Here is a 55,181-nt window from a genome sequence, read left to right as displayed (position 1 = left end):
CGCAGGCGGGATAATCCAGTGCCGGACGGCGCACGGCCTCGACGAAGATCGACCAGCCCGACCCGAGCCGGCGCAGCGCGCTGTTCAATCGAGCGGTCGTGGCAACCAGTTCGGCAGGAGTCGAACTGTCGAGATCCGGCCCGCGAAAGCGGGCGGTGCGCTGGAAGCTGCCGTCCTTGTTGAGCACAACGCCGGGGGCGACGAGCGCCGCCCATGGCAGGAAATCCGCAAGCCGGTCGGCCTTGTTTCGATATTCGCGCAGGGACAGCATGGCTCAGACCTGCAGATGTGCGGGGAACCGCAGATGCCGCCGCGCGACATCGACGAATTGCGGATCGTGCCGGGCGGCCCAGACCGCGACCATGTGGCCGAGCGCGAAAAACGCGGCGCCTGCGATCCACAGCTGCAGACCCAGTCCGATCGCCCCCGCCAACGTCGCATTGGCGATAGCGAGCCCGCGCGGCGCACCGCCGAGCAGGATATGCTCGGTCAGCGCCCGGTGAACTGGAACAGCAAAGCCGTTCGGCAGAGGAGATTGACCGCTGTCCATCAGACCAGCGCTCCGCCGCCGAAGGAGAAGAACGAAAGGAAGAAGGAGGACGCGGCAAAGGCGATCGAAAGCCCGAAGACGATCTGGATCAGGCGCCTGAAGCCTCCCGATGTATCCCCGAAAGCGAGCGCCAGCCCGGTGGCGATGATGATGATCACCGCGACAATCTTGGCGACCGGGCCCTGGATTGATTCGAGGATCGCCTGGAGCGGCGCTTCCCACGGCATCGACGAGCCGGCGGCCTGGGCGGGCGCCGCAAATGCCAGCGCAATGACGCTCCCAACGATCAAAGCGGACAGGCGCGGTCGCGCCCGCGAAAAGATATGGGTCACGAATGGTCTCCTGTTGTGGATGGAAGGGGTGCGAGGACGTATTCGCCCGCGGCATCGAGTCCGCGCACCTCGGCGAGTTCGGCAAGGCGCCGCCCGGTGCCGTCGCGCACAAGCACGGCGATAATATCGATGGTCTCGGCGATCAGCGCGCGCGGCACGGTGACCACGCTTTCCTGGATAAGCTGTTCGAGCCGCCGCAGTGTGCCAAGCGCCGAGCCGGCGTGAAGCGTGCCGACCCCGCCTGGATGACCGGTGCCCCAGGCTTTCAGCAGATCGAGCGCCTCGGCACCGCGCACCTCTCCGATGGGAATGCGATCGGGCCGCAGGCGCAGCGCCGACCGGACAAGATCGGACAAAGTCGCAACGCCGTCCTTGGTTCGCAGCGATACCAGATTGGGCGCTGCACATTGCAGCTCCAGCGTATCCTCGATGAGGACGACACGGTCGGACGTGGCTGCGACCTCGGCGAGCAACGCATTGGTGAGCGTCGTCTTGCCGGTCGAGGTGCCGCCGACGACCAGAATGTTCTTTCTCGCAGCGACCGCACCGGCAAGCGCTTCGGCCTGCCATTTGCTCATGATCCCGGTCGTCACGTAGTCGGCCAGCGAGAACACCGCGCTGGCTGGTTTGCGGATGGCGAAGCTCGGGGCGGCAACCACCGGTGGCAGCAGACCTTCGAAGCGCTCGCCGCCTTCCGGCAGTTCGGCGGACACACGCGGTACGCTTGCATGCACCTCGGCGCCGACATGATGGGCGACCAGCCGGATGATCCGCTCGCCATCGGCTGCGCTCATCAGACATTCGCTCGCCGCGAGACCCTCGCCCAACCGGTCCACCCAGAGACGCCCGTCGGGGTTGAGCATGACTTCGATGACATCGGGCTCGTCGAGCCAGCGGGCGATGTCGCCGCCAAGCGCAGTGCGCAGCATGCGCGCGCCGCGCGATGAGACTTCGGATCGAAGGGGGATGACGCTCATGGACTGCCTCGGATGCGGCAACCGACCATCGGCTGCGTTCGCGAGGCAGATCAAAAAGACATTACTTTGCCCTCGGGCAACAGTGATCTGCAATCGGCGTAGAAAGGCGAAGAATAAGAAATAAAAGGCAAGGCCAAATCGGGAGGGCGTCGCCATTCAGGCTCGAACACCGCGCGATCGTGGTTGCTTTGCCAGGCCAGGTTTGGTCTTATCGGTGCACCGATTTCAATGAAGGTTGTTCCTTGCGCAGACCCGGCCCCGCCTATCTCGATTTCATGGCCTCAACTCCGGTCGATCCCTCGGTCATCGATGCGATGACGGACGCGATGAGCCATGACTGGGGCAATCCGCATTCGGATCATGCGCATGGCCTGCAGGCCTCGAAAATTGTCGAACGATCGCGCGAAGCGCTCGCGGCGCTGCTCGGAGCCGGGGAGGACGAAATCCTCTTCACCAGCGGAGCAACCGAGGCGAACAACCTCGCCATCAAAGGTGTTATGAGCTCAGCCGAACGACGCGGAAACCATCTGGTGGTGTCATCGATCGAGCACAAATGCGTGCTGGAGGCCGCCCGTTCGCTCGTGAAAACCGGGATCGAGGTCACCGAAGTCAAACCGGGGGCAGATGGCCGCGTTCGCGCAGAAGCCATCGCGCAGGCCCTGAGGCCCGACACGGCGCTCGTATCGGTCATGCACGCCAACAACGAAACCGGCGTCATTCAACCCGTGCGCGAGATTGCCGAAATCTGTCATCGCCAAGGTGTCCTGTTTCACACAGACGCGGCGCAGACCGTCGGAAAGATCGATGTCGACTTCAACCATACCGGTGCCGATCTGCTGAGTTTCTCCGGTCACAAGTTCTACGGTCCAAAAGGCATCGGCGGCCTTGTCGTGTCGCGCGCCGCGCGGTTACGGCTCGTTCCGCAGCTTGATGGCGGTGGACAGCAGCCTCTCGGACGCAGCGGTACAGTGCCGGTTCCGCTTTGCGCCGGGCTTGCAGCGGCGGCGCGGCTTTACGAGCGCCACGGCCAGTCGGCACGCACACATATTCAATCATTACAAAGACTTTTAGAAGATCGGGTCACCAGGAAGGGATGTCCTTTCACTATCAATCCGCATGCCGAGCGCATCCCGGGTTGCACGAGCCTCAGGGCCGAGGGAGTGAATGCGGAAGACATCCTCTTGCATGCCCGCGGCGAACTATCGGCATCGACAGGCTCAGCCTGCAACTCAGGCAGCATCGAGCCGTCTTACGTCCTGTTGGCGCAAGGGCTTTCCTTTGACGAGGCTTCGTCGTCCGTTCGCATCGGGATTGGCCGAACCACTTCCGAGGCCGATATCGACCGTGCCGTCAGTGCGCTCTTGGCCGCGCACGAGAAAGCCTACCGAGCAGCGGCCTGAAGCGTAAATTTCCAAGCAGGGCCCGCATCGAGGTTGCCAACTGGGGGAAATCCCCAGTAGGAACAAATCATGCTCAGAGGCCCTCTTGGACAAACCGGCGTGAAGACGCGCTTCGCGGGACATGAAACCTTTCCGCTGAGGCGGCTGTGGCTACGCAAGGCTTACGATGCGGTCTGCGAGGATGCGGAGGCTCCGGCCCCAAATACCTTCGACAAGGACGAAGGGATCATCCGGTTCGGAGTCGGCAAGAATATGGTTGCGGCAATCAAGCATTGGGCGCTCACTTGCCGAATCATTGAAGAAGACCCGGAGCGGGGTGTCGGCGCCTTGAAGGCAACGTCCTTCGGCAAGCTCATCTTCGACCGCGATACAGGTCTCGATCCATTCATGGAAAGCCTCGCGACCACATGGCTGCTCCATTGGCAGATCGCCAGCAATTTCGAGCGCGCGACGACATGGTATTATGCGTTCAACCATCTGAATGCACACGGGTTCGACCGCGACGGCATTGCCGAGCCGATCCGGCTGCTGTGTGCCCAACTCGACCGGTCGCGGGCCTCCTCCACAACGATCAAGCGCGACGTGGAATGCTTTGTCAGATCCTATGTCGCCAAGGTCGGCGCGGGCGCGGTTGACGATCAGGTGGAAACCGTACTTGGCGAACTTGGCCTTATGCGCGAAGTGTCATCGCGATCGTTCGCTTTCCGCCATGGGCCCAAGCCCGGCTTGCCCAACGGTATCTTCCTTTTTGCGCTTGCAGATTTCTGGGCAAGGCGTGCACCCGAGCAAGCAACGCTCGCCATCGATACGCTGGTATACGAGCCCGGATCGCCGGGGCGGATCTTCAAGCTAGACGAGGATGCGCTGATCGACCGGCTTGTCGATATCGAAAGGGTCGCCAAGGGCGCCTTTCTGTGGACCGACAGCGCAGGCGTGCGCGCGATTGCAAGGCGGGGAGAAAGCTTGCCCGATCCGGCCTCCTTTATCGCCAGCGCCTATCCGCACACCAAGGCGCTCGCGGCATGACCCAGGCCTACCTCGCAGACCATGTTTCGGTCGCGCCGCGCTACCAGCGATCGGTCAGAATCGACGCCGATTTTGGCCAGGCCGATCCCCTCTCCGGTTATGTACTGCAAGGATCGGCGCGCGATGCGTTGACCACCACGCTCCGCCTCGCGACAAACGGCCAGGGCGCGTTCACATGGACGGGCCCTTATGGCGGCGGCAAGTCGAGCCTCGCGCTCGCGCTTGCCTCCTACTCGCTCGGGCGCGGACCTGCCTTCAAAGAAGCGAAACAACTCCTTGGCGATGTGCCCGAAGTAACCGCCGTTTTCGGGCGTGCGCCCAAGGACTGGCTCTGCGTGCCGCTGAGCGGTCGGCGGGGCGATCCGGTGGCCGACCTGCGCGAAGCGCTCGCATCAGCAATCGCTGGCGAGCCGGGCCACGCGCGGACCAAGCGGTCCAAGATGGAAGCTGCTGACGGGCGCGATATCGTCGAGCGGCTGCAGCGCGAGGTTGAAGCGCGTCCCAAGGGCGGAGTGCTCGTCATTGTCGATGAGCTGGGCAAATATCTGGAAGGTGCTGCCGACCACGCCATCGACATCCATTTCTTCCAGGATCTCGCAGAGGCCGCCAATCGCAGCGAGGGAAGGCTTATCGTCGTGGGCGTACTGCACCAGGCTTTCGAGCGCTATGCGGATCGTCTTGGCCAGAGCGTCCAGGACGAATGGCGCAAGGTTCAGGGCCGCTTTGCGGATGTCCCGATCATTACGGCGGTCGACGAGGTGATCGAATTGGTCGGGCGTGCCGTCACGACAGAGCGTTCGCACCCTCAGTCGCATCCGATTGCCGCTATTGTTGCCAGCGAGATTGCCGAACGGCGACCAGGTGTGCCCAAGGATCTTGCGGAGAGGCTCGACGATTGCTGGCCTCTCAACCCTGCGGCGGCAGCGCTGCTTGGACCGATCACCCGGCGGCGCTTCAGCCAGAACGAACGCAGCCTGTTCGGTTTTCTTGCCTCGGCCGAACCCAACGGCTTCGCCGAATTCCTCCAGCGCACGACCCTCGCTTCGGGAAAAACCTTCAGACCGGCAGAACTTTGGGATTATCTGCAGGTCAATCTGGAGCCCGCGATCATGGCTTCGCCCGACGGCCATCGCTGGGCACAGGCCGCAGAAGCGATAGCGAGGGCGGGCCGCGACGGCACCCACCTGCGCTTGCAGATCGCGAAGACCGTAGCGGTCATCGATCTGTTCAGCAATGGATCGGGACTGGCAGCCTCGCCCCGGACAATCGCGGCAAGCCTCGGTCATTCCGATGCCGACGTCGAAGATCAGCTTGCCGGTCTCGTCAAGATTTCGGCGCTTGTCTACCGTCGTCATCTGGGCGCCTATGCAATCTATGCCGGCAGCGATTTCGACATCGAGGGCGAAATCGAGGCCCGCATCGCCGAACGCGGGCGGCTCGAGATAGCGTCGCTGAACGATCTCGCCTCGCTGCAGCCGATTCTGGCCAAGCGGCATTACGCCGAATATGGCACGCCGCGCTGGTTCGACGCACAAATCGGCGAACTGGCGCCGCAAGGGCTTGGTCCGAAAGACGTTCGGGTTAGCGCCGGGGCTGCTGGCAAGTTCCTGCTGCTTCTGCCTGGGATCGACGTCGATCCCGACCAAGCGGAGGCGAGCCTGATCGAAGTCTCGCGCACGGAGCATCGGCACGGTCTGCCCGTAATTGTCGGTCTTGCATCGAACAGTGCGGACATTCGCAAAACAGCGATCGAGCTCGAAGCCGCGCGCGACGTGCGCAACGAAAGCCCCGAACTGGCCGGAGATGCAGCCGCCAGGCGCGAGATCGATGCCCGCATTGCCCATTTGTCCGCGCAGCTGGAAGGTCTCTTGAGAGACGGTTTCGAGCGCGCGCACTGGTTCGACACGGGTAAACCGCTCGATTTGCACTCGCTTTCCTACGGCCTGTCGCAGGCAGCGAGCGATATCGCCCGGCGGACTTTCCGGCAGGCTCCGATCGTGCATTCCGAACTCATCAATCGTCGGCGGCCGTCGAGCAATTCCAATGCGGCGCTGCGAGCCCTGCTGCATGCTATCGTAGTAGGCCGCGGCGAGCAGAACTTCGGGATCACGGGCTATCCGGCCGAAAAGGGCCTAGCGGTTACCGTTCTGGAACGCGCGGGTCTCTATGTCCGGCAAGGCGAGCGGTGGGACTTCGTTCCGCCCAGCGAAACCAGCACGTTCGCCCCTCTCTGGTCGCTAACCGATGGCCTGCTCGAAGCCGGCGAGCAGGTTGGTGTTGCCGACATCTACCGGGCTTGGGGCGAGCCGCCTTACGGCGTGCAGCAAGGCGTGATGCCCCTATTGCTCGTGACCTATCTTTTCTCGCGCCGTCACAGCACTGCGATCTATGCGAAAGAGGCCTTCCAGCCGGCCATATCCGATCTGGTCATGGATCTTCTGCTGCAGGACCCCGACCATATTGCGCTGAGATCGGTTCCGACCGATGCCGCGAATGCGGTCGCGCTGAAGGAGTTTGCAGCCGTCGCGAGCGAATTCGTCGAAGAGGCGCCGTCGGAGGAGCCGCTCGATATAGCACAGGCGCTCGTGCAGTTTGCGTACAGCCTTCCCAACTGGTCGCGTAAGGCGCAAGCCACGCTCTCCAAGCAAGCAATCGATGTGCGTCGCTTGTTGCTAGATGCGGACGATCCCTACCAGCTCCTCTTCGTCGACATCCCCGAAGCGCTCGAGGCTTCGGGCGAAGGCACCGCACCTGCGCTGCGCACGGTCCTGAGCGAACTTGATCACGCTTACCCAGACATGATCGAGGATCTGAAAACCCGGATGCTGGAGGGCCTGAAACACCGCGATGCAGGAAATCTCTCCGAGTTGGTGGAACGAGCCAAGCGAATAGCGGGGCATGGCGGAGACGACCTCAAGCTCCGGGGCTTCATCACCAGGTTGGCCAAGTTCGACGGGTCGACGCAAAACATGGCGGACATTTGCGGTCTCGTGATGGGCAACCCGGTGACGACGTGGCACGATCTCGAGCCAAGCCGCGCGGCGATGCAGCTTTCGGAATATGCCTACAGGTTTCGCCGCGTGGAACTGTTCGGCGACAGTGACCAGCAACCGACCCAGACCGCGGTCATGGTAATGGCAGGTGTCGGGTCGACCGAGCGAAGCGTCGTGCGCAGGGCACAGATTGCAACCGAGGCGCAGAAGCGCCTCGAGCCACTCCTCGACGAGATCGGCAAGACTCTCGACGCCGCCCGGCTCGAGCCCGATATGGTGCTCGCCGTGATAGCGGAGCTCGCACAGCGTCATATCGAGGACGACGGTGAGCGCGATGTCACTGTGCCCATCAGCGCGGAGAAGGAAGCGTGACCGGCGAGGCGATGCATGTTCTGGGTCTGTCCGGCGGACGAGACAGCGCTGCCCTCGCGGTCTGGATGCGCGATCACCGTCCGGACATCGATGTGCGGTATTTCTTCACTGACACCGGCAAGGAGCTACCCGAGGTCTACGATTATCTCGGCCGCCTTGAGGGCTTCCTTGGCAAGACCATTGAAATGCTCAACCCTGGTCGGGATTTCGATTTTTGGCTAGCCGAATACGGCCACTTCCTGCCTTCCCCGCGTACCCGCTGGTGCACGCGGCAGCTCAAGATTCAGCCGTTCCAGAAGTGGCTCAAACCGCATCTCGACGCAGGCGTGGAGGTGCATTCCTATGTCGCGATCCGGGCCGACGAGCCGAGCCGCTCGGGAATGATCGCAACCCACCCCAACATGCACGTCCATTTCCCATTGAGGGAGGCCGGCCTCGACAAGGCTTCGGTCATCGGCCTGCTGGAAAACTCCGGGCTTGGCCTACCGGATTACTATCGCTGGCGCTCTCGCAGCGGTTGCACATTCTGCTTTTACCAGCAGAAGATCGAATGGGTGCGGCTGATGCGCGAGCACCCAGACGCCTTCGAGGAAGCCAAGCGTTACGAGAAATCAGCCATCGAGCACGGTTCACCGTTCACCTGGACCCAGAACGAAAGTCTCGAAGAACTGGCGCGGCCGGAGCGGGTTGCCGAGATCGAGCGCAATCATGAAGAGCGCAAGGCACAGGCGCTCGCTCGCAGAATGCCAAATTCGCTGAGAGCACGGATCACCGATAGGACGGTGGAACAGATGCTTGCGGACGAGGACAGCGGCTGTCTCGTCTGTCACAAATGACGAAGCCTACAAATATCGAGGCTCAAGTTTGCAGTCTATGATGTCGACAAATCAACTTTCCTTGGTTCCGGGGGCATGCTTGAGATGCCAAAATTAGAATACTGTCATTTTACCATTTCCGTTCTATGTGCCCGTGATGTTTAAGGTTTCGGCCCGCACCGTTCTTGAGCTCGGCTCAGAGCTCATCAGCTCCGACGCGATCGCATTCTATGAGCTTATCAAGAACGGTGTTGACGCAGGGACGAAGGACGGCGTCACGATCAAATTCAAGGTTGTCCTCGCCCGCAGGGACTATCTCGAGTTGCGCCATACCGTGAACCGCCTGCGAAATATGCCCGACAATGGCAATCATGCGGAAGATGAGTTCGATTTCGAGGAAGCGCTTGCCGAACTGCTCGATGAAACCCGTGCCCGCCTCTTCAGCGATGCAGGCAAGCTTTACGATAGGGCGATCGAATTTCTCGAGGATATCGACGATCTCGACGAATACGATGCTGCGCTAGAAGAGATTGATGCGCTCAACCAGGTAACGGTTTCTGACACCGGGTCGGGCATGTCCTTGGAACAGCTCGAAACCGTGTTTCTGGTTCTCGGAACCAAATCGCGCAAAGAAGAAGTCGACACTGCGTTTGAAGACGGTGTCAGCGAAGCTCCGTATTTGGGCGAGAAAGGCATAGGCCGGCTCTCCGCAATGCGTCTTGGCGACCGGCTGACAGTTCGAACCGCCCGTGAAGAAGACGAGACCTTCAACATCTTGGACATCGATTGGACCGACTTCGAAGATCCGCAAAAGATGATCGAGGATGTCACGATCGAACCGCGCGTGGGCGGAGAGAAGCCGCAACCGGACTCCAGCGGGACTGACATTCGCGTCCGCAGGCTAAAGGCCAATTGGGATCGCAACCGTGTTGAACGGCTTGCCGTTGATGATTTTTCGTTGCTTGCCAACCCGATTGGAAAGCCCAAACGCCACCGCATTGCCATATTCTGGAACGGCGAGCGCATCAATTTTGCCCGGCTTGACAAAAATTTCCTTTCTCATGCCCACGCGACCCTCAAGGGTGAGTATAAGATCCGGGACGGCTCTCCCGAACTCACGCTGCGAATGGAGCTCGTCAATCTTGGGTTCGAGCATCCCGTCGAGCACCAGATCGAGACATTGAAATTCGACGATTTGCTCGCCGCACTGGTCGGCCTGCGTCAAAAACGCAGCCGGGAAAACAAGCGTGATGTAAACGCAGCCGCACTGACTGACGTGGGACCTTTCAATTTCGAACTCTATTGGTTCAATCGCGCAACGCTGCGAAAGGGCCGGAGTACAGGCGATTACCAGGCTTTGCGCAAATTGCTCGACCAATGGATGGGAGTGCGGCTCTATCGCGACGGGTTCAGGGTCTATCCCTATGGTACCGAAGATGATGACTGGCTCGAACTCGATCGCACAGCTCTGCGCGCCAAGGGCTATGCGCTCAATCGGATTCAGTTTGTCGGACAGGTAGATATTGGCCGCTTCAGCAATCCGCATCTAATCGACCAAACCAACCGAGAGGGTTTGCGGCACACCCCAGAAGAAGCGGTTCTCAAAGAGGCGATACAGCTCGCTGTCGACAGGCTACGCGACGAAATGAAGCGCGTCGAAAACGCTTTCAAGAAGAACAAGCCGAGAGTGCCGACGGACCCGACCCGTACGAAAGCCCTCGAACAGCGGATGAAGAAAGCAATTCGCGCGCTCGCCAGATCGGCCGATGAAGACCAGCGAGAGATCGTCGCCGAGTTTGAAGAGATGCGTGAAGAATTTTCCCGGTATGCCGCAGAAGCGCGGGAACGGATTCTCGAGCTCGAGCAGGATACCGATCAGATGGTCGCGATGGCCGGCGTAGGTCTGATGGTCGAGGTCGTTGCCCACGAATTGGCTCGATCCGCCGAGGATGCGCTCGACACGCTAAACAAGCTTCAGCGTAAAAACGTACCGGAAGAGGTACGAAGCAGGTTGGAAAGTCTGCGCGCGTCGATGAAAGCGATAAGCAAGCGGCTTCGTATTCTCGACCCGCTCAGCGTGAGTGGCCGACAACGCAAGGAGGCGTTCGAACTTGACGAGCTTGTCCGCGACCTCCTCAGTGCCCACGAAGCGCAGTTCGACCGACACCATGTCAAACTTGAAACGCATTTCCCCGATCGTCCGGTTGCGCTGAAAGCCGTCAAAGGCATGGTCGCACAGGTTATTGAAAACCTCGTTTCCAATTCTGTCTACTGGATGGATATTGAGCGCGAACGCAAACTGGGCTTCAAGCCGCTGCTCACGATAGCGGTGGAGGACAATCCACCGCGGGTACGGGTAACCGATAATGGGCCCGGTATATCGCCCGAATACGCCGAGCGGGTTTTCGACCTGTTTTTCTCGCTGAAGGACAAGAGCCGACGGCGCGGACTCGGGCTGTTCATTGCCCGCGAGGCAGCGGAGCACAATGGCGGCGCGCTTGTCATCGACACCGAAATTGTAAACCGCGAGGGACGATACACCACGTTCGATTATCGCGTCATCGGGAGCGATGAATGACGGACAAGGAAATCATCGCCGCGGCGGGCATAAAGTCCGCGCTCATTGTCGATGATGGCTATGACCTAGTACCGCGCGCGAGCGAGCTTGCAGATGTAGACTGGGATATCTTTTTCGACGACGCCATTGGCGACGCGCTCGAGCGCTTGGAAGCCGTTTTCCCGGGCTTTGACCCCGATGAGAGAGCCGATCTTCGCGGTGATGACGCCTTCATTCAAGCGCTGTGGGAACACCGTGGAGTTCTTGACGATCTGGTTCGCGACCTGTTCGCCGACTATGTCGCGAAGAGCCTGCGAGACATCAAAGCTCTCGGTGAGATCGAAGAAATACTGACCGATCTCGGGATTGCGTTCACCAAAGCAGGACGCGACTTTGTCAAAGCTGCCGAGCAGGTCGACCTCATCATCATCGACCTTTTTCTTGGTGCCGCCCAGTCGGACGAAGACAGGCAAACGACTGTAGCCGGCCTGAAAAAAGTGATCGACGGCCGTGACGCCCCCCCCGCAGTTGTTCTGATGTCGCAGATCAGCCTCACAGAAGAGGCACCCGGGCTTCGCGACGAGGTCGAGCTCCACGCATCCGGTTTCCGCAGCATCCAGAAAAAGGTAATCAAGAAGGGCGCTCGAATGCGGCGCATCATCGCAACCTTGGCGACGCACCGTGAAGATAGTCTCTTGCTGGCGGAATTCACTAATAAGTGGAAGACCGGCGCATCTGACGCGGTCGAACGTGCGGGACGAGAATTGCGAAGAATCGATATCGACGACCTGCATCATATCAAATCGCTGCTTTTATCAGCCGAAGGACTGCTGCCATCAAGCTATATGGTCAGCGTTCTCGACCGCGTCCTTCAATATGAAATCGAAGCCGACAAGGAAATCCTGTCCGGAGCCGAGGCGCTAGACAAAATAAGCGACAAGCCGGCTCCTTTGACGATCGCTAAGGGAAAGGACAGTTTCCGCCTCATCGAGCGGACGGTCTTCGCTAATCCCGAGCGGCGCAAGCGAGACAATGGCTCGGTCTGGCCACTCACATTTGGTGACATTCTCATGTCCCGGCTCCAGGGATCGGTCAGCAAGGCCAGCATTTTCAAAGGCGACCCAAACAGGGTGTTTTTCGTTGCCTCGCCGGAATGTGATCTGCTGCGTGGCAAAAACCTCCACGCAGCACTGCTTATCGGAGGTACCCTAGAACCGCTCGCTATGACGGAGCCACTTTTTGGCGAAGACAAGACGACGCCAATCATCACACGCGGGAAGAAGCGCTATCAGATCAGATGGGACTTCGGATTTCCAGCTACAATTACGCTCCAACGCGCGAAAAATCACTTGGCGTCGGACGGGTCTGCAAAGATTGCGGAAACTTTAAGGGACGTTAGCGCCCTCAATCTGCGGCAACAATATCTCGATCACATCGGACGCGTGGGAATGATGGCCCTGCCTCCTCGTACTTTCAACATAACCGTGCAATGCGCCTATCCGACAAAAAATGGCGACCTCGTAGTAATCAAGATCGGTAGCAAATCCGATCTGACAGGTGTGATGCATATCGATCAGCGCACGAAGACCGCACGCATCGCCTTCGACCAGACGCAGGAAGACGATTTTGCCGATGCGATCTTGGGTATCGACCTCGGTGATGTCGCCACCAATAGTCGATCCGAAATAGAGGCGCTCCAGCAGCAAACCCAGCTTCAGCAGTTGTTCCGCACAGGCTTCCAGAATCTAAAATATCCACTTAAACCCAGCCAAGCGGCCCAACTAATCGCTCCTTCCAGAAGCGTGGGCAACGATGCGAGCCAGAAAAATAAGCCGATTGGCAAGCTATTTGATGGCGAGAGCTCGCATCCTTCGGCCAGTGTGCTGCAGAATTCTGGTTTCGCTTTCACACTACTTTCCGAGCACGACTAGGCCTCTTTTAGAACTTCGCCCTGTGATGAGCGTCTCTCCTCGCGATCGAAAACAATATTCAGCTAGGTCCGAAGTAGGCGCGCAACGCAGACATCTGCTACAGTGCGATCGGACCCGACAGGCGAGCATCGATTAGGGGTTTATTTCATTACTGAGCTTTTTGAGACCGTCTGAGCATATCTCGTGCACGACCCGGCCAAGCTCCTCAACCTGCTCTCCGAGCCATTCGAGCTCTTCGCTGGTGATGCGGTAATGCTTTGAGTATCTAGCCTTGACGTACGCTTCCTTCAGCTTCTCAAAGCGCGCACGATCGCGGCGCGTGTCGCGCGGCCAGACATAGGTCAGGCGTGGGTCGATTCGCTCCGCCTGGGTGCGGAGAAAACCCAGATTATGTACATGCGGTGTATAGAACGTGCAGACCAACAGCACGCAATGGTATAGAAATTCGGCCGATTGATGCATGTCGAATGCTGCGGGTTTTAGGAATCCTCGCTCCCGGCCCACCTTTGATAGCTCATACCGTTGCATCGCTGTCGGGAACCACTCGTCGAAATACTCCTGCGCCATTGCCAGCGCCTCACCGGCAGTCTTGGGCTTCGGCGTGTGGAGCTCGGTGTCGTCGGATTGGTAAAGCGCGATCCCGTCCTTCGCGACATCCATGAAGAAATAGCGTCCGTGCGCGAGACCGTCGTTCACCTCCTGCAGCGTATGGACGATGAAATTGACCGGCGTCTTGAGCGATTTGGTCACGCCGTACTCGCGCATCAGCCGGTCATCGAGCTTCGACCAGTACTTGACCCGGTCGACCAGCCGCTTGTCGTTGACGATGATGAGCAGATCGTAGTCCGACTGGTAGCCCTTGGCCGTATGCGGCTCGTCGACCCAAGTGCCGCGGGCATAGCTGCCGTAGAGAATGACCTTGAGAATGCGACCGGCCTTCTTCCACTCGTGCTTCGCCAGCGCAAAGGCATCATCGAATTCTTCGAAGATCAGCTGCACCACGCGCTCAAGTTCCCGTTGCTTTTGCGGAGGCAGATGATCGAGTTCGGTGCGCATTACTGGACCTTTAGCAAGCACTTGGAATGGTTGCACCCTCGCATTCCTGCAGGTGCGCCGGCGCATGAAAGAAAGCGTTCCTCTGCTCTATTCATGTGTGTTTCCTGCCGGACTATCGAAGGTCTTTGTCAGGGCTACGCCGGAGGCTCAGGGCCGTCTCCGTCCGGATTTTCAATCTCACCCAGCCTTGGTTCCGAAGCCGCGCGAATGAGATCGTCAGCGAGATGCCTGCCCGTTTCCATGCGCCGCGCGAGCGCTTCGACGAAGAAGTCGAACCGCTTTTCTGCATCGGCACGCGCGGCAGCACTGGTCTCGGCCGGGATTGCCGGGGTCACCGCCAGCCATCGCCTGAGATAGAGCGCGAAGGCCTCATTCCCGACCTCGATATGATAGTCGAGCTTGCCGATCTGACGGGTTATCCGGTCGAGACGGCGGCTGAAGGCCGCCTCCATGCGTTCCGATCCATCGGGTGACAGGAACGAGGCAATGGCGGCCTCCACCACCGAAGCCTGCGAGACGCGCTTGCGGCCGGCATAGTCTGCAAGCTGCTTGGAAAGGGCTGGCGGCAAGCGAAAGGTGTGTTTGATACGGTTGCCCTTGCTCATAGCTCGATCCCGTCGCCGGGATCGAGTGCAGCGCGCCGCGCATTGGCCTGCATCCGCTCGGCGATCCTGCGATTGCGGTTTGCCTGATCCTCGTCGCTACGGTCGTCAAACTCAAATTCGTTGGGAATTGCCATGGGCGGCGGCGCCACATCCTCGTATTCCGGCAAGTCGGGCGATTGGCGGATCCCGCCATCGGACTGGCGATCATCAACCTCGTACTCTTCAGACGCGGTCAGTGATTTCTCCGATTGCGAAGGCGCGGTCACATGTCTCCCGCGCCATTCGCCCTCGTCCGGCGCGAACTCCGACTTTTGGACCGTTGGTGGACGCTCTACCCGTTTGCTGAGCCGGGGATCGCGGTAGTAGCGCGCTTTCCTGGCACGGATCGGATGCACCCCTGCGAGCATCACAATTTCGTCGGTGTCGGGAAGCTGCATGATCTCGCCTTGGGTCAGTAGAGCGCGCGCCGTCTCCGAGCGTGAGACCATCAAGTGGCCGAGCCAGGGCGAGAGTCGATGTCCGGCATAATTGCGCATTGCCCTGGTCTCGGTCGCGGTTCCGAGCGATTCCGAAACGCGCTTGGCAGTGCGCTCGTCATTGGTCGCGAAGCACACCCGCACATGGCAATTGTCGAGAATGGCATTGTTCTGTCCGTACGCCTTCTCGATTTGGTTCAATGACTGGGCGATCAGGAACGCCTTGATGCCGTAGCCCGCCATGAAGGCGAGCGCGCTTTCGAAGAAATCGAGCCTACCCAAAGCCGGGAACTCGTCGAGCATAAGGAGAAGCCGCTCGCGATCGGCACCTTCCTGCAGGTCCTCGGTCAGGCGTCTTCCGAGCTGGTTGAGGATGAGCCGGATGAGCGGCTTGGTGCGGCTGATGTCGGAGGGCGGGACAACGAGATAGAGCGTGACCGGTCGGCCCTGTGTCACCAAGTCCGCGATGCGCCATTCGCAATGGCGGGTGACCCGGGCGATGACCGGATCGCGGTACAGCCCGAGGAACGACATGGCGGTCGAGAGCACGCCCGAGCGTTCGTTCTCCGACTTGTTGAGCAATTCGCGGGCCGCGCTCGCGACAACCGGATGGATGCCGTCTTCCCCCAGATGCGGCGTGTGCATCATGGCGGTCAATGTCGCCTCGATCGATCGGCGCGGATCGGAGAGGAAGTTCGCCACCCCGGCAAGCGTCTTGTCAGGCTCGGCATAAAGCACATGCAGAATAGCCCCGACGAGAAGCGCATGGCTGGTCTTTTCCCAGTGATTGCGCCGTTCGAGCGAGCCTTCGGGATCGACCAGCACATCGGCAATGTTCTGGACGTCGCGCACCTCGTTGATGCCGCGCCGCACTTCCATCAGCGGATTATAGGCTGCCGACGCTTCATTGGTCGGATCGAACAGAAGCGTGCGGCTGAAGCTGGACCGGAAACCAGCGGTCAGCTCCCAGTTCTCGCCCTTGATGTCATGGACGATCGCCGAGTGCGGCCAGGTCAGCAGCGTCGGCACGACAAGGCCGACCCCCTTGCCGCTGCGCGTCGGTGCGAAACAGAGCACATGTTCTGGCCCGTCGTGGCGAAGATAGAGATTGGCATGCTGGCCGATAATGACGCCCTTGCCTGCCAGAAGGCCCGCGCTTGAAATTTCGGAACGGGTCGCCCAGCGCGCCGAGCCATAGGTCGCGCTGTTCCTGATCTCTCGGGCGCGCCAGACCGACATGCCGATCGCGACCGCCACCGACACGAGACCGCCCGATGCGGCGATCATTCCGCCGGTCTCGAAGATGCGCGGCGCATAGGCTTCGTAGCTGAACCACCACCAAAAGATGGCATAAGGCGGATAGACAAGCGCTCCGGAGATACTGAACCAGGGCGCGCCCAGCTGCGCCTGATAGCCAAGCGCGTGCGCCGTCCACTGGGTGCCCGCCCACACACCTGCGAGCGTTAGGGTGAAGACGACGAGTATCTGACCCCACAATATCCGGGTTGCCGACAAGGCTGGCTCCTTTCGTGAAGGACAGCACGGCGGCTTTGCATTACATATTCAAGTCGGAAGCTGCGTGATCGCAGGTTGGCGTAGCAAAAGCGGCGTACGGCTAGATTGCTTCCCGACTATAGTCCGGGTTGCCGGACCAGGTCAGGCGGTACATCGCCCCTTGCGCGACCGATTGCACGACGTTGGGCCACAGGGCCGCGATGCAAGTCCCATCCGCATGGCGCACAGAGGGATAGATAATGCCGTTATGACCGGCGGCGCGTGCCTGCGCCGCTAGAGCATTGCCGACAGGATAGACTTTCGTCTTGTCCGGATCGAGGGCCGGGTGTCCGGGCTGCTCGCGCAGATCGATAAAGACGCCCGCCATGCTGGCGATCATCTCGCCATATTCGACAACGGCATCGAAATCGCCGGCATCGGCGAGCGCCTGTGTCAGGTGATGGCCGACCTCGGCAATACAGGTCTCGACATCGAGCGCGGCATACCATGCGCCGCGGTTCGCGGGGTTGAAGCGATTGGGCTCGCGCGGTTTGGCGTAGGCAAAGCTCGCATTGATGAACCTGGCATGCGGCACGCCGTGAACCAGTTCGTCGGCTGTCAGCCCGCCAAACCCGCGCTCTTCGGCGATCAGGCGCGAACTCGTCGCCCCCTCGATTTCAGCGAGCAGCGCAAGCTCGGCATCACTGTCGGCAAGTGGAGCCATGACCGCTTCGCGCAAGCGCGCGCTGGAAACGAGCCGGACAGTCCGCTCGAACGCTTCGCGGATCTGCGGCGGCTCGCCTGCCTCCTCAGAGCCCGCCACGAAGCGCGTCGATATATTGTCTGGTCTCCAGCATGCGCGGAATGCCGCCTTCGATCATCGCCCCGATGGGCGAGCGGCGATCAAACAACGGGGCCCTGTTTTCGAGCTTTGGCCAGCGATCGGCCATGTCGTTGGCGAACAGCAGATGCAGTCCCTTGAACAGACCGATCAGCGCCGACGCGCGGGTCAGCTGGTCCTGACCGAGCGAGCCTTCCCAGGTTCCGGCTTTCATCCGGTCCCAGGTGCTTTCGGACACGCCGAGCAGCGCAGCGCCCTCAGCGTTGCTCGCACCCCAGGCCCCAATGAGGCGCAGCACGGCCTTTACCGCAGCGCTGGTGAGGCGGCTGCGATCACCGTCGCTTGCAAAGGTCTGAAGCCCCGGGGGAGCTTCGGCATGCTGAATCGCTGCACTCACCATATCGCATCTCCTGATGCGTTTATAAGCATCATATGGTGCGTTTGTCAAGATTTCCGTTATGATGCCGGTGCTCCTCAAACCGCCGGACCGCGCGAACGCGCAAAGTTCCAGTCGACACCGCCTCGCACATGGACATTGCCAGCGACTTCTTTTCCAAGATGCCGCTCGAGGTCTTGCCTCCAGGGCACGAGCTGGAAACCCACTCCGTCATCGATCATGGCGAAGCGACCCGACGCCAGCGAAATGCGCTCGCGGTAGATGCCGGAAATGTGATCACCTTCCGTTACCGGATTTGCCAGACGACCATGACGCGCAGCCAGCGCTTTACCTGCCGCGTCCAGTTCCTGCTTGCGGAGCGTTCCGAGCAGGTTGCGCACCAAGGTCACGCTCCTACCATGTCGCTTCGCAAGACCTTGATCGACGAGCCAGTCACGGCGCTCGTCAAGAGCCTTCCGGACTTCATTGCCGAAGCCGCCTCCCAGCGACGCGGCTCGTGCCGACAGCAGCTGCCGGTCGAGCCAGGTCGCCCCGCGCGCGTCAATCTGCCGCTCGAGCGGCAGGTCCGAACGCACCAGCAGGCTGCTGCGCCGTCGCCCGTTGCGGTCGGTCCATTCGCCTGTCTCGACGATTGCGCCGGGTGCTGCATCGCTTGTCTGGTCCAGATCGGGAAAACGCAGATAATGCGCACGCCCGTCCACTCCTTCGACGATCGCATAAGCCTCGCCTGTCAGCTCGTTATGGAAACCGCGCTCGACCAACCTGCCGATGACTCGGCGGTTCTCGTCTTCGCCATGCAGCGCGAAGGCTGCAGGGGCAACTTGTACGCCCCGTTCACTCATCGCCTTGTGCAAGGTCTTGATGATGTCGCCGCGCTCGCCAAGCGCGCGCAAGGTCGGTTCGAGATCTGCGGCCAAGGTCCAGCGCGCCGCCCCGATCCGCTCGGCCAATCCCATGCGTTCGAGCGTTCGTGCGCGGCCGATAAGGAATGCGCGGTTGCTGCGGCGTGTCGCATCGACTTCGGGGGACAAATCGACCACGCCGAGATCGTCGCGTTGCTTTTGCAGCCGGCGGTCGAGTGAGGTCCAGCGCTCGGCATCGACCTCGCGGCGAAGCGCTAGCTGAATATCGCGCTCGCTGCGCGGCCCGAGTTCGATAGTGACGCGCTCCTGGGCACGGGCACGCATGCCTTCGCTGATATAAGAGCGATCGATCACCAGATCCCTGCCGTCCGAGGCAACTCCGCGGACCAGAACATGGACGTGCGGGTTATCGGTATTCCAGTGATCGACCGCTACCCAGTCGAGGCTGGTGTCGAGGTCGCTCGCCATATCTTCAAGCAGTTCGCGCGTGAAAGCGCGCAGGTCAGCCATCTCGCTCGCGTCTTCCGGCGACACGATGAAGCGGAAGTGATGCCGGTCGTCTTCGCAGCGCGCGGCGAAGGCATCGCCATCGACCTCATCCGACGAGGCATCGAACATCTGGGCATCCGATCCGTCACGGGTGACGCCGTCGCGTTCGAGATAGGCGATGTGGCGAGCGAGCGGTGCAGAGCGGAAGCGGCTGCCGCCATGACGAACGACGCGCGCCTTGATGATGACCCGCCGCTGGAAAGCATGGGGGCGGCCTCTGAACGCAGCATGTTTGCCGCGCCCCAAGTGACCGGTTCCGCCACCTGCCCGGCCTCGCCCGAGCGGTGTATAGCCTGACCGGCGTGAGGCCTGCAGCACGCGTCCCACCAGCGAACCGGCCTTGCGATAGGCGCGCGCATCGCTGTCTCTCGACCGGCCCGGCCTGATGTCGAATTCGTCGTCAGCCACAGACAAGAAAATCGGAAGACGGCGCTTTCAGCATTGAAAAGCCTAAGGATTCCGATCCAAGCGCCTGCAGGCGTACAGCAGAGACGGCGCATATTCTCCCGCAAAACCAACCACCTGCAGCCCGGCCGACGGCGCTGCTTTTATCTCGCCATCCCTCCCTTCCTTTGGTGCGCAAGCCTCCCGTCCTTCGCCCGCTTTCGCCAGGGAACGCATGGCTGCGCGAAGGTGCGAGGCTCGCTTTCATTGGGAGGAAGCCGTCGAGACGGGCGCGAATAGATCGTGCGCGGCTTGTTCCGGTCGCGCGAAGGGGTTCGCCGCGGGGCCGGGCATAGCCACCTCGTCCAACTCTTTTCGCGCTGCGCCGGGAGGCTGCAAGGCGCCAGCCGGAACATTCCTGGCTTGTAGAGGCGCCGCCGCAAACATGCGCTCGGACTGCAACAGCGGCGCAATCCGGGCGACATAGCGGCGCGTTTCGAGTGGCAGCGAACGCCGTCCGGCAAGCCAGTCTTCGTAGCGTCCCGGACCTGCATTGTATGCAGCGAGGAAGCCTTGCGCGCCGTAGCGATCGTACATTTCGCGCAGGTAAGACGTGCCGGCCAGAATGTTGTCGCGCGGGTCGAACGGGTCTTGCCCGAGGGAGAACCGGGCGCGCTGCCGCGACCAGGTTCCGGGCATGAGCTGCATGAGACCCATCGCTCCTGCTCTGGAAACCGCCCGCACCCGGCCCGCACTTTCGGCGCGGATCACCGCGTAGATCCAGTGCTCGCGAATGCCGAATTGCTGAGATGCTTCGCTGACATGCGCTGCAATCTCGACGCGCTGGGAAGCTCGGACAAACTGCTCCGATTGCGCAAAAACCTGTGCCGGACTCGCCGCCCACATGGTGGCCAGGAGTCCCTGCAGAAGATACAGGCGGAGCACGGAATCAGCCCTTTGCCGGGCGGCGCGCGCCGCGCGACCATATAAGGACATGGTTCTGGTCGTCAGAACTGAACAGATTGGCGCGCAGGGGCCGAGGCAATACCGGATCGTCGATGACGAGCGTGACAAAACTGCCTGCGTTGTCGCCGACATGTTTCCAGCCTGCACCCACCTCGTAGGTTTCCTCGCCTTCACCTGCCATGATGCGATAGTCAGGGGCGTTCTCGGTGTCGCCGGGGTCGGCGGCCACCAGGGTCAGCGGTGCGTCGATGGTCAGGGTTTGCAGCCGCCCTTCAAAGCCGTCGGGTGTGGCTGCAAAAGTGCCGATACAGGTCATTGTGCGTCTCCATCATTTACGTTGGGAATGGGAAAGTCGGCGGGCGAGGCGAGCAGGACATAGTCCCCGTCGCCCGCTTCGTTGGTCCAGACGGGCCGCGCGCGCCCGATGACATCGGCGCGTGCGACCGGGCCGAAATAACGCCCGTCAAAGCTGCCGGGGGCGCGCCTGTTCATCACGAACAGTTCATCCGCAGCGATAGTCCGGCATCCTTTCCAGACGGGCAGTTCGCGTCCAAGGCTGTCGCGCCGACGCGCCGAGCCCGCAGGTGTCCCATTGATCTCGATGAGCAGGTCGCGCCGGCAGACCGTATCCCCGCCAAGCGCCGCAACCTCCTTGATGAGCGGAACGCCCGCAGGAAGATAGCCGCGCGAGGCGAGGTATTTCTGCAGCCTGAAAGCAGGATCGATCGCGACGCGGTCGCCCCTCTGGAGACCGGTCTTTCCGCCGATTGAGTACAGTCCAACCGGCACGCTGGCCGTCACGTTCCAGACCAAAAGTCGCGAGAGCGGGATTGCGATGCTGGCCAGTGTCGCTGCCGCGACCATGCCTGCCAGAAAGGCGGTGCGCCGCCTCATGATTGCAGCTTTCGCCGCCGCAGCCAGTCGCGATGGCGCGCAGGGGAATAGGAACGTACTTGCATGCCCCCTGCCAGCCTGTTGTGGACATGATGCCAGTGGTCGGGAGCTACATCGCAGGGATCGATGCCAATGTCCTCGATCGCATCGATCAGCGCAAAGACCTGGCGAACCTTTGGCCAGCTTCGCACCGAGAGCAGGATTTGCGCGCCAGGATCGACCTGCGGCAGAGTGGTGAACGGCTCGCCGAAACCGGCGGCTTGGGCGATCGTGAGTGTGGAGCCAACGGTCCCGTAGTCGTTCGAAGCCCACCGAACCAAGGCAAAGACCTGTCCCGGAGCATAGCTTTCGATACGCGTCCGGCGATCGAGGATGCGCTCTGCAACGGGCTTGCCGAACCGAAGCCAGTCTTCCTGCACGCCGCCGCGCCACACCAGCGTGACATGCGTAAGTGGCGGATCACCGGAACCTGCCTCGACCGGTTCCGGAGGCGGAAGCGAAGCGCGCGCTGCGCTTTTGCACAGGCGTGGCTGTGTTAGCAGGAATCTGAAAGATTCCTTGTTAGCATTGTTAAGGGCTTCGCAGGCGCCGCGTTTTCGGCGAGTCGCGCAGGCTCCCGGTTCCCGATAGTCCGGGAATAGGGTTCCCGATCGTCCGAACGTCATGGTTCCCGATAGTCCGAACATCACGCACCCTTTTCCACAGGGGGCAGCCCGATACGGCGCCGCGCGGACGCGAAGGGATCGACAGGCGCTGCAACGAACAGGAGCCGCTCGCGGCCGAACTGGTGCTCAAGAGCGAGATTGTAGCCGGGGAGCGACTGGCGGCGAACGATGGCCCGCACTTCGAAAGCGAAACGCTTCAATGGCGAGAGCGCGCCGGACTTCACATGCAGGTGCGAAATGTCGAAACTCCACCCGCCCTTCTGCTTCCCGCCATGCTTGCGTACGATGCGATAGAGCCAGCGCTCAAGACCGCCGGTAAGCGCGAAATAGGCCGGGTCGATGGTCAGGACGAGCGCACGATCGAGCACGCCCTCGTAGAGCCAGTCCGGCACGATCATTTCGATGCCGAGCGCGCGCCCGTTGTCGTCGAGCCGTTCGCGCCATTCGTTGATCCAGGAAAATCGTCGGCGGCGTCGCGCCCCGGCCTGCCGGATGGAGGTGGCAATGCTGGTCGACTGCAAGCGGTCGAGCGCCGCCTTCAGGCGCTCGTAGCCAGACTTTCCGGTTCCGCGCCGGGTGAAGGTAAGGATTTCATGGGGCGTCGCCGCGATAAGGCGCGAGGTGGCTTTGCCGGCATCGCGCGCCTCGACGATCTGGCTCGCTACCCAGATCAGTACATCGGCGTCCCAGATGGTGGCCATGCCATGTTCGGCGGTCGCTTCGACCAGAATGGCGACCTCGCCCATGCGAAAGTCGATCGGCTTCACTCGCTTCGACTTGGCGAGGCTGAAGAAAGGCCAGGCCATCAGATCCTGCGCATCGCGCGCGGCGATGTCGCTGCCCGCGCCGACGAACAGGTCGAGCTGTCCGGCCCCGCCGTCCGATGTCTTCAAGGAGCGCATGGTATCGCCTCAGCGCCGGACCGGACCGGTGTAGCCGTCGATCCGCTTGGCAGGATGAACGACGCCCTTGCCCGGATCGCTGGTCGAACGGCGCAAGCCCTGCTCGGCCCAGGCATCGAGATCTTCGGGCCGATAAACGATGCGGCCGCCGAGCTTGTGGTAGACCGGCCCTGTTCCATAGCATCGGTGCTTTTCGAGCGTGCGCGGCGAAAGCCCCAGATGCACCGCGGCATCCGGGGTGCGCAGGTAGCGGGGACGGACCGGATCGGGAACGGCGGGCATGGGGTTAGCTCCAAGAGGCTCGGGTGGCTGCGGCTAACTGCCGCTGATTGCGGAGGGTGATGGCGCATGCCTTGGCGATGGGGGGAGCGACACGATGCTGCGTTCGGATTTGTCGCCCCTACCGATCATGAGCTCGGCAGCATCGAGGAAGGGCGGCATCCGTGCAGGGCCCGACGCTATTGCGCCGCTCGGCAGACTTTCGGCTGCAATGCCGAAAGGTCCGAAAAAGATGCCGCACCTGCGATAGAGGCAGCGGCCAAGGGCCTGTGGGAAGCAAGGCAAGCGGGGCCTGTCGCGGCCGTAGCTTCCCGCTCGCCCGACCCGCTGCCGGTTCGCAAGTGCGTGCGGGGCCCCGGAACGCATAATGCCGCACCCTCAGGAGCGCATCGCCAGATGCGCGGGACAGAGTGCGTCCCCAGCCCCGCTCGACATATCCCGAAGGCCCGTGGGCCAGGCTGATATTCGGAGAAACGCCGGTTTCTTCTGGATCGACATCTTGACCCTAGCGCTCAGCTACGGAAACACGAGAAAAGGGCAGGAACCGCTGCTGGCCCTTGCCCTGCCGAATGTCTCAGAATTCGTCGAGCATTCCGCCATGGACGGTATGAACGACCCGGATCGCAAGATGCGGGGGCAGCGCGTTGTAATCGCCTTCGTCGACCGCGCGGTATCCAAGCTCGTCATCCTCGATGACATGCTGGTCGAAGAAGCTGTGCAAGGCCCGTTGTTCGGCTGTCGCCAAAGCCTCGAAATAGTTGCGCGAGGGCAGTTTGCATTTCGTGAAATAGGTCATGATAATCCTCCTGAAACCTGTCGCGAGACGACAGGAGGTTGGCCGATGGGCCCGGGCAGACCGGGTCACAGGATCGCCTGACAGGGCGACCGCGAAGCGGCGCAGGGGGAAACGGTTTTGTCCGGTGCCGGATGCAATCCGGCGGCGGACAAAATGGTGGGGCCCCTGCCGTCCTTGATGCGGGCGGCGCGGGACCATCATGCTGGAAATGCGGTAAGCCAGGCCAATCCAGTCCACCTCAAACGACCGTTTCAGATGATCGCTGCCATAATGGGTCGCCCCCCCGGGCAGCGCCTGGCTATTCCCCGGAGAAAAGACCGAGCGAAAGGAAGGGTGAACAGCGAAAGAGGCCCTGCCGTTTCCGGCAGAGCCTCCTTTGGCTGGTTCGATGGCGCCGGATCAGTCGATCGGAGGGGCGTCCTGGTTGTCGCCGCCATTGGCCCGCGAGAGGAAATCGACCTTGTCGGCAAGGATCTCCGAGCCATACCGCGTCACACCGTCTTGGTCTTCCCACTGCGTGTAGTGGATGCGGCCCTGGACCGAGACCAGCTGGCCTTTTGAGCAGTACTGACCGACGGTCTTGGCGAGGCCGTTGAAGCAGGTCACCCGGTGGAATTCGCTGTCCTTGGCGGTGTAGCCGTTCTCGTCCTTGTAGGTCTTGCCGTCCTTGTCGCGTGCAGGACGATCGGTGACGACAGTGATCCCGGTAACGCTGGTGCCGCCCTTGGTCTCGCGGGTGTCGGGATCGCGGGCGATGCGGCCGGTGAGGATTGCGATATTGGTCATGATGAAATTCCTTCAGTTCCTCAAACCGGAGACCATCTCCGGCTTGCGAACATCCAGAAGAAGCAGGGCATGGGAGGACTGCACCGCAGGCCTGAAGGGCCGAAGGGAAACCTGTTCATGACGGGTGGTGCGGGCAGGCGGCGAAGCCGCCAACACGGCCGGAAAGGAACGGGTTGCGGCTCCTCAGCTGACCTGGTTCAGGACTGTTCGCGAAGAAAGCCGGATGGGTATCGGGTGCGGGTCTGAAGGTGCCAGGACCCTGCTGCAATCAGCTTACCTCATTGCCTTCCGATGCCGCCAGGAGATCCATGAAGTTGCGGGCTGCTTCCCGGTCTTCCTCGTTCTCGAAGGCCACGTCGAGGTCGGGGGCAGACCCGAGCAGGTAGAGCATGGCCCACAGGGCAAAGCGTTTTCCCCGGTCCTGCTCCAGACCGAGATCGACCTGGCATCGCTCGATCCCCGAGGCCAAGGTTTCTGCGCCAATCGCTCCAGGATCGGCAGTGCCAAAATAGCGGATGAGAAGCGTATCGAGGTCCATCGCACTCTTTTCGGATCATCGGTCGGGCCGCGGCGAGGAAGGCCAGCATTCGTGGCCCGGTCATGCGTCGCTCAATCAGCGGTGGGTTGCTCGCGAAGCCGCCGGGCGCGCTCGACGAAGTGCTCCATCTGGGTGGCGGCATGCAGGGTAAGCGGATGCGGCTTCGCATCGGCACGCGGGGATATGAATTCCGCGATTTCTTCGATTGCTGCAAGCTGATCGGCGCTGGCCTTCGACAGAAGGCCGAGCACCATGTTCTCAAGGGCGATCACCCTGATGCGCAATTGGATGATCTCGGCATCGGAAAGTGGCGGAATATCCCATTTCTCGCAATCGGCAGCGAGCGCTTCCTGCGGCCCGCAGGGCAATGCCCCGCCTTCGTCTTCCCAGCGCGACAGCGCCCCGGCTTTTCCCGTTTCCGACATATGCGGTTCCTTTCATAGCCAACGAGGCGATCGTCTGCACGCTGCTCACATAGCACAAAGCCCTACCGGGATGCGCCTGGCACGGCGACAGCGAAGCCGGGCAAACGGAACCCCGCGCGGGTTGGTCTTCACGCGGGGTTCCTGAACGACCCCTTGGGGGCACCTGCGACCCGCAGGGCTTCGGGGGGAGGCGGGGCCGTCCTTTCCTGATCTTGCGTTGTTCGTTGCGATTTCTTGCCGAGGATATCTCCTGAATTGCCGAGTTACCGGGAAACGCGTCCGATCACATACCTTCCATGTCGTGATCGGCCATCGAGGACATGTCATGGCCCGCATGGGGATCGGCGGGTTGGGTCGCTTCGCTCGCGGGTTGCGTGCGCGCTGCTGGCGCTGCGGGTGTGGCAGTTGCGCGTGATGCGGGAGAGGCAGCAGGCCGTGAGGCGGTCGGCGCGGCGTGATTTGTCGAAAGAGCGTCCTCCCGAGCGGTCGCTGCCTCATCTTCGGAGGGAGAGGCTGCCGGATCGGCAAGACCCGACCCGGGAGCCGTGCCAGCCACCACTGCAGCTTCGCCCATAGGCGAAACCTCGGTGATCGGTGTGCTCTCCTGCGCCTCGTCGCAAGCAGCAAGAGCGGACATCAAGGGCGCGATCGCGAGAAACCCGATCGCTGCATTCAATCTGGAAGTACGCATGCTCTTCAACTCCTTCAGAGCCAGGAAATACCGAGGTGGTTCGGCCCATGCGCGAGCTCGCCGCCAAGGAAGCCCTGGATGAGAACGAGCGCCGCCATGGAGAATATCGACGCGCGCAACCAGGCGCGGCTCTGGCTCGGCCTGCTCGCGAGATAGGCCATCGCAATACCGAGAACCGCGATCAGCATACCGTTCCATCGATGCACCTGCATGACGGTGTCGCCGCCGAACCACAGGCCGGTGTGAATCCACCCGAACAGGACTGCGACCACCGCGCCGATGGCTCCGCCGTAGACAAGCACGCGTACCGCACTTTCCAGGCCCGCTCCTTTCCGGCGCATCACGAACAATTCGGTGGCCGCAGCCATGAGAAACAAGGCGATCGGGAAATGGATCGTTGCCGGATGCAGCTTCTTCAGTACGGCCATGACGCCGGCTTCGCCCTCATTCGCATGGCCACCGGCCTCGTCATGACCTCCGCCCGCTTCATCGTGCGCGCCAGAGGATTCGCCAGCATCCGCTGTCTCACCCATCTGCGCCATGGCCGCCTGGTCGTGCGCATCGCCATTGGTGGCAGCAGGCGCGGCGCTCGCCTCTTCGCCATGTTTTTCGTCGCCATGTGCCTGAACGGGTCCGACGAAGAGCAGGCTTGCGGCGAGTAGCGCCAGAAATGAGGGGGCTTTCATGTCTCGTATGTCTCCCTGCCCGGCTTTTGTGGTGCGACTTATGTGCCTGATACGCACGGCAGCCGCCTGCCCCTCACATTAATTTGACGGTATTGGCGAGACAGATGTGCGCCCGCAGGATCACGTCCGATGCCGGCACGATCGCGATCTTCGAACGCATTCGGCTTCTGGCGCCGTTCGAAACAATCGCCCTCGCGTGCGGTATTGGCAAAAACGATCTCGCCTGCCGCGTTGGGCCCGTGATAGACCGTGGCTCCTGTCAAATCGGCCAAAATCGGCGAGCCGCTGAGCAGATCCTCATTGCGATGGGTTTCGAAGATATGCGTGATCTCCAGCCCTTCGGCCCGGGCCTTTTCGAGATAGACCTCGCAGTCCCGGCGCGGATCGATGACCGCCGCCTGCCCGCCCGAGCCGATGATATACGAGAGGTGCGAGAGACCGGGGGTTTTGATCTTCTCCAGAAACATACGACTTCCTTGTCTGTTGCTCAAAACTTGTAACGTGCGGGCCCGTCACAAGTCGAAAAATGATACGACGTTTAATCGATACCGAGTTCGGCCTTGATGGCGGCAGGACTTTCGAACTGTTCGGCTTCGGGCCTGCCGATGGCAGGTTTTGCGTTGATCCAGATGTCTTCGCACACGAAGTCGAGGAGGCTTGCCGCGAGATCTGCATGACGGCATCGGAAACAGCCTTCTGCCAAGCGTTCGTCCGAAATGACGGCATCGCCGGTGTAAGGCTCATCCAGGAGCCAGCCCGGTCGTGCGGCCGTCCATTTGATGCCTTGGGCGTCGCTGAGCATCGCTTCCATGGCGCGCATCTGCTCGAGTATATTGAACAATGCAGGCTTGGCGGTGAGCTCAAACCACGCCGGAACGCTCGACTGATGTTCGACGAAGGCAGCGGAGATCACGGCAATGCGGTCGATCTTCGCTTGTGCCATCGCCCCGAGCAGGTTGCGCGTGCCATCGGAATAGAGCGGCGGTGGATCGATCGCATTGCCCGGACCGAAAGCGACACCGAGCGTCGAGATAACCGCGCGGCAGCCATCGAGATCGCCCGCGAAATCATCCGACAGCACATCGCATTCGATATATTCGAAGTCGCCCACCCGCTCGTCTGGCCCGGGCACGGTGTGTTCGAAGGCGCGGATCGGTATGTCCCGCGCAAGGGCACGCCGCAATAGCTCGGTGCCGGTCTTCCCGCCTGCACCGAAGACAGCGATGGGCCTCGTATCGGTCATCTGCTTGTTCCTGTTAAGACTGGTGAGGGCGACGAACGGAGGAGCTGCGGGCGCACGGGGTAGCCAACGGCCCGCCCATGCGCCCTGCCAGTATCAGGCTCCGCCTGCCGGACAGGTGGTATATCCCCAGAACCCGAACTCGTCCTTCATCCGGGGTCCGACGACGATCATCTCCTGCATTTGCAGACCCGCATCGCCTTCATCATCCAGTACACGGGTCCTGATCCGAAGCTCGCCATTCGAATAGCTGCCGGGGCCATCGGCGGTGACGGGGATCAATTTGCCATTGATCTTGATCGCACCGCCCCCGTCGCCGTCATAGACAAACGAGGGAAAGGCCACTTCGGTCAGGCGGAACTGGCAGGCCTGCCCGGCACCTAGTGCCGCGATATCGGCGTCATTCATTGTCTCGGGAAGCATCAGGCCCGGGCTGACATTAGCCAAAGCACTGGCCGCGGCCTCGATCGGCGCGGCAGTAGCGGGCGGGTCGAGCTGGGCTTCGCGGTCGTTGCCCGGAGCGGTGTTCGAATTGCAGGCGGCGAGCGGAAGCGCGATGAGCGCCGTGAAAGCTATCTTTTTCATTGCTGCATCTCCTCGGGGAGGCGTTCTTCGGTCCGCGGACCGTTCTGCTCGATATCGTCTATGAGATATTTCATCTCGGCGATTTCGCGGCGCTGCGCGACGATGATGGCCTGCGCGAGTTCGCGCACGCGAGGATCTTTCAGGCTCGCGCGTTCGCTGGTCATGATCGCGATTGAGTGGTGCGGGATCATCGCTGCCATATATTCGGTATCGTCGACGGTGGTCTGGCTGCGCACCAGCCATAGTGCGAGCGCGAACACAAAGGCGCCGACGCCCAGAATGATGAAGTTCTTGGTCCGGTCCTTGTACATGCCCCACATGAAGAGCAGCATGACGATCATCATCATCGCGCCCATGACGAACATCATCCAGAAGCGCGTTTCGCTCCAGAAAACATCGTCAATCGTGAAGGTGTTGGCATACATCAAGAAGAACATGATCACGGTCGAGGTCGACACCATGGCCATGAACCGCCAGTAGCTGCCGCCCCCTCCCTTGTCCGAGTGGGTCGTCTTTTCGGTCATGCTTCTTCTCCTTTATGCATCATGGTCCAGAATAGCTGCGCCGAGCAGCTGATGAGAGCGAAGCCGGTGAGGGCCTCGACGCCGGCGAGAACCCGCAGGTGCTCTGTTGGGAAAATGTCCGCCAAACCAAGCGTCGTCACGTTGATCAGAGAAAAATAGAAATAGTCCATCGCGGTCATCGCGCCGGCCTGCCGGAAGCCGCCCAGACCCAGCTCCTCGCCGATCCAGAAGCCGGCGGCGAAGAACGCCGCTACGGTCAGATGCGAGAAAAGAACGAGCAGCGCGATGCCCAGCTTGTGCAGAAGGCTGCAGTTTTGCTCGAGCAGCGTATGGCCCGCATTCAGTATGACGAGGTGCGAGCCCACCGATATCAGGAACAGCGAGGTCGCCAGGATTAAACCGAGGATCATGTAAAGACCTTGAGACCCATCCAGAGCCCCATCCCCATCATGAACAGGTTCTCTGTCAGCGAGACGAAACCGAGCGGGACGTTGCTGCTACCTCCGACGCAAGCGCATTTGAGCTCACGCTTGTCGATGTAGACAGCCTTGAAGACGCTGACAGCGCCGACGGTGCCGATGAATAATGCCAGCGGGGCAGAAAGCCAGGTCAGTGCGCCCGCGGTCATGAGAATGCCGGCAGCGGCTTCGCCGAACGGATAGACGAAGCCATAGGGCACCCAGCGCCGTGCGAGTAGATCGTAGTTGAGGAACATGGTCGAGAAACTGCGCACGTCCTGAAGCTTCTGGACGGCGAGCAAGGTCATCGAGAGGCTGACGAACCACTCCGCGGCCCGAACGGTGAAGAGGTCGTCAAAAAACGCCCAGCTCAGCCCGAGCGCGAGCAGCAGCGCGACCGCGAAAATCGCAATGACCGGCTGATAGCTGGTTTCGCCTTCCTCGGGCTGCGAGCGGCTTTTGCCGAAGAACTCGCGGACATCGTCATAGCCGCCAATGCGCTTGCCTTCCATAAAGGTCTGCGGCGTGGTCTCGACGTCGTGCTTGTCCTTGAACGCGTCGGTTTCCTCCCTGCTGGTCAGGTGATGATCGTCGACCTCGAAGCCTTGCCGCTTGAGAAGATCGACCGTTTTGATGCCATAGGGACAGACATGATCCTCCATCACCATCCGGTAAACACTCGCAGTTTTCATGCCTTTACAGCCCCTTGTTCACACGCACAGCCTGGGGCTGCTTGTTCAATTCCAATGTTCGTTTCGCGTTTTCATTTCATCGTTCTTCGAAAGAGAAACGATGTTTGTCGCAATCGCCGACATTCCTCCCGCGAATCTCTTTCTGCCGGTCGATCGCGCGGCCTGGTACGGACAAGATGGACAAACTTCCGGTATTCCGATTGCAGCCGAAGGAATAAAGACGGGCGGGGCGGCGCGAAATTACGGCGCCGCCTCAAAAATATTTATCTGAGCTGCCAAACAGCCAATGTTGCGCTCAAGGACGGTCGTGATCGCCGCTTCCGCTCTCGACCTTGTTTTCAATAGAATCTGTGTTCGTCTCCCTGCGCTGGCCGGACAGAAATATCCATTCCGCCACGAACACGGCCGCGATTCCGATCACCGCATAGAAAACCACGGCCGGATCGCTCTTGAGTTTGGCGGCCGTAAATGCGGCGAGCACAACGGCGTCGGCCGCCAGCGCGGTGAGCAGGACGGAAGCGCGGGCGCCGATCTCTTTGCGAAGACTGCGAAACACGCCCCAATGGACGAGCATGTCCATGACAAGGTAGAAGAAGGCGCCGAGCGAGGCGATGCGGGAAAGGTCGAACAGGACCGCCAGTGTGCCGGCTATGACGACCGTATAGACCAGCATGTGGCTACGGATGCCGCCCTTCATTCCGAAATGGCTGTGGGGGATCATCTTCATCTCGGTCAGCATTGTCAGCATCCGCGAGACGGCGAACACGCTCGCAATGACCCCCGACGTAGTCGCCGAGATGGCAATCGCTACGGTGAAATAGAACCCGAGATCTCCCAATGCGGGGCGCGCTGCCGCGGCCAGGGAATAGTCACGCGCCTGAACGATCTCGCCGATGCTGAGACTGGAGCCAACAGCCAAGGCGACGAGCAGATAAACCACGATGCACACGGCAATCGAGATCATGATTGTGCGACCGACATTCTTGTGCGGATCGACGATTTCTCCGCCACTGTTGGTGATGGTTGTAAACCCCTTGAATGCAAGGATCGAGAAGGCCACCGAAGCGAGCAATGCTTCGCCGTTCGACAAGGAAGCAGGCTCGGTAAAGGCGCCTGCGAACAGTCCGCTGGCCCAGATCGCCGCAACTGCGAACACCGCTATCCCGCCAACCTTTATCGCCGACATAACGAGCGAAAACCCGCTTACCGATCTATTGCCCGCGGCGTTGACCAGATAGGCGAAAACGATGAGTCCCAGCGCCAAGCCCGATATCAGCAATGCGTTTTCTTCGAGCCCAAACGGACGCAGCGCATAGGTCGCGAAGGTTCGCGCCACCAGGCTCTCATTGATAACCATCGACATGGCCATCAGCACTGATGCGGAGGCCGCGACGACACCCGGACCATAGGCCTTTTGCAGGATCATCGCGATGCCACCCGACGATGGCCAGGCATTCGACATCTTGATGTAGCTGTATGATGCGAGCGCGGTGATGAGCGCGCCTGCGACGAAGGAGAGGGGGAAGAGAGGGCCGGCAAGCTCCGCGATCTGACCGGTGAGCGCAAAAATGCCCGCACCGATCATGACGCCAGTCCCCATGGCAACGCCGCCAAGCAGGGTGATGCTGCTCTTGTTCAGATTATCTTCGTGCGCCGAATGGTTATCCATGCGGTTTACCTTTCTATGGCTTGCGTCGCGCTGCCATCTTCCACAGGCGACCGGCCCTGCCGCAATGCGGAGGCATTGAGGCATGGATCAGGGATGGCGATTTGTTCGATTGTCGAATGTTCACAGCTTCGCACTACGAAGTCTGAGCGAGTTCAGGACTACCGATATGGAGGACGCACTCATCGCAAAGGCTGCGAACATTGGGCCAATCAGGATGCCGAAGAAAGGATAAAGAACACCGGCCGCGACGGGCACGCCCGAGGCGTTGTAAATCAGCGCAAAAAACAGATTTTGCCGAATATTGCGCATCGTAGCCCGGGCAAGCTTGCGGGCCCGGACGATCCCGTCGAGATTGCCTCTAACGAGCGTAATCCCCGCACTTTCGATCGCGACATCCGCGCCGGTTCCCATCGCAATGCCGACATCTGCCTGGGCAAGCGCCGGAGCGTCGTTAACCCCGTCGCCGGCCATGGCCACCTTGGCACCGCCTTCCTGCAATTCACGGATGAGCCGCGCCTTGTCCGCGGGAAGAACGCCTGCGCGAATGTCGTCGATACCAAGGCGGGCGGCAACCGCCTGCGCCGTCCGCTCATTGTCGCCGGTCGCCATAATGATCGTAAGGCCGAGCTTGTGCAGGTCCTTGATCGCCGCAGGAGTGGTTTCCTTGACCGGGTCGGCAACGCTGATGAGGCCAGCAATCTTGCCTGCCACGATCACGAACATGACGGTTTCGCCTTCGTCGCGGCGCGCATTGGCCTTTTCGCTGAGCGTGGCACCTTCCAAACCGAGGTCTGACAGGAGCGCAAGGTTACCCAGCGCGACGCGTTTACCGGAAACCGTGCCCATGACGCCTTTACCGGTTACGGCCTCGAACTCGCTGGCGGTTTCCATCGCGACGCCGCGTTCTTCGGCGCCGCGCACGATCGCTTCTGCGAGCGGGTGCTCCGACCCGCGCTCGAGCGACGCCGCCAGGCTCAACACCTCGATTTCATCGTGGCCCTCTTCGGGCATAACCGCGACGAGCCTTGGGCGCCCCTCGGTCAGCGTACCCGTCTTGTCGACGATCAGCGTATCGATTTTCTCGAAGCGCTCGAGCGCTTCGGCGTTCTTGATCAGAACGCCCGCCTGCGCCCCTCTTCCTGTCGCGGTCATGATCGACATCGGCGTCGCCAGGCCGAGAGCGCAGGGGCAGGCGATGATCAGTACCGCAACTGCAGCAATGAGGGCATAGGCAAGCGCTGGTGCGGGGCCCCAGATCGCCCAGGCGATGAAGGCGAGCACGGCTATGCCGATAACCGCGGGGACGAACATGCCGGCCACCTTGTCGGCGTACTTCTGGATCGGCGCGCGCGAGCGCTGTGCGGCCGCAACCATTTCCACGATCTGCGCGAGCATGGTGTCTGATCCGACACGTTTCGCTTCGATCACCAGGCTGCCTGTTCCGTTGATCGTTGCCCCGGTCACGGCGTCGCCCTCGACCTTTTCGACCGGGACTGGTTCACCGGTGATCATGCTTTCGTCGATAGACGAGCGGCCTTTGAGCACTACACCGTCAACGGGCACCTTGTCGCCTGGGCGGACCCGCAATTGGTCGCCAACAGCCACGTGCTCAAGGGGGATTTCTTCTTCAGTGCCGTCTGCCCTGATGACGCGGGCGGTTTTGGCTGCAAGATCAAGGAGAGCGCGAATGGCCTTACCGGTGCCTTCACGCGCGCGCAGCTCCATGACTTGGCCGAGGAGCACAAGCGTAACGATAACGGCCGCGGCTTCGAAATAGACGCCGACATGTCCCTCTGGATCGCGAAAGCCATCCGGGAAGATGTCCGGTGCCAGGACGGCGACGACACTGAAAATCCATGCGGCGAGAACGCCCATGCCGATGAGCGAGAACATGTTGAGGTTCCAGGTGCGGAACGAATTCCAGCCCCGTTCGAGAAACGGCCATCCGCTCCACAACACGACCGGTGTACCGAGCACCAGTTCAATCCATAGGGTGGCCCGCTCGCCAAATATTTCGCGCACGCCCGGCCAGCCCACATAGGGGCCCATCGTGAGAACAAGCAGCGGCAAGGTGAGGATGGCGCCGACCCAGAAACGCCTTGTAAAGTCGACGAGCTCCGGGTTCGGTCCGTCATCGACCATGGCCGCGGATTCGAGTTCGAGACCCATGCCGCAGATCGGGCACGACCCCATCTTTGGCTGCCGGACCTGCGGGTGCATGGGGCAGGTATAAACCGGTCCGTCATAACCAGCGGGAACGAGATCGTAGCGGCCATCATCGCCAGCAACGGCTTCGCCGTGGCCGCTATGGCTGCAATTAGAATGGTCCATCATAGTCTCCCTGGATCTGGCCAAAGGTGTGCCAGTGTTCCGCCGACAAGGCCGAACCGAGCTGACAGGCGGCGTACCCCGCTGAAAGTGACAGCGTGAAACGGGAAACGAGATCAACCCGACTTGCCGATTTATGGCAGAGGATCATCTCATGCCTGCCGTGCATATTCTTTTCCGCGCTGCGAAAGGTGAGTGTGCGCTTCGCGCGCATCCAATTCCCGTGTACTGCTGCCGGCGCGGAGCAAGAAGCGCGCCACTCCATTGTCGAGAAAATAGATCGGTTCGAGGCTCTTTTGTGCGATCACGCGGCAAACAGTTCGGCCATCGAGATCGTGAAAGTAACAATGGATCAGGGCGCAGGCGTTACCGCCGAGTGCTGATCGTATCGCGTCCATCAGCACGCGCTCGAACCCGTCCTTATTGGGGTGCTTGAGAGTCTTCAGATCGGCCTCGATTCCTACGATGCCCCCGCTATCGTCGACGCCGATGAGCAGCGTGCCGCCATCATTGTTGAGAAATCCGGCAATCGTTTTGAACACGACCTGTTGAAGGCTTCGATTTGCGCGCTGTTCACGCGTATCCCAACGCAGCGACGATTTGAATTCCAGCTGTGCGCCCTCGCCTCGGGCGATGAGCAGCGGCAGCTCTTCGGCCAATTGATGCTCCAGAGAGCGGATTATCTGGCGATCTGCCATGAGCCGCAGATGATAAAGACCAAACGTCAGGCCGATTGCGCCGCCGATCACCGCGAAAGCCAGGCTCATGGGCAGCATTTCGATTTCAAATGCCGCGCTCAGTCGATCGACCGCCGAGCCCAACTGCTCAGCAAATGGCACGCTCGCCGCTGCTGCCCCTCCAGACCCATAAACGAGCGCGGTGAGCGGATGAAGGATTAAGATGCCCAGCACTGGCCCGATAACCGTATGCAGGAACAATTCCCTCTTCTTGCTGAAAGACGAACCGGAAAAGGGTAAGCTGTGCGTTGTCATAGGCTTTGCGACCTGTGCGGAATTCGCGGCAGCGGATAAATCCACATTGCCGGTTCTTCACCCGATCCTTTTTCTGAAATAGCGGACGAGCGGGACCCCTAGGATCGCGATATACCAGCCATAGAGAAAGCTGTCGATAGCCCCGGCGAAGAAGCCAGGCCATGTCAACCAATCGAAGCCTGGCAGCAAAGGCGCCCATGCTTCATGCATATGGAAAGTATCGGGCGCGATCAGGCCAAAGGCCACGCAGAGCAGATAGGTAATCAGCAGTAAGACGCTGAAAGCCCAGCCCCAGGCAAGGATTGAACCTTTCGTCGTCGCATTGGTCATCTTTCTCTCCGTCGTATACTATAGGAGGGTATAGTGTATTGCGAACTGCTTTGCAACTGTGTCAAAAGCAGTCAGGAATGAACTCGGCGTCTGGAGAGAACGGCATGAGCGATGATCAAAACCCCAAGTTTCGTGATGTCTTGACCCGAATGCGCAAGATCGAGGGGCAGGCGCGAGGAATATCGAGAATGATGGAAGAAGAGCGCTATTGCGTCGATATCCTGCAGCAGATCCTCGCGCTCGAAGCCGCCGCGCGCGCCGCCAGGACCAAAGTACTCGACATCCATACCAAGCACTGCATCGAACAGGCGCTCTCATCGAACAACAAGGCCGATCAATCGGAGAAGATCGCCGAACTTCTCACTCTCATCGAGCGCATGGCCCGTTAGACCGTCTGGAGCCGATTGAATTGTCGGCTCCAGACGCCAAAGGCTGGTCAGTCGTGCTTGTGTTCGGTCTGCGGCTTTTCAGCCTCGGCGGCCTTTTTCTTGCCATGGCCGGACTGGCCATGGTCCATTTTCGAATGGTTCATCTTGGAATGGTCCATCATCTGGCATGACATTTTTCCGTCCTTGTCCTTCTTCATCATACCCTGCATTTTCTTGCCATCGTGCATCATCTCGCACATTTTGGGCTTTTCAGAAGGGGCCTCCTGAGCAAGGACCGGGCTTGCCGAGAAAGCAAGCGCGCCAGCGACGGTGAGGATCATTTTCATCATTATTCTCCAAAAGTTGGGGGCGTTTTCTTGCCCGCTCAGGGGTAACTTGCGAAAACCGTACGGCCGCCGGGCCCAAAGGCGATGACGTCATAGGGTTGCACACGGTTCTCGTATTCCATGCCAGGTGAGCCCAGCGGCATGCCGGGAACGGCAAGTCCGGAAACGCCTGCCGGGCGCTCGCGCAGCAATTTTGAGATTGCTTCTGCCGGGACGTGACCTTCGATGACATATCCCTCGATCACCATCGTATGGCACGACCACAGATCGGAAGGTACGCCCTTGTCGGCTTTCACCGAACCCATGTCAGTGGTGTCGACAGTCGCAACCTCGGCGTCCATGCCGTTCTCGAAATGGTTGGCCCATTTGAGGCAGCAGCCGCAGCCGGGATCGCGATACATCGTGTAGGTGGCCGCCTGGGCAACGTTCGAACAGGCGGCAATTACCAGGAGGGCTGTTGCGGCGAACGAGTTGCGAAAGCGCTTTCGCGCAAACGTGCGGGTCATGTATGGGGACCTTTCTTGTAGCCGTGCCAGAGCGATATCGCTCCGGTGGCGGTCGGGAAGACGTGAAGCCTTTCGGCGTCGGTGAAAATTTCGGCAAGCTGCCGCTCCAGGATACCGTCGGCATTGGGCTGCGTGTCTTCGACACCGTCGAGCTGCTGCACCGTGGCGCGGAAAAGCTTGCGCATAAGGGCGGAGTCCTGAGCCATATAGTCGGCAATCAGCACCATGCCTCCGGGCTGACGATCTTGTTTGGCTGCCATCGCGCGGTCAGGTCGAGGGTATCGAGAAAGCCATTGTGCCAACGGATCAGATCCGCCCCGGCGCCAAACTTGCGACGCGCGATGGCCAGTGCTGCCGGATCGGGCTCAACGCCGGCGAGACCCGCCTGCGGACAGCTGATCATGAGATCGCGAAGCAAGGTGCCGGTTCCGCACCCAACATCGATAAGATGATCGCCGGGCGCAAGATTGGCGGCGCGGACAACCGCGCGCCGCCATGTCCGCTCACGCGTAAACAAGGCGATGGTGAGGTCATAGACCGGGGTCAGCCAGGCTTTGCCAAGGGCTGGCGTGAAGGCTCGGTCGCCTTGAGGAGCGGCTACCCGTCCCACCTACATGATGCCCATATGATTGGGCCCGTGCACCATCTCCCCGCCGAAATAGCCTTGTACGATGAGCGCCGCAGCGATCAGCGCCAGAAGCAAGCGCAGCGCGCCTCTCCCCTTTCCGCGCGCAGCAACCCACCAGGCGAGGAGGCTCAATATGGCAATCGTCGTGCCGTTCCAGCGGTGAATGGCGAGATTTTCCGACCGGTCCAGCAGTCGCCATCCACCCGCAAACCATCCGAGCAAAGCCGCGACGACCGCCCCGATCGCGCCGCCGGCTACGAGAAACCGGATCGTCGTCTCAAGCCCCAAGGTCAGGCGCACCATCAAGGCGAGTTCGGCGAGTGCGGCGACGAGGAGAAGCGCAATCGGGAAATGCGCCGCGACCGGATGAAGGCGCGACAGAAGGTCCTCTGCCGAGGTCAGGCGGTTTTCCGTGATTTTCTGCTGCATCATGTCTTCAGGCGACATGGACTGCTGCGCGTTCGGCCTGTCCATCTCTTCCCCGGGCGGCGCAAGCTCGCCGGCATGGGCGTCGTCCGGCATGGCCATACCCTCCTCCATCGCCAGCATTTCAGCGTCGGACATATTGTCCTGATGCCCTTCATGCGCGTGCAAGGGTGCCGAAAGCAGAAAGGCTGCGAAGAGGGCGGCGAGGCCAAGGCGGGTGAATATGCTCATATGCCTTGATACGCGCGAGAATATCATACCCCTCAAATATTTTTTTGAGGGCTTCGGCGGGCTGTGGCGTAAAGGAGTTACAATATTTAGAGGTTGCCTATGTCAGATTATCCTTCCCTCGATGCTTCGCTCAAACAGCTGGCCGCGCATGATATTGTGCATGACCCGTCAGACTTCATGGATGGTGTCTGGCAGCGCGCCGGACAGCTTGGCGAGGTTGCCGATCGCCGCCGGCGTGCCGCGCTCTTTTGCAGCCTGTTCGTCATCGGCCTTGGAGCAGGCTTCGGCACGACCATCATGCCCTACAATCAGGGCTCAACTGCGAGTTCCGCCTATAATGATTTTGCGTCGAACGAGCACCTTTCTCCCGCCGCTCTCCTGCATGTCGGGAGCTAGACTTTGACGAACGGACGCCTCCTGCTTGCCGTTCTTCTTGCCGGGCTCGCGGGATGTTTGGGGGCGATCGCGGCTGATCGCTGGCTCAGCCACGAAGACAATGGCAGCCTGCACCAGTTCGTGCACGAGGAACTGGTTTTGACCGAAGACCAGAACGCGCGCCTCGAGACCCTGGAAGCCCGCTTCGCCGTCGAGCGTGCTGAACTTGAGTCATCGCTGCGCGCGGCAAATGCGAGGCTCGCTCAGGCGATGGCCGACGAGCACGAATATGGCCCCGAAGTGAGCGCGGCGATTGACGATGTGCATGGACGGATGGGCGAATTGCAGAAAGCCACGGTCCAACACGTCTTCGACATGCGCGAGATACTCGAGCCCGAGCAGCAGCGCCTGTTCGATCGGAAGGTCTCCGAGGCGCTCACCAGCAATTCGCGTAATTAGGCTTCCGTGACGCAGGCGCAAAGCCGGTCCGAGACCGCCCTGGTCGAAGATGCCCGCAGGGGCAGCAAGGCAGCATATGGGACGCTGGTCGAACCCCATATAGCGCGGCTTATTGCTTTGGCGACACGCATGCTTGCGTCTCCGCATCAGGCCGAAGACGCTGTTCAGGACGGGCTTGCTTCGGTCTGGGTCGCCCGGCACCGCCTCGACCCGGACCGTCCTGTTGGCCCTTTTTTGACGACAGTCGTGCTCAACAAATGCCGCGACAGGCTGCGCAAACGCAAAACGGCGCGCTTTTTCGGATTGGGCGCGGAATCTGAAACACTGGCGATTGTTGACGACAGCCCCGATCCGCAAGAGATCGCGATGCAGCGCCAGGAATTGCGAATGCTCCTGGAGCAAATCGAGCGTCTTCCGATCCGTCTTCGCGAAGCGCTCATATTGGTCAGTATCGACGGACGCAGCCAGGCGGAAGCCGCCGAACTTCTCGGCGTGTCGGAAAAGGCAATCGAGACCCGCATCTATCGTGCCCGGCAAAAATTGCGCGACCGCCTGGAAAATTTTTGAGGGGTAGAACCGGGCCCTTCGTAGTTGAGGGTGTATCGTTCATACAGGAGCTTTCGATGGTCGCGATCAATCGCCGTAAATTTCTGGGGTCTAGCGCAAGCGGGGTCGGAATGCTTGGCCTTGCCGGTGCAATGCCCGCGTGGGCACGCGGAGGTCTCGATGGCACGATCGCGCGCCGCGGGAGCGACGTTCTGTCCGGCGAACATCTTACAATGAGCGTCGCCGACACGACCTTCACCACTGGCTCGCGCCGCGGGCCGGGTGTTGCCGTGAATGGCACCATCCCAGGACCCTTGGTGCGCCTCAAGGAAGGCCAGAACCTGACGGTCGATCTCCTCAATCGGAGTTCGCATGGCACTTCCATTCACTGGCACGGATTGCTCGTACCCTTCCTTATGGACGGTGTACCCGGGGTGAGCATGGCGGCTGTTGAGCCGGGCGATACCTATCGTTACCAGTTTCCCATCCGCCAGTCGGGCACCTATTGGTGGCACGCGCATACGCTGCAGGAGCCGCTTGGCCATTACGGCCCCCTGATCGTCGACCCGATCGAGCCCGAACCATATGAATACGACCGCGACTATGTTGTCATGCTGTCCGACTGGTCGACCATGAGTCCCTATTCGATCATGAAGAAACTCAAGGTCGCCGAGGGCTACTTCAACTATGGCAAAACCACCTGGACCGACGACTACGACATGAGCGGCGAAGAGCGCCGAATGTGGGCGCGCATGCGGATGATGCCGACCGACATCTCCGACGTGAGCGGCGCGACCTACACCTTCCTCATCAATGGTCACGGGCCGGAAGACGATCTCGAATACCTTTTCCAGCCGGGAGAGAGGGTCCGCCTGCGCTTTATCAACGGCGCCGCGATGACCTATTTCAATATCCGCATCCCTGGCCTGCCGATGACCGTGGTTCAGGCCGATGGCCAAAACGTACAGCCGGTCGAGACCGACGAGTTCCAGATCGGTGTTGCTGAAACCTACGACGTGATCATCGAGCCGCGCGGCGAGGCTTATTCGCTCGTCGCCGAGGCCATTGATCGCTCGGGCATGGGCGTGGCGACCCTTGCCAGTCGCCCCGGCGCCCGGGCCAGCGTCCCGCCCCTGCGCAAACCGCCGCTTCTCACCATGACCGATATGGGCATGGCCGGGCACGGCGATAGCGCAGGCGCTGCTGGAGACGGGCATGCGGGTCACGGTGCCGCGGCGAGCATGGATCAAAGCGCGGGTGGCATGGCCGGAATGGATCATGGCTCCAGCGGTGGATCCGAGATGGCTGGGATGGCCGGCATGTCGGGTATGAACATGCGCGATACATCACTGCTTCCACCCAATGTGAAAGTTGGTCCAGGGATCGACTCGGTTGCCATGAATCCTATCGACCGGATGGGTTTTCCTGGCCTCGGGCTCGACGATGTGAGCCACCGCGTGCTCAACTACAACCAGCTTATCGCCGCCAAGCCCAATACCGACAACCGGCGTCCGAGCCGGCTCAAGACGATCCATCTAACCGGCAATATGGAGCGGTATATGTGGTCGTTCGACGGGAAGAAGTTCGACGAGATCACCGAGCCGATTCAATTTGCCTATAACGAGCGCGTGCGCGTCAAGCTCATCAACAACACCATGATGGCGCATCCGATCCATTTGCACGGACACTTCTTCGAACTCGTGAACGGGGCTCCGGCCGACCGTCAACCGCTCAAACATACGCTGACGGTCCAGCCCGGCGGCAGCGCGCAATTCGACCTGACCGCCAATGAACGGGGCGACTGGGCGTTCCACTGTCATCTCTTTTACCACATGCATAACGGAATGTTTCAGGTGGTGACGGTCCGACCGCTCGAGGGAGGAGAAGGCTGATGAAGCGCGCGACCATGATGATCGCCCTCCCCCTGCTGGCACTTCCGAGCGCAGTCTGGGCACAGCAGCATGATCACGGCACGCAGGCTGCCGAACCGCAGAGCCAGGCCGGGCAAGCTGCTCAAGACGACGAGGCTGCGAGCGAGGCGCACGATCACCATGCGCCGGATCAACCTCAGATGGATCACTCCCGGACGCAGCATCCTCAGGAGGAGGTTGAGAACCCGGAGGTTATGGATCATTCGAACATGGATCATGGGGCAGCCCAGCATGGCGCGATGCCCATGACCGGCAAGGAGGATGAGGGCGGCATGTCGCAAATGGATCATTCCGCGATGGGCCATGGAGCATCCGCCGACCATATGGCGATCCCGGAAGGCCCTCCCCCGCCTGAAGCGCTACAGGGCCCCGCCTTTGCCGCCGATGCCTTTGTCGGCGCAGAGGAAATGGCTGCGTCTCGGGCGGCCGTCACCAAGGAAGTGAGCGGAACGCCGGTATTCTGGTTTCAGGGCGACCGGCTCGAATACCGCCTGCGCGAGGGCGACGACGGCTATTTGTGGGACGTCCAGGGTTATTATGGCGGTGACTACAACAAGTTCTGGTTCAAATCCGAAGGCGAAGGCAGCTTCGGCGAGACCATTGAAAGCGCCGAAGTGCAGGCGCTTTGGAGCCGTGCCATTGCGCCTTTCTTCGATTTTCAGGCGGGCGTGCGGCAGGATTTTACTGGGCCTGAACGCACCCATGCGGTTGTGGGCATCCAAGGGCTCGTTCCCTATGAGTTCGAGGTCGATGCAGCAGCATTTCTGTCGAACAAGGGCGATCTTACCGCACGAATTGAAGGTGAAATCGATCAGTTCATCACACAGCGTCTGATCGTGCAGCCGCGCGCCGAAATCGCGCTGTCAGCACAGGACATTCCCGAACTCGGGATCGGCTCGGGGATCGATACGATCGAGGTCGGCATTCGCCTGCGCTACGAATTCGCGCGCGAATTCGCGCCCTATATCGGCATCGACCAGGAATGGAAGATCGGCAACAGCCGCGATTTCGCAAGGGCCGCCGGCGAGGACCCCAGCGTAACGAACTACGTCGTCGGCGTGCGGTTCTGGTTTTAGGTCAAGGGAGAAGAAATTGACATGATGAACACTCTATTGCGAGCGCCGCTTGTCGCGCTAGCCATTGCCGCGGTGCCAGTGCCAGCGGCGGCGCAGGACATGGACCATTCCCGACATGGGACACATCATTCCGAGAAGACAGCTTCGGCCAGCGAAGATGTGTCAGGAGCTGAAGATATTCTCAAGGCTTATCGCGCCGCATTGATGTCGCGCGATGCCGCAGGCATGTCGGCCCTGTTCGCGGAAACTTCCGCGATCTTCGAGAACGGCAAGGCCGAGGGGAGTTTCGCCAATTACATGGACCACCATCTCGGTCCGGAGCTCGACGCGATCACAAGCTTTACTTTCACCGATCCGACGCTGTCCGTGACCCGTAACGGCCATATGGCCTATGGCTACGAAACGTATGGCTACCGGATCGAGCTCGAGGACGGGCGCGTGATCGAGCGTGACGGGGTCGCGACCTCGGTCCTTTCGCACGATGAATCGGGCTGGAAGATCGTGCAGTACCACTCCTCCTCGCGCGCGCCGCGGCGGCCCTGACCCGCTACGGAGCGGCAAGACAGTTGGCTTCGCGGTCGCTCAAACTGCGCTTGCATGTCTTTGGCAGCAAGCTCCACAAGTGGTTGGCGCTCCTGATCGGGGTGCAAGTTCTGCTGTGGATGGGCACCGGTGCCTTGATGTCCTTTCTCGATCTCGAGGAGGTACGCTCGGAGCATGTCGTATCCCGGTCTGCGCAAATATTGCCGGCCGGGGCCGAGTTACCCGAATGGCTGGAGAGACAAGACGACGTGACTGCAGTCACGACCCGTGCTCTCGAAAGCAAGGTGGTGACCGAAGTGCGGCGAGCGGATGGCGGCGTCACGCTACATGATCCGCGTAGCGGACGCTTGCTGTCCCCAATTTCGGCCGCGACAGCGCGCGCGATCGCTCGCCGCGCCTGGATTGGCCCGGAAACCTCGGTCAACGCCGCGCGGCTTGTCGAACGCGACGTCGGGACCGAATTCAGGGGGCCCTTCCCGGCCTGGCAGATCACCTATGACGATCGCGACGCGACACGCGTCTATATCGGTGCCTCGAGCGGAACGATCCTGTCAGCGCGAAGCGATACCTGGCGGCTCTTCGATTTCATCTGGGGCCTTCACATCATGGACTGGACCCAGCGCGACCGCATCAACAGCTGGTGGCTTCTCCTGTTTGGTATCGCAGGGACGTTCATTGCCCTTTCGGGATTTGTTCTGCTGGCCAACAGGCTACCAAGGATCAGATGGCTGAGTTGGAAACGAAAGTCCGGTTCCTGACTCGCCGACACGGGTCGGATCATCCTGTTCAAGACGCCTCTCTCCTACGCGAGGTTCGCCTGGCCGGCACCATTGATGGATCTCTCGTGGCGATCGGATGCAGCATACCCCCCAAGGAATAAGGGTGATTTATTCCCCAAAAGGTATATTGCCATTTTATACCCTTGGCGGTATAGTGGAGTGTGGAGGTATGCTATGCGCCAGATCGTCAGGCTTCCCAGTCAACTCGGAGCCGTGATCCACACCCATCGCCTCGGCAAGGGCCTGACCCAAACCGAGCTCGCCAGACTCGCCGGGACGCAGCAGAAAACCATCTCGGCCATAGAGAACGGAAGCGAAGGAACAAAGCTGGACACGCTCATCAGTGTCATCGCAGTCCTCGGCCTCGATCTTCAGATCGTGCCGCGTCAGCAGGACGGCGCCTCGATTGAGGACGTCTTCTAAATGGCGCGCAAAAAGACCCATGCGCCCCTCGATGTACTTATCAACGGCAGGCAGGTCGGCCGCCTCGAAAAGGCGGCGAGCGGTGCAATCAGTTTCCGGTATTCCGAAGAGTGGCTGGCCTGGGAGCACCGCTTCGCAGCGTCGCTCTCGCTGCCTCTGACCCCGGCGGCCTATCGTGGCGCTCCGGTCATCGCCGTGTTCGACAATCTTCTCCCGGACAGGGATGCAGTACGCCGCCGCGTAGCCGAGCGCATGGGCGCTCAGGGCACCGACTTCTACAGCCTACTCGAAGCCATCGGACGCGACTGCGTCGGTGCCATGCAGTTCCTGCCCGAAGGCGCAGATCAGGCGCAGAGTACCGACATCGAAAGCGAACCGGTCAGCGACACCGAAGTCGAGGCCCTTCTCGCCGATCTCGCACGGGCTCCACTTGGCGTCGATCGGGAACAGGAATTCAGGATCTCGGTTGCCGGCGCGCAGGAGAAGACGGCCCTGCTTCGAATCGATGGGAAATGGCACCGACCGGCCGGTGTGACCCCGACAACTCACATCCTGAAGCCGCAACTTGGACAGATACCCAGCGCCGACGGGATGATCGACATGTCGAACAGCGTCGACAACGAGCACTATTGCATGACGCTGATGAAAGCGTTCGGCCTGTCGGTCGCAGCGACAGAGATCGCGACCGTCGGCCAGCGCCGAGTTCTCGTCGTCGAACGGTTCGACAGGCACTGGCGCAACGCCAAGCAAATCCTGCGTCTGCCGCAAGAGGACTGCTGCCAAGCACTCGGCTATCCGCCCACGCACAAATATCAGAGCGATGGCGGCCCGAACATGAAGGATATCTTCGGCCTGTTGCGCGGTGCTGACGATCCGCAAGCCGACGCAGCCGCCTTTTTCAAGAGCCAGATCCTCTTCTGGCTCATTGGTGCAACGGACGGGCACGCCAAGAATTTCAGTATCTTCCTGAAGCCCGGCGGACGCTACAGCCTGACCCCCTTCTACGATGTGCTCTCGGCCCAACCGGCCGTCGACTCCGACCAGATTGCGCAGAACAGGTTCCGGCTCGCGATGTCCGCAGGCACCAACCGTCACTACCGGCTGAACGAGGTGACCGGTCGGCATTTTGTCCAGTCGGGCAAGTCAGCGGGGCTTGGCAAAGGCCTCATGCGTGCAGCCATCAACGAACTGATGGACCGCGCACGTGATGCGCCGACGGTAGCGCGCGAAGCGATGCCGGTGGACTTCGCCGAACCTGTTCATGACTGCATAGCTGCGGCCCTGGCGACGCGTTTGCCCAGGCTTTCGAGCGCGCTTGAGGAGTTTTAGCTTTAGCATCCGCCAACGAAGTCATCGCCCGCCCTTTGCTGCAGCCCATCGCCACCTGATTTTTTCACGAAGAGCATCCCTTATGCGCGCCCGTCCCTCGCTCCTTTCGCTTTCGGCTGAACGTCACTCGATGACTTTATGGTCGTCAGCCATACGCCCGCGGTTGCAATTGCTGTGCCCATGATGATCAGGGGTGTAAGCCTTTCACCGAAGAAGGCAGCGCCGATCGTTAGACCGAAAACGGGCACCAGGAAGCTGAATACATTAGCCTTCGAGAGTTCGATTTTGCCGAGCGTATATTGCCACAGCCAGAATGCGAGGGCTGTACCTGGGATCGCCAACCCAAGCAGGCTCGCGATGAAAACCGGCGACCAGTCGATTTGGCCCTGATCTTCGGTAAGCAAAGCCAGAAACGCGAGCGGGACAGCGCCGATGAGGAGTTGAAGGCCCATGGCGATCGCTGCGTCGGCGCGCCCCGAGAGCTTCTTGATGGCGATGTTGCCCACGGCAACGCCGAAGGCCGCAAGCAGCACATATGCAAAGCCGGTTGAGAGCGCCAGCGGACCTTGGAGAATTCGTGGGCCAGCAATAATGAGGATTCCCGCAAAGCCGAGCCATAACCCGATCCAGCCTTTGGAGGACAGGCGCTCGCGGAGAAACAGAAAGGCGAGACCTGCCGCGATGAGGGGTTGGCCGTTGGCGATGACGGTTGCAAGGCCGGGCGAAACGAACTCCGCAGCGTGGAACATCCCGTAGTAACCCAGCCCCGTCATGCCGAGACCGGCAAGGATGATCCATCCCCAGATGCTTCCATCGCGCGGAAAGGGCTTTCTGAGAATGATACCGACCGCCAGTAACGTGGTGCCTGCAAGAACCGCGCGCAGCACGGCGAAGGTGAGATGGGGCGCGCTGTCGAGACCGACCGTTATGAGCGGATAGCAGGACGCCCAAAGAAGCATCACTAAGATTGCGGAAAGACGCGCTGGCATAGTAGGTTAAGCGATAGCCCTCCATCCCGGTGCCCACAATGGTGGGATGCGCAGGTCCAGCGACGGGATACTCCTGCGCCTTGGCTACCACATGATTGCTCGCCCCTTCGGACTAGCGATGCTTCTGTTACTTCGCGCTTTTTTGCCATCCTATGCAGCTACCGCTGCGTACGGTGTGCCTGTCAAGTTCCCATGTGCGCGGTCGTCTCCAGTAGCCCGTGAGTTCCGTTCAATAATTTGAATTTGTTCTCTTATTTTCGGAGCGGTAGCGGATGGGCCTTTCGAGGACAACGCGAGATTCAGGGCGAAAATCGGCTCCGGGATACCAACTGGCCTTAGTGGACCAAGGATTGGCCGCGCCTGAGCACCCCGCGCGACTTCCATAAGCCGCTCGATTTGCGTCGGAAATTGTATCGACCAGTACCCATCTGAAGCGCTAGCCTTTCGCCAGGACACGGGCAAAAAAGCTCGAACTGCCAAGCTGGCTGAGCCCGTGGTGGGGATCAGATAGCCATCGCCGCCCCACACGTTGATCTGCCAGCGCACAAGGCATTCAATCAGTAGACATGCACCCTTCCTAGGACCTGCGAGCAAGAAAAAAGGGCAGGAGCCGCCGCCGGCCCCCGCCCTTTGCGTGAAGTCAGAACTCGTCGAGCATCGCCCCATGAACGGTGTGCACGACGCGCGCAGCCAAGTGCGCGGGAAGAGCGTTGTAGTCGCCCTCATCCAGCGCAAAGTATCCCAATTCGCGATCCTCGACGATGTGCTGATCGAAGAAGCTGTGCAGTGCCCGACACTCTGCAACGGCCAGCGCGGCAAAGTACCTGTCCGAGGTCAAATGAAGCTGAGCGATTGAAGCCATGATATCCTCCTGAAGTCTGCCGTTGACGGCAGGAGCAGGACGGATGGGCGTGTGGTCGGCGAGTCAGGGATCGCCCTGGGAGGGCGACCGCGAAGCGGCGGTAGGGGAAACGATTTTGTCGGAGCGTAGCGAAGCGAAGGAGAGACAAAATGGTGGGACCCTGCCGTCCTTGACGCGTCGGCCGCACGCCCATCACCATGGAAGAACGTGAGCCAGGCCCCCCTCCCTCCGGTACCGACCTAGATCGCTGCTGATACCTTCTGCGCGACCTCTGCGAGCGTGGCCTGGAGGCGGTTGATCTCTGACAGACTCGTTCCGCTGGGCACGTATCGTGTGATTAAGAATTCGCGTGATCTCGCCATGGCGTGGAGGTGTTCTCGCGTACGCTTTCTCAGCGACAGGCCGAACTCGCAGGCAAGGTCAGCCCGTGCCGCTAGGTTGTGCTGGAGCCCCCGGACCTGCCCTGCGGCATGGCCCGAGTGGAGAAGGAACGCGTTCAGATAGAGTTCGACCGCATGGATCGCGACCATACGAAACGGCGCCCGCGACCGTGGTTCCCTTGGTCGCCCGTTCCGTAAGAGAAGAGATGCCGACAATCTGTACTCATCGGCAACAGCGACCACTTCGACCGCGGTTGCGGTTTCGCCCGGATAACAGGTGTGGGTCTGATCGTTCATGGCGCAACGAATATCAGCAACCTGGGAAAGGAATTCTAAAAGGCTTCGGTCATTCCCGACCCAAAGAAGGAGCCCTGCCGCGCTTGCGGCAGAGCCCCTTCGTCGATCGCCGGTTGATCGATGTCAGTCGATCTCGGGCGCGTCGCGGTTGTCTCCGTCGCCATCCCTGGCGTTGCCGCGCGAGAGGAAGTCGACCTTGTCTGCGAGGATCTCGCAGCCGTAGCGCTTGACGCCTTCTTGGTCTTCCCACTGGGTGTAGTGGAGCCGGCCCTGGACTGAGACGAGCTGGCCCTTGGTGCAGAACTGCCCGACGGTCTTGGAGAGGCCGTTGAAGCAGGTCACCCGGTGGAATTCGCTGTCCTTGGCGGTGTAGCCGTTGTCATCCTTGTAGGTCTTGCCGTCCTTGTCGCGCGCGGGGCGGTCGGTGACGACGGTGATGCCGGTGACGGAGGTTCCGCCCTTGGTCTCGCGGGATTCGGGATCGCGGTCGAGACGGCCGGTCAGGATTACGAGATTGGTCATGTGACTGGTCCTTCGGTGTGCCAAACCGGAAACCATTTCCGGCTTGCGAACATCCAGAAGAAGCAGGGCATGGGAGGACTGCACCGCAGGGCGCGCCCGCGCCCAAGGGAAACGCTTTTGCAAGGGGTGGTGCGGGCAGGCAGCGCAGCTGCCAACACGGCCCGAAGCAAAGGCGTTGCCGGCCTCAGCTAACCTGTATTGGTCAATCGGCCGAGAATAGATAACCGCTAGGGCAACATGAGCCCTATCGCTTAACGGTGAATTGAAAACGCTTCGCTTGGTCAATGCAGGGCGTAGTGCTCACGCAATACGCATCAACAAATATCACATTACTGGCGTTCAATCTTCCCAAAGCCAGCATATGCGCACTGTACGATTGCGTACCGGATGAGTGACCAATCTCTTGAGCACTTCTTGGTTTAATAAGCTCGCGAATGTAATAAATCATCTCTCCGATAGGCTCAACTTGGCGTAGAGCCTGACATTTCTCCCCATCCCGACAAGAGATATCTCCACTTTCGTTGCCAACCCCGACGCGAATAAATGCATCGTTGGTGACCGCCTGTAACCCACGCAGGCTATGTCCACCCCCTTCCTCAATTACTGCGCTTCTAGGTAGAGCAAAATTTAAGCTAGTCCTGTCTTCCAGCTCAATCGTCGCCAAACGGGCATCAGCCAATCCACTGGAGGCGGATGCAACTTGACGGTTGTAGCTACAACCCACCAGAGCGAGCAACATGAATGCCATTGCGGCGGCTCCGGCGATCCTGAGTTTACCTTCGGCCATACAGGTACTCCGCACTTTCGCGATCTGGAGTAGACAGTACCGTTGGCCGAGGACCATCAATTGACCAGCCGTACATAACATCGGATATGGTTTGCGACGTGAGCTTGTGACCTAATCCGACTGCATGCCCCAGCTCATGGGCGACCAATCCTCGAAAATCCTTCATGTTATTAGGTGTGCTCCCACTACCACAATAGGCACTGGTGAGCGTTCCAGGCGCGATCTGAATATCACCATCTTTCAAGTTGTATCGGCCCGCAGCTGAATTATAGGTACCCCAATCAAACTGCGTGGACGCCGCGGCATAGCTGAGCGTTTCACCGACGTTGATGTCTACGGTATCGATGCGGTTCGCGCTTGTTGGAGCCAGATACTCACCCTGCTTCACGCGAGATTCGGTAGTGGTGTATCCTCCCCATACAAACGAAAAACGAAATGTCGAAGAGTTCCATGTATTCAATGCTGCATAAGCGGGACTTTGACACGCGCTTGGAACGCTATCATTGATGGTAAACCGCAATGAGGATGCATCTTGTCGTCCCCAAGTCCATTGGTTTGCAACATCCGGACAATTTTTGTTTGTTGAACTGTACTTGCAGTTATTTGCTTCTACCTCGGACGGCCAAAACGCCGCAGTTCCGACAATGACGCTAGCGGTCAATGCCAAAGATGGGAATATTCGCATGTTCTCTACCTTCAGCTAAATAGCAGATACTGCTTTCGTCGGGACCGGTTGGCCCTCCCCAACGCTAAGCAATCGGTCACCTTCAACCCTGTAGGGTTGAAAAACTTCACCAAAGACCTGACCGGACCTCTGTGGGCGCCTTCCAGCACGCCGAGCAGAGACGTAGTCGTACCTCGCCTGAGACAAAAACAAGAGATATTGCCCTTCGGGATTAGCTGGGCTCGCGCCTGGCGGGGAGTTAGAATACTGCCGGATCGTCACTGTCTGGCCAGGTTGAAGATTGCCCTTCGCAACTTTATCGACGGTGAAGGTTACGGTGAGATTCATACCATCATCCGCATCCTGTGCTGCTGAAATGCTCTCAATAGTCGCCACAACGACGTCTTTGGACAGGGCGAGGTAATCGTCGAAAGTAGGATTTCCCGACACGACGTTCTGGGCGGAAAGGATGGTCGATGTCGCGTCCCCTTGGCTCTTCGGGAGATCCCCCGGTCCGTAGCCGATCGAGAGCAAGAGTTGAGCGATTTCGTCGATAAAGAGATCGGGAATTTCCGCGCTGCGGGTTGCCGTAAGATTGTTCTGAACCAGTTTTCGGGCAGAATTGCGAACCTGAGCCCGCAACGCTTGTTGTTGCGGAGCAATCCCTAGTGTTGCGAACGCCTTCGATCTTTCTTCTTGGATGTCCTCCCAGGTTGCAACGTACGTGTCGGAGCCCGACACGCCGGGGTCTGGAGGAGGTGGAACCTCACTTTGCTGCGCTTTCGAAGCAACCCCAATGGAAGCAATGGCGAACGCGAATACGAAGCTTGCTCTGGCAAGGCGCGCGGCGGAGAATTGCATACATAGTCTCCTCATAGAGAAGACAAATCAGCAATGCAGGTTCAGTTCCTTCAAGTTGCGGGAAAGGCTACCACATGCGAAAGCTTCATGGCCAACCAAAGTAGCGAAACGCCCAGAGCCCGAGGCCGCCGTGGCAGGTGGTGGAGCAGCACTTTTAGTCACATATGGCGACAATCCAAGGCTCATCAAAGCGGGCGCTGATTGAGGCTGTGCTGATGCTGGCGAACTACTTTGAAAATTCTCATCCTGCAAAAAGCTGCCGTTCTAGCTCGGAACCAACAGCATCCACCGCTGTGATGATATGGGCATCATCAAGGTGCGCATAGCGGGCGGTCGTGTCGATAGCCTTGTGACCTAACAGGTTTGCAAGCATCGGCAACGTCTCTGACGAACGGGCGGCGAGGCTGGCGTAATTATGCCTCAGGTCGTGAAGCCTCACGTCGTCGAGACCAGCTTTTCGGCGCAGACCGCGCCAGAACCAATCGACAGCCGAAGCAGGCTGTACCTTGAACGGTAAGACGCGAGTGTGCTTCGGGCCACGCGTGAAGCGATCGAGCACGCTCCTTGCCTGCTCTCCCAGCCACACGATGCGCGGACCTGTCTTCGAGTTTGTCAGTTTCAGCTTTCGGCCCTGCACTTCGCCCCATTTCAGATTGAGAAACTCGCCGCGCCGACAGCCCGTGAGCGCCAGCAGGGATATGACCGCGACTTCAAGGGGTTTCTCCTCGCGAGCGTCAGCCAGTGCCTGCCCAAGCCTTGCCATTTCGTCCTCACTGAGGAAGCGCTCGATCTTGCGGCCCTTGTTTCGCTTAATGCCTCGAAACGGGTTGGAGTGCTCGGACAGATAGGCCTCAACGAAATCGGTCATCGTCGGGGTGGCCTTGACCACTGCGCGTTTGGGCAAACCATCAAGCGCGGCTTCCGCAAGAATGCGGCGGGCCTGCGCCCTTGCCAGCCCCGCCTCAAGCTCGTCGGTCCGGCCAAGGGTGATGCGGCGATGCTTCCCGCGATGGCGTAAGCGAACGAACCAAAAGTAGTTGCCGCTCGGCCTTACGCGCAATCCAAAGCCCGCAAGCTCAGTGTCCCAGATGCAGTATTCGCGTTCGCGCAGCGGCAGTTCTCGGCGGGCAAAATTGCCATCGAGAAGCGCTCTGCGCGCAGACATTCGACGCTTGGGGACCATATGGCATTCGCCCTCATGCAAACTGCCCCCAGAACCCTTGGAAATACTGTCATTTGCGGGGACCGCACGGCATTCAACAGCGCCCTCTCTGCCGAGCACTTTGAGCGTTTCGCGCACTGATTTTATTGCACTTTTTCCCAAAACACAGCAGTGCTACTGCGTACGGTGTGCCGTTTTTTCCCCTGGGCCTTGTAAACCTCGCGGTGCACAAACGTCCGTACTTGCGAGCGAGACCATGGTCGAGCTGAAATCATACTTACAGCGCACGGCAAGCTTGGTACTTGGCCCGTGTGTAATATGGGTGCACGAAGAAATATTCGGGCGTCCAATCAGCGAGGTTAGATTGTATGTGTTTTTCCGCCACAGCGAGTTTCGCCGCCGGCACCGTGCTGTTGGCAACCGGTGCCTTCACAATGCGAATGGCGCGCAACAGCGGCGAGAGACCCTACGCGCTGATTCCGGTTCTGTTTGGCGTCCAGCAATTGATCGAGGGCGCACTTTGGCTGACATTTCCTGACAAGGCGCCGGTGCTGAAGACAGTTCTGACCTATCTCTATTCGATCTTTTCGCATGTTCTGTGGCCGATCTATGTCCCGGTGGCGGTTTATATGCTCGAGAGGGTAGCCTGGCGCCGAAAGGCCCTCATGGCGACGGCGATTGGCGGAACCCTGGTTGGGCTCTACTTGCTCTATTTCCTTATCCGCTTGCCAATCGTCGCGACAGCCGGCGACGGTCATATCGACTACGAATCCCCCCACTTCTACGTTGGCATCGTTATGACACTGTATGTCTTGGGCACCTGTGTCAGCCCGCTGCTATCCAGCCATCGCTGGGTCAACTGGTTTGGGGTCGGAGCAATCGTCTCCTTTCTTGCGGCAGGCGCGTTCTATCTCACTTGGTTCATATCGGTCTGGTGCTTCTTTGCCGCGGCGATGAGCGTGATCGTCCTGATGTTCTTTCTGCGTAGAGACACCGCCGTCTCACCCTCCCCCCCAATGGGCGAGCCGGTGCGCTAGTTTTTAAGAAGGGTGAGCTGGCTGCTATGGTTTCACCGAAGGGGATTGATGCTCAGGGTTTTCAGCCTGGTCCGCGCTCGTCTCGGCACCAGCGCAGGCAGACTGGAGAAAAAGGGGCTACGGACGGTGGGCATTCTCTAAAGGTGTAAGTGCATTGCCTGGCATGCGGGGCACTTTGCATAGTTCCGAAGTTCCCCGATGTCGTCGGTGCATTTCTTGCTCGCATTCGAGGCGGCCCGGCTCACCCCCAAGGTCATCAGCCGATCGAGAGCTTTAGATCGTCGCTGATCACGTATTGCGGAACGACCAAGTTCTTCGGTGCCGGCCCTTTCCGCACGCGTCCGGAGTTGTCGTATATTTACCCGTGGCAGGGACAAAACCATCCCCCATATCTTCCGCGATTTTCACCCACTCCCTGTCCCAACGGAATGCAGCCAAGATGCGTGCAGACGCCCACCACCACAAGCCACTCTGGTCGCTGCACGCGCGCAGCGTCCGTCTCTGGATCGATCAGCCCTGAAGAGGCATCGTCGGCTCTGGCTCGCGCGATCTCTTCAGCTGTGCGCCGCACGATGAATACCGGCTGCTCGCGCCAGCTCACAGTGATACGTTGACCTGGCTCAATCGGTTGCAAATCGACTTCGATCGTAGCTTGTGCAACCACGTCGGCCGATGGGTTCATGCTGTCGATAAGCGGCCAGACGGCTGCTGCGGCACCGGTTCCCGCGAACGCAACGGGCGCGATATGGATAAAATCGCGCCGGCGCACGCCTTCCGTCCCGCCGTCCTTGTCAGCACCGTTGCTCGCCGCAGTCCCGTTTCGACATCTATCCCGCTGGAAGATCGCCGAACCCAGATACCGCTCAAGGCCCAGTCAGGTAAGGACCTGCAGACCGGGAAGCGCGATGTCGGCTACCCACTCGAGAAATGCGCCGCCCCCGGTCGACACGTGGGTCAGATCCGCAGTCAGACCGCTCATGTTGAGGGCTGCAACTGTGTCACCGCCACCGGCAAGCGAAGTCAGCGCCCCCTTTCGCGTCAGCTCGGCGGCCGCTTGGGCGATCGCGAAAGTCGAAGTCTCGAAAGGAGGCATCTCGAATGCACCGAGCGGGCCATTCCAGATGAGAAGCTGCGAGGATCGCAGCACGTCCACAGTTTTCGCAACAGTGCGGGGTCCCAGGTCAAGGATCATCTCATCGGCGGCGACATCTTCGACCAGGACCGTGCGCAGCGAAACGGGATGCGGCGTCAGTTCCCTGGCTACCACGACATCCTCGGGCAGATGGATCTGGCACTTTCCCTGGCTGGCCTTCGTCAGAATTTGCAGCGCTGCATCCTCGAGGTTCCGCTCGGCGAGCGATCTGCCGATTGGCTTGTTCAGCGCGGCAAGAAAGGTGTTCGCCATCGCTCCGCCGATGATGAGGTTATCCACTTTCGTGCTGAGCTGCTCGAGGACGTTGAGCTTGCTCGAGATCTTGGCGCCGCCGATAATCGCGGTGGAAGGGCGCCGCCCGAGCCCGGTCGCCGATTGCAACGCCCCGATCTCGTCTTCCAGGGCGCGGCCCATATAGCTCGGCAGCAGTCTTGCC

The 55,181-nt window shown here is 60.4% G+C and carries 64 protein-coding genes and 1 pseudogene (2 of these 65 running past the window's edge); 19 read left to right on the top strand and 46 right to left on the bottom strand.

Annotation, left to right across the window (positions count from 1 at the left end):
- The 4 genes in view from trbE to trbB are tightly spaced (at most 5 nt apart) and all read right to left on the bottom strand, a layout consistent with a single transcriptional unit that may run on beyond the window.
- Positions 1–271: the 5' portion of a conjugal transfer protein TrbE gene (gene trbE, locus D6858_RS06830; RefSeq protein WP_120108507.1), read on the bottom strand. It extends 2,192 nt beyond the left edge of the window; only the first 271 of its 2,463 coding nucleotides appear in the window; its start codon is at positions 269–271; its stop codon lies off the left edge, out of view.
- A 3-nt stretch (positions 272–274) separates the two neighbouring features.
- The gene (locus tag D6858_RS06825; RefSeq protein WP_010240658.1) at positions 275–550 is read right to left on the bottom strand and encodes a VirB3 family type IV secretion system protein; all 276 of its coding nucleotides are present in this window, start codon (positions 548–550) and stop codon (positions 275–277) included.
- Positions 550–873, bottom strand: coding sequence for a TrbC/VirB2 family type IV secretion system protein (locus tag D6858_RS06820; protein WP_369813978.1), 324 nt, complete (start codon positions 871–873; stop codon positions 550–552). Before D6858_RS06820 ends, D6858_RS06825 begins: the two co-directional genes overlap by 1 nt.
- Positions 874–878: 5 nt before the next feature.
- The gene (gene trbB / locus D6858_RS06815; protein ID WP_120108505.1) at positions 879–1,859 is read right to left on the bottom strand and encodes a P-type conjugative transfer ATPase TrbB; all 981 of its coding nucleotides are present in this window, start codon (positions 1,857–1,859) and stop codon (positions 879–881) included.
- 275 nt (positions 1,860–2,134) lie between these two features.
- Between trbB and D6858_RS06810 the strand changes: the two genes are divergently transcribed.
- The 6 genes from D6858_RS06810 to D6858_RS06785 all read left to right on the top strand — a co-directional run bounded on the left by D6858_RS06810 (position 2,135) and on the right by D6858_RS06785 (position 12,953).
- Complete coding sequence (locus D6858_RS06810) at positions 2,135–3,259, top strand: cysteine desulfurase family protein (RefSeq protein WP_120108503.1); 1,125 nt, start codon at positions 2,135–2,137, stop codon at positions 3,257–3,259.
- Between the two features lie 69 nt (positions 3,260–3,328).
- Positions 3,329–4,285 (top strand): DUF4007 family protein, encoded by a 957-nt coding sequence (locus D6858_RS06805; RefSeq protein WP_082380674.1) that lies wholly within the window; start codon positions 3,329–3,331, stop codon positions 4,283–4,285.
- 512 nt (positions 4,286–4,797) lie between these two features.
- Entirely contained in the window at positions 4,798–7,650 is a 2,853-nt protein-coding gene (locus D6858_RS06800) for an ATP-binding protein (RefSeq protein WP_165859653.1), read from the top strand.
- Positions 7,647–8,486 (top strand): phosphoadenosine phosphosulfate reductase domain-containing protein, encoded by an 840-nt coding sequence (locus D6858_RS06795; protein WP_010240132.1) that lies wholly within the window; start codon positions 7,647–7,649, stop codon positions 8,484–8,486. Before D6858_RS06800 ends, D6858_RS06795 begins: the two co-directional genes overlap by 4 nt.
- 136 nt (positions 8,487–8,622) lie before the next feature.
- Positions 8,623–11,043 carry a sensor histidine kinase gene (locus tag D6858_RS06790; protein WP_120108498.1) on the top strand — a complete coding sequence of 807 codons (2,421 nt, stop codon included), beginning with the start codon at positions 8,623–8,625 and terminating at the stop codon, positions 11,041–11,043.
- Positions 11,040–12,953: a hypothetical protein gene (locus tag D6858_RS06785; protein ID WP_060703637.1), complete on the top strand. Its 1,914-nt coding sequence runs from the start codon at positions 11,040–11,042 to the stop codon at positions 12,951–12,953. Before D6858_RS06790 ends, D6858_RS06785 begins: the two co-directional genes overlap by 4 nt.
- Before the next feature lie 132 nt (positions 12,954–13,085).
- On the opposite strand, the gene D6858_RS06780 is transcribed toward D6858_RS06785, so the two are convergent.
- The 6 genes from D6858_RS06780 to D6858_RS06755 form a co-directional block, all read right to left on the bottom strand.
- Positions 13,086–14,009, bottom strand: a complete 924-nt coding sequence (locus D6858_RS06780) for a HEPN domain-containing protein (RefSeq protein ID WP_010240530.1) — start codon at positions 14,007–14,009, stop codon at positions 13,086–13,088.
- A 134-nt stretch (positions 14,010–14,143) separates the two neighbouring features.
- Complete coding sequence (locus D6858_RS06775) at positions 14,144–14,614, bottom strand: CopG family transcriptional regulator (RefSeq protein ID WP_120108496.1); 471 nt, start codon at positions 14,612–14,614, stop codon at positions 14,144–14,146.
- Positions 14,611–16,605: a conjugal transfer protein TraG gene (locus D6858_RS06770; protein ID WP_120108493.1), complete on the bottom strand. Its 1,995-nt coding sequence runs from the start codon at positions 16,603–16,605 to the stop codon at positions 14,611–14,613. The genes D6858_RS06775 and D6858_RS06770 overlap by 4 nt, the downstream gene beginning before the upstream one ends.
- A 100-nt stretch (positions 16,606–16,705) precedes the next feature.
- On the bottom strand, positions 16,706–17,407 hold the full coding sequence (locus D6858_RS06765) for an RES family NAD+ phosphorylase (protein ID WP_205664895.1): 702 nt from the start codon (positions 17,405–17,407) through the stop codon (positions 16,706–16,708).
- Complete coding sequence (locus D6858_RS06760) at positions 17,394–17,825, bottom strand: antitoxin Xre-like helix-turn-helix domain-containing protein (protein WP_047822813.1); 432 nt, start codon at positions 17,823–17,825, stop codon at positions 17,394–17,396. The genes D6858_RS06765 and D6858_RS06760 overlap by 14 nt, the downstream gene beginning before the upstream one ends.
- 74 nt (positions 17,826–17,899) lie before the next feature.
- Complete coding sequence (locus D6858_RS06755) at positions 17,900–19,303, bottom strand: relaxase/mobilization nuclease domain-containing protein (protein ID WP_240623741.1); 1,404 nt, start codon at positions 19,301–19,303, stop codon at positions 17,900–17,902.
- A gap of 90 nt (positions 19,304–19,393) precedes the next feature.
- Between D6858_RS06755 and D6858_RS16120 the strand changes: the two genes are divergently transcribed.
- On the top strand, positions 19,394–19,531 hold the full coding sequence (locus D6858_RS16120; RefSeq protein WP_240623740.1) for a hypothetical protein: 138 nt from the start codon (positions 19,394–19,396) through the stop codon (positions 19,529–19,531).
- Positions 19,532–19,882: 351 nt separating this feature from the next.
- On the opposite strand, the gene D6858_RS06750 is transcribed toward D6858_RS16120, so the two are convergent.
- From D6858_RS06750 to D6858_RS06665, 18 genes are all read right to left on the bottom strand, one after another.
- Positions 19,883–20,563, bottom strand: coding sequence for a lytic transglycosylase domain-containing protein (locus D6858_RS06750; protein ID WP_476718449.1), 681 nt, complete (start codon positions 20,561–20,563; stop codon positions 19,883–19,885).
- 4 nt (positions 20,564–20,567) lie between these two features.
- Positions 20,568–20,900 (bottom strand): DUF736 domain-containing protein, encoded by a 333-nt coding sequence (locus tag D6858_RS06745; protein ID WP_120108488.1) that lies wholly within the window; start codon positions 20,898–20,900, stop codon positions 20,568–20,570.
- Complete coding sequence (locus D6858_RS06740) at positions 20,897–21,478, bottom strand: S26 family signal peptidase (RefSeq protein ID WP_047822804.1); 582 nt, start codon at positions 21,476–21,478, stop codon at positions 20,897–20,899. Before D6858_RS06740 ends, D6858_RS06745 begins: the two co-directional genes overlap by 4 nt.
- A complete protein-coding gene (locus tag D6858_RS06735; RefSeq protein ID WP_420823826.1) occupies positions 21,475–22,002 on the bottom strand; it encodes a DUF2840 domain-containing protein in 528 nt (175 codons plus the stop codon). The genes D6858_RS06740 and D6858_RS06735 overlap by 4 nt, the downstream gene beginning before the upstream one ends.
- Before the next feature lie 161 nt (positions 22,003–22,163).
- Positions 22,164–23,045, bottom strand: a complete 882-nt coding sequence (locus D6858_RS06730; protein WP_120108485.1) for a replication initiator protein A — start codon at positions 23,043–23,045, stop codon at positions 22,164–22,166.
- A 9-nt stretch (positions 23,046–23,054) separates the two neighbouring features.
- A complete protein-coding gene (locus tag D6858_RS06725; RefSeq protein WP_010240237.1) occupies positions 23,055–23,327 on the bottom strand; it encodes a helix-turn-helix transcriptional regulator in 273 nt (90 codons plus the stop codon).
- A 571-nt stretch (positions 23,328–23,898) separates the two neighbouring features.
- The gene (locus D6858_RS06720; protein WP_054523320.1) at positions 23,899–24,120 is read right to left on the bottom strand and encodes a hypothetical protein; all 222 of its coding nucleotides are present in this window, start codon (positions 24,118–24,120) and stop codon (positions 23,899–23,901) included.
- Between the two features lie 399 nt (positions 24,121–24,519).
- Entirely contained in the window at positions 24,520–24,906 is a 387-nt protein-coding gene (locus D6858_RS06715; RefSeq protein WP_054522840.1) for a single-stranded DNA-binding protein, read from the bottom strand.
- A gap of 268 nt (positions 24,907–25,174) precedes the next feature.
- Positions 25,175–25,444, bottom strand: a complete 270-nt coding sequence (locus D6858_RS06710; RefSeq protein ID WP_054523318.1) for a hypothetical protein — start codon at positions 25,442–25,444, stop codon at positions 25,175–25,177.
- Positions 25,445–25,515: 71 nt separating this feature from the next.
- Positions 25,516–25,869 (bottom strand): hypothetical protein, encoded by a 354-nt coding sequence (locus tag D6858_RS06705; RefSeq protein WP_010240464.1) that lies wholly within the window; start codon positions 25,867–25,869, stop codon positions 25,516–25,518.
- 283 nt (positions 25,870–26,152) lie between these two features.
- The gene (locus D6858_RS06700; protein ID WP_120108482.1) at positions 26,153–26,560 is read right to left on the bottom strand and encodes a hypothetical protein; all 408 of its coding nucleotides are present in this window, start codon (positions 26,558–26,560) and stop codon (positions 26,153–26,155) included.
- 14 nt (positions 26,561–26,574) lie between these two features.
- The gene (locus D6858_RS06695) at positions 26,575–27,246 is read right to left on the bottom strand and encodes a DUF2231 domain-containing protein (protein ID WP_120108479.1); all 672 of its coding nucleotides are present in this window, start codon (positions 27,244–27,246) and stop codon (positions 26,575–26,577) included.
- A gap of 38 nt (positions 27,247–27,284) precedes the next feature.
- Positions 27,285–27,713 (bottom strand): MBL fold metallo-hydrolase, encoded by a 429-nt coding sequence (locus tag D6858_RS06690; RefSeq protein ID WP_240623738.1) that lies wholly within the window; start codon positions 27,711–27,713, stop codon positions 27,285–27,287.
- A 71-nt stretch (positions 27,714–27,784) separates the two neighbouring features.
- On the bottom strand, positions 27,785–28,489 hold the full coding sequence (locus D6858_RS06685) for an NAD(P)-dependent oxidoreductase (protein ID WP_046904122.1): 705 nt from the start codon (positions 28,487–28,489) through the stop codon (positions 27,785–27,787).
- Positions 28,490–28,582: 93 nt separating this feature from the next.
- On the bottom strand, positions 28,583–29,071 hold the full coding sequence (locus D6858_RS06680) for a DUF6692 family protein (protein WP_046904121.1): 489 nt from the start codon (positions 29,069–29,071) through the stop codon (positions 28,583–28,585).
- Entirely contained in the window at positions 29,068–29,595 is a 528-nt protein-coding gene (locus tag D6858_RS06675; protein WP_046904120.1) for a DUF305 domain-containing protein, read from the bottom strand. The genes D6858_RS06680 and D6858_RS06675 overlap by 4 nt, the downstream gene beginning before the upstream one ends.
- Positions 29,592–30,005: an ion channel gene (locus D6858_RS06670; protein ID WP_047822771.1), complete on the bottom strand. Its 414-nt coding sequence runs from the start codon at positions 30,003–30,005 to the stop codon at positions 29,592–29,594. The genes D6858_RS06675 and D6858_RS06670 overlap by 4 nt, the downstream gene beginning before the upstream one ends.
- On the bottom strand, positions 30,002–30,745 hold the full coding sequence (locus D6858_RS06665; protein WP_047822768.1) for a glutaredoxin family protein: 744 nt from the start codon (positions 30,743–30,745) through the stop codon (positions 30,002–30,004). The genes D6858_RS06670 and D6858_RS06665 overlap by 4 nt, the downstream gene beginning before the upstream one ends.
- Before the next feature lie 100 nt (positions 30,746–30,845).
- On the opposite strand from D6858_RS06665, the gene D6858_RS15785 reads away from it, so the two are divergent.
- A complete protein-coding gene (locus D6858_RS15785) occupies positions 30,846–31,016 on the top strand; it encodes a hypothetical protein (RefSeq protein ID WP_156320139.1) in 171 nt (56 codons plus the stop codon).
- Between the two features lie 24 nt (positions 31,017–31,040).
- Here the strand turns inward: D6858_RS15785 and D6858_RS06655 are convergent, their stop codons facing one another.
- The 4 genes from D6858_RS06655 to D6858_RS06640 form a co-directional block, all read right to left on the bottom strand.
- The gene (locus D6858_RS06655; protein WP_120108473.1) at positions 31,041–32,414 is read right to left on the bottom strand and encodes an APC family permease; all 1,374 of its coding nucleotides are present in this window, start codon (positions 32,412–32,414) and stop codon (positions 31,041–31,043) included.
- 120 nt (positions 32,415–32,534) lie between these two features.
- Positions 32,535–34,748 (bottom strand): copper-transporting P-type ATPase, encoded by a 2,214-nt coding sequence (locus D6858_RS06650; RefSeq protein WP_046904116.1) that lies wholly within the window; start codon positions 34,746–34,748, stop codon positions 32,535–32,537.
- A gap of 146 nt (positions 34,749–34,894) precedes the next feature.
- Entirely contained in the window at positions 34,895–35,734 is an 840-nt protein-coding gene (locus D6858_RS06645; protein WP_240623737.1) for an AlbA family DNA-binding domain-containing protein, read from the bottom strand.
- Positions 35,735–35,791: 57 nt separating this feature from the next.
- Positions 35,792–36,064, bottom strand: a complete 273-nt coding sequence (locus tag D6858_RS06640) for a DUF5676 family membrane protein (RefSeq protein ID WP_120108471.1) — start codon at positions 36,062–36,064, stop codon at positions 35,792–35,794.
- 104 nt (positions 36,065–36,168) lie between these two features.
- Here D6858_RS06640 and D6858_RS06635 point away from each other — a divergent pair, with 104 nt between their 5' ends.
- The gene (locus tag D6858_RS06635) at positions 36,169–36,453 is read left to right on the top strand and encodes a metal-sensitive transcriptional regulator (RefSeq protein WP_046905158.1); all 285 of its coding nucleotides are present in this window, start codon (positions 36,169–36,171) and stop codon (positions 36,451–36,453) included.
- 47 nt (positions 36,454–36,500) lie between these two features.
- On the opposite strand, the gene D6858_RS06630 is transcribed toward D6858_RS06635, so the two are convergent.
- The 5 genes from D6858_RS06630 to D6858_RS06615 are packed head-to-tail and all read right to left on the bottom strand — an operon-like array spanning position 36,501 to position 38,477.
- A complete protein-coding gene (locus D6858_RS06630) occupies positions 36,501–36,782 on the bottom strand; it encodes a hypothetical protein (protein ID WP_120108469.1) in 282 nt (93 codons plus the stop codon).
- Between the two features lie 35 nt (positions 36,783–36,817).
- Positions 36,818–37,285: a DUF411 domain-containing protein gene (locus tag D6858_RS06625; RefSeq protein WP_046904113.1), complete on the bottom strand. Its 468-nt coding sequence runs from the start codon at positions 37,283–37,285 to the stop codon at positions 36,818–36,820.
- The gene (locus tag D6858_RS16115) at positions 37,282–37,512 is read right to left on the bottom strand and encodes a hypothetical protein (protein WP_240623736.1); all 231 of its coding nucleotides are present in this window, start codon (positions 37,510–37,512) and stop codon (positions 37,282–37,284) included. Before D6858_RS16115 ends, D6858_RS06625 begins: the two co-directional genes overlap by 4 nt.
- A complete protein-coding gene (locus D6858_RS16110; RefSeq protein ID WP_240623735.1) occupies positions 37,503–37,895 on the bottom strand; it encodes a methyltransferase domain-containing protein in 393 nt (130 codons plus the stop codon). The genes D6858_RS16115 and D6858_RS16110 overlap by 10 nt, the downstream gene beginning before the upstream one ends.
- Positions 37,896–38,477, bottom strand: coding sequence for a DUF2231 domain-containing protein (locus tag D6858_RS06615; RefSeq protein ID WP_133305253.1), 582 nt, complete (start codon positions 38,475–38,477; stop codon positions 37,896–37,898).
- Between the two features lie 192 nt (positions 38,478–38,669).
- Here D6858_RS06615 and D6858_RS06610 point away from each other — a divergent pair, with 192 nt between their 5' ends.
- The 9 genes from D6858_RS06610 (at position 38,670) to D6858_RS06570 (ending at position 46,031) form a co-directional block, all read left to right on the top strand.
- Positions 38,670–38,966, top strand: a complete 297-nt coding sequence (locus tag D6858_RS06610; RefSeq protein ID WP_046904111.1) for a hypothetical protein — start codon at positions 38,670–38,672, stop codon at positions 38,964–38,966.
- Positions 38,967–38,969: 3 nt separating this feature from the next.
- Positions 38,970–39,404: a periplasmic heavy metal sensor gene (locus tag D6858_RS06605; protein ID WP_103022911.1), complete on the top strand. Its 435-nt coding sequence runs from the start codon at positions 38,970–38,972 to the stop codon at positions 39,402–39,404.
- 6 nt (positions 39,405–39,410) lie between these two features.
- Entirely contained in the window at positions 39,411–39,971 is a 561-nt protein-coding gene (locus tag D6858_RS06600; protein ID WP_047822753.1) for an RNA polymerase sigma factor, read from the top strand.
- Between the two features lie 56 nt (positions 39,972–40,027).
- A complete protein-coding gene (locus D6858_RS06595) occupies positions 40,028–41,842 on the top strand; it encodes a copper resistance system multicopper oxidase (protein WP_046904108.1) in 1,815 nt (604 codons plus the stop codon).
- Positions 41,842–42,957 (top strand): copper resistance protein B, encoded by a 1,116-nt coding sequence (locus D6858_RS06590; RefSeq protein ID WP_120108463.1) that lies wholly within the window; start codon positions 41,842–41,844, stop codon positions 42,955–42,957. Before D6858_RS06595 ends, D6858_RS06590 begins: the two co-directional genes overlap by 1 nt.
- A gap of 21 nt (positions 42,958–42,978) precedes the next feature.
- On the top strand, positions 42,979–43,500 hold the full coding sequence (locus D6858_RS06585) for a YybH family protein (protein ID WP_240623733.1): 522 nt from the start codon (positions 42,979–42,981) through the stop codon (positions 43,498–43,500).
- A 23-nt stretch (positions 43,501–43,523) separates the two neighbouring features.
- Positions 43,524–44,258: a PepSY domain-containing protein gene (locus tag D6858_RS06580; protein WP_120108460.1), complete on the top strand. Its 735-nt coding sequence runs from the start codon at positions 43,524–43,526 to the stop codon at positions 44,256–44,258.
- A 195-nt stretch (positions 44,259–44,453) separates the two neighbouring features.
- On the top strand, positions 44,454–44,702 hold the full coding sequence (locus tag D6858_RS06575; RefSeq protein WP_120108457.1) for a helix-turn-helix domain-containing protein: 249 nt from the start codon (positions 44,454–44,456) through the stop codon (positions 44,700–44,702).
- Complete coding sequence (locus tag D6858_RS06570) at positions 44,703–46,031, top strand: type II toxin-antitoxin system HipA family toxin (protein ID WP_046904104.1); 1,329 nt, start codon at positions 44,703–44,705, stop codon at positions 46,029–46,031.
- Positions 46,032–46,111: 80 nt separating this feature from the next.
- On the opposite strand, the gene D6858_RS06565 is transcribed toward D6858_RS06570, so the two are convergent.
- The 7 genes from D6858_RS06565 to D6858_RS06530 all read right to left on the bottom strand — a co-directional run bounded on the left by D6858_RS06565 (position 46,112) and on the right by D6858_RS06530 (position 52,576).
- The gene (locus D6858_RS06565; RefSeq protein WP_046904103.1) at positions 46,112–47,020 is read right to left on the bottom strand and encodes a DMT family transporter; all 909 of its coding nucleotides are present in this window, start codon (positions 47,018–47,020) and stop codon (positions 46,112–46,114) included.
- A 640-nt stretch (positions 47,021–47,660) separates the two neighbouring features.
- Positions 47,661–47,882 (bottom strand): hypothetical protein, encoded by a 222-nt coding sequence (locus D6858_RS06560; protein ID WP_120108455.1) that lies wholly within the window; start codon positions 47,880–47,882, stop codon positions 47,661–47,663.
- A gap of 800 nt (positions 47,883–48,682) precedes the next feature.
- Positions 48,683–49,081, bottom strand: a complete 399-nt coding sequence (locus D6858_RS06550) for a single-stranded DNA-binding protein (RefSeq protein ID WP_120108453.1) — start codon at positions 49,079–49,081, stop codon at positions 48,683–48,685.
- Between the two features lie 244 nt (positions 49,082–49,325).
- Positions 49,326–49,868 (bottom strand): hypothetical protein, encoded by a 543-nt coding sequence (locus D6858_RS06545; RefSeq protein WP_120108451.1) that lies wholly within the window; start codon positions 49,866–49,868, stop codon positions 49,326–49,328.
- Positions 49,855–50,553: a matrixin family metalloprotease gene (locus D6858_RS06540; protein WP_120108449.1), complete on the bottom strand. Its 699-nt coding sequence runs from the start codon at positions 50,551–50,553 to the stop codon at positions 49,855–49,857. The genes D6858_RS06545 and D6858_RS06540 overlap by 14 nt, the downstream gene beginning before the upstream one ends.
- Positions 50,554–50,568: 15 nt before the next feature.
- Entirely contained in the window at positions 50,569–51,393 is an 825-nt protein-coding gene (locus tag D6858_RS06535; protein WP_120108446.1) for a hypothetical protein, read from the bottom strand.
- A gap of 241 nt (positions 51,394–51,634) precedes the next feature.
- Complete coding sequence (locus D6858_RS06530; RefSeq protein WP_120108443.1) at positions 51,635–52,576, bottom strand: site-specific integrase; 942 nt, start codon at positions 52,574–52,576, stop codon at positions 51,635–51,637.
- A gap of 347 nt (positions 52,577–52,923) precedes the next feature.
- Between D6858_RS06530 and D6858_RS06525 the strand changes: the two genes are divergently transcribed.
- Positions 52,924–53,592 carry a DUF6629 family protein gene (locus D6858_RS06525; RefSeq protein ID WP_120108441.1) on the top strand — a complete coding sequence of 223 codons (669 nt, stop codon included), beginning with the start codon at positions 52,924–52,926 and terminating at the stop codon, positions 53,590–53,592.
- A gap of 256 nt (positions 53,593–53,848) precedes the next feature.
- Here D6858_RS06525 and petA read toward each other — a convergent pair.
- Positions 53,849–54,361 (bottom strand): annotated as a pseudogene (gene petA / locus D6858_RS06520) (ubiquinol-cytochrome c reductase iron-sulfur subunit).
- A gap of 105 nt (positions 54,362–54,466) precedes the next feature.
- Positions 54,467–55,181, bottom strand: partial view of a phosphoglycerate kinase gene (locus D6858_RS06515; protein WP_120108438.1) — the 3' portion only. The gene runs 485 nt beyond the window's last position; the window shows 715 of its 1,200 coding nt (coding positions 486–1,200); its start codon lies beyond the right edge, outside the window; it ends in the stop codon at positions 54,467–54,469.

The organism is Tsuneonella suprasediminis (genome assembly GCF_003605755.1).
Taxonomy (GTDB): domain Bacteria; phylum Pseudomonadota; class Alphaproteobacteria; order Sphingomonadales; family Sphingomonadaceae; genus Tsuneonella; species Tsuneonella suprasediminis.
The sequence above is the reverse complement of the archived record's forward strand: the minus strand, read 5'-3'. Positions and strand labels throughout refer to the sequence as shown.

Coding starts and splice junctions, on each gene's coding strand:
- D6858_RS06825 (WP_010240658.1), bottom strand. CDS start 550: ATGGACAGCGGTCAATCTCCTCTGCCGAACGGCTTTGCTGTTCCAGTT.
- trbB (WP_120108505.1), bottom strand. CDS start 1,859: ATGAGCGTCATCCCCCTTCGATCCGAAGTCTCATCGCGCGGCGCGCGC.
- D6858_RS06810 (WP_120108503.1), top strand. CDS start 2,135: ATGGCCTCAACTCCGGTCGATCCCTCGGTCATCGATGCGATGACGGAC.
- D6858_RS06805 (WP_082380674.1), top strand. CDS start 3,329: ATGCTCAGAGGCCCTCTTGGACAAACCGGCGTGAAGACGCGCTTCGCG.
- D6858_RS06790 (WP_120108498.1), top strand. CDS start 8,623: ATGTTTAAGGTTTCGGCCCGCACCGTTCTTGAGCTCGGCTCAGAGCTC.
- D6858_RS06785 (WP_060703637.1), top strand. CDS start 11,040: ATGACGGACAAGGAAATCATCGCCGCGGCGGGCATAAAGTCCGCGCTC.
- D6858_RS06780 (WP_010240530.1), bottom strand. CDS start 14,009: ATGCGCACCGAACTCGATCATCTGCCTCCGCAAAAGCAACGGGAACTT.
- D6858_RS06775 (WP_120108496.1), bottom strand. CDS start 14,614: ATGAGCAAGGGCAACCGTATCAAACACACCTTTCGCTTGCCGCCAGCC.
- D6858_RS06760 (WP_047822813.1), bottom strand. CDS start 17,825: ATGGTGAGTGCAGCGATTCAGCATGCCGAAGCTCCCCCGGGGCTTCAG.
- D6858_RS06755 (WP_240623741.1), bottom strand. CDS start 19,303: ATGTTCGATGCCTCGTCGGATGAGGTCGATGGCGATGCCTTCGCCGCG.
- D6858_RS16120 (WP_240623740.1), top strand. CDS start 19,394: ATGACGAACGACGCGCGCCTTGATGATGACCCGCCGCTGGAAAGCATG.
- D6858_RS06745 (WP_120108488.1), bottom strand. CDS start 20,900: ATGACCTGTATCGGCACTTTTGCAGCCACACCCGACGGCTTTGAAGGG.
- D6858_RS06740 (WP_047822804.1), bottom strand. CDS start 21,478: ATGAGGCGGCGCACCGCCTTTCTGGCAGGCATGGTCGCGGCAGCGACA.
- D6858_RS06730 (WP_120108485.1), bottom strand. CDS start 23,045: ATGCGCTCCTTGAAGACATCGGACGGCGGGGCCGGACAGCTCGACCTG.
- D6858_RS06725 (WP_010240237.1), bottom strand. CDS start 23,327: ATGCCCGCCGTTCCCGATCCGGTCCGTCCCCGCTACCTGCGCACCCCG.
- D6858_RS06720 (WP_054523320.1), bottom strand. CDS start 24,120: ATGACCTATTTCACGAAATGCAAACTGCCCTCGCGCAACTATTTCGAG.
- D6858_RS06715 (WP_054522840.1), bottom strand. CDS start 24,906: ATGACCAATATCGCAATCCTCACCGGCCGCATCGCCCGCGATCCCGAC.
- D6858_RS06710 (WP_054523318.1), bottom strand. CDS start 25,444: ATGGACCTCGATACGCTTCTCATCCGCTATTTTGGCACTGCCGATCCT.
- D6858_RS06705 (WP_010240464.1), bottom strand. CDS start 25,869: ATGTCGGAAACGGGAAAAGCCGGGGCGCTGTCGCGCTGGGAAGACGAA.
- D6858_RS06700 (WP_120108482.1), bottom strand. CDS start 26,560: ATGCGTACTTCCAGATTGAATGCAGCGATCGGGTTTCTCGCGATCGCG.
- D6858_RS06695 (WP_120108479.1), bottom strand. CDS start 27,246: ATGAAAGCCCCCTCATTTCTGGCGCTACTCGCCGCAAGCCTGCTCTTC.
- D6858_RS06690 (WP_240623738.1), bottom strand. CDS start 27,713: ATGTTTCTGGAGAAGATCAAAACCCCCGGTCTCTCGCACCTCTCGTAT.
- D6858_RS06685 (WP_046904122.1), bottom strand. CDS start 28,489: ATGACCGATACGAGGCCCATCGCTGTCTTCGGTGCAGGCGGGAAGACC.
- D6858_RS06680 (WP_046904121.1), bottom strand. CDS start 29,071: ATGAAAAAGATAGCTTTCACGGCGCTCATCGCGCTTCCGCTCGCCGCC.
- D6858_RS06675 (WP_046904120.1), bottom strand. CDS start 29,595: ATGACCGAAAAGACGACCCACTCGGACAAGGGAGGGGGCGGCAGCTAC.
- D6858_RS06670 (WP_047822771.1), bottom strand. CDS start 30,005: ATGATCCTCGGTTTAATCCTGGCGACCTCGCTGTTCCTGATATCGGTG.
- D6858_RS06665 (WP_047822768.1), bottom strand. CDS start 30,745: ATGAAAACTGCGAGTGTTTACCGGATGGTGATGGAGGATCATGTCTGT.
- D6858_RS15785 (WP_156320139.1), top strand. CDS start 30,846: ATGTTTGTCGCAATCGCCGACATTCCTCCCGCGAATCTCTTTCTGCCG.
- D6858_RS06655 (WP_120108473.1), bottom strand. CDS start 32,414: ATGGATAACCATTCGGCGCACGAAGATAATCTGAACAAGAGCAGCATC.
- D6858_RS06650 (WP_046904116.1), bottom strand. CDS start 34,748: ATGATGGACCATTCTAATTGCAGCCATAGCGGCCACGGCGAAGCCGTT.
- D6858_RS06645 (WP_240623737.1), bottom strand. CDS start 35,734: ATGACAACGCACAGCTTACCCTTTTCCGGTTCGTCTTTCAGCAAGAAG.
- D6858_RS06640 (WP_120108471.1), bottom strand. CDS start 36,064: ATGACCAATGCGACGACGAAAGGTTCAATCCTTGCCTGGGGCTGGGCT.
- D6858_RS06635 (WP_046905158.1), top strand. CDS start 36,169: ATGAGCGATGATCAAAACCCCAAGTTTCGTGATGTCTTGACCCGAATG.
- D6858_RS06630 (WP_120108469.1), bottom strand. CDS start 36,782: ATGATGAAAATGATCCTCACCGTCGCTGGCGCGCTTGCTTTCTCGGCA.
- D6858_RS06625 (WP_046904113.1), bottom strand. CDS start 37,285: ATGACCCGCACGTTTGCGCGAAAGCGCTTTCGCAACTCGTTCGCCGCA.
- D6858_RS16115 (WP_240623736.1), bottom strand. CDS start 37,512: ATGGTGCTGATTGCCGACTATATGGCTCAGGACTCCGCCCTTATGCGC.
- D6858_RS06615 (WP_133305253.1), bottom strand. CDS start 38,477: ATGTCCGACGCTGAAATGCTGGCGATGGAGGAGGGTATGGCCATGCCG.
- D6858_RS06610 (WP_046904111.1), top strand. CDS start 38,670: ATGTCAGATTATCCTTCCCTCGATGCTTCGCTCAAACAGCTGGCCGCG.
- D6858_RS06595 (WP_046904108.1), top strand. CDS start 40,028: ATGGTCGCGATCAATCGCCGTAAATTTCTGGGGTCTAGCGCAAGCGGG.
- D6858_RS06590 (WP_120108463.1), top strand. CDS start 41,842: ATGAAGCGCGCGACCATGATGATCGCCCTCCCCCTGCTGGCACTTCCG.
- D6858_RS06585 (WP_240623733.1), top strand. CDS start 42,979: ATGATGAACACTCTATTGCGAGCGCCGCTTGTCGCGCTAGCCATTGCC.
- D6858_RS06575 (WP_120108457.1), top strand. CDS start 44,454: ATGCGCCAGATCGTCAGGCTTCCCAGTCAACTCGGAGCCGTGATCCAC.
- D6858_RS06570 (WP_046904104.1), top strand. CDS start 44,703: ATGGCGCGCAAAAAGACCCATGCGCCCCTCGATGTACTTATCAACGGC.
- D6858_RS06565 (WP_046904103.1), bottom strand. CDS start 47,020: ATGCCAGCGCGTCTTTCCGCAATCTTAGTGATGCTTCTTTGGGCGTCC.
- D6858_RS06560 (WP_120108455.1), bottom strand. CDS start 47,882: ATGGCTTCAATCGCTCAGCTTCATTTGACCTCGGACAGGTACTTTGCC.
- D6858_RS06550 (WP_120108453.1), bottom strand. CDS start 49,081: ATGACCAATCTCGTAATCCTGACCGGCCGTCTCGACCGCGATCCCGAA.
- D6858_RS06545 (WP_120108451.1), bottom strand. CDS start 49,868: ATGGCCGAAGGTAAACTCAGGATCGCCGGAGCCGCCGCAATGGCATTC.
- D6858_RS06540 (WP_120108449.1), bottom strand. CDS start 50,553: ATGCGAATATTCCCATCTTTGGCATTGACCGCTAGCGTCATTGTCGGA.
- D6858_RS06535 (WP_120108446.1), bottom strand. CDS start 51,393: ATGCAATTCTCCGCCGCGCGCCTTGCCAGAGCAAGCTTCGTATTCGCG.
- D6858_RS06530 (WP_120108443.1), bottom strand. CDS start 52,576: ATGGTCCCCAAGCGTCGAATGTCTGCGCGCAGAGCGCTTCTCGATGGC.
- D6858_RS06525 (WP_120108441.1), top strand. CDS start 52,924: ATGTGTTTTTCCGCCACAGCGAGTTTCGCCGCCGGCACCGTGCTGTTG.